General features: G+C 42.7%; 53 protein-coding genes and 3 tRNA genes (1 of these 56 running past the window's edge). 30 read left to right on the top strand and 26 right to left on the bottom strand.

Annotated elements, in window-relative coordinates:
* Together FTU35_RS09380 and FTU35_RS09375 are read right to left on the bottom strand one after the other, a co-directional pair.
* Positions 1-604, bottom strand: partial view of a hypothetical protein gene (locus tag FTU35_RS09380; protein ID WP_154321097.1) — the 5' portion only. 530 nt of this gene lie to the left of the window's left edge; 604 of the gene's 1134 nt are visible here — the first part of the coding sequence; it begins with the start codon at positions 602-604; its stop codon lies beyond the left edge, outside the window.
* Positions 605-1013: 409 nt separating this feature from the next.
* On the bottom strand, positions 1014-2726 hold the full coding sequence (locus FTU35_RS09375) for an electron transfer flavoprotein-ubiquinone oxidoreductase (protein ID WP_004975965.1): 1713 nt from the start codon (positions 2724-2726) through the stop codon (positions 1014-1016).
* Between the two features lie 195 nt (positions 2727-2921).
* On the opposite strand from FTU35_RS09375, the gene FTU35_RS09370 reads away from it, so the two are divergent.
* The 5 genes from FTU35_RS09370 (at position 2922) to FTU35_RS09350 (ending at position 7312) form a co-directional block, all read left to right on the top strand.
* Positions 2922-3533 (top strand): DUF1285 domain-containing protein, encoded by a 612-nt coding sequence (locus tag FTU35_RS09370; protein WP_180064698.1) that lies wholly within the window; start codon positions 2922-2924, stop codon positions 3531-3533.
* Positions 3534-3579: 46 nt separating this feature from the next.
* Positions 3580-4455, top strand: coding sequence for a glutamate racemase (murI, locus tag FTU35_RS09365; protein ID WP_180064697.1), 876 nt, complete (start codon positions 3580-3582; stop codon positions 4453-4455).
* Positions 4456-4541: 86 nt separating this feature from the next.
* Complete coding sequence (locus FTU35_RS09360) at positions 4542-5570, top strand: DUF4062 domain-containing protein (RefSeq protein ID WP_096901324.1); 1029 nt, start codon at positions 4542-4544, stop codon at positions 5568-5570.
* A gap of 65 nt (positions 5571-5635) precedes the next feature.
* Positions 5636-6649 (top strand): ferrochelatase, encoded by a 1014-nt coding sequence (gene hemH / locus FTU35_RS09355; protein ID WP_104852985.1) that lies wholly within the window; start codon positions 5636-5638, stop codon positions 6647-6649.
* Between the two features lie 18 nt (positions 6650-6667).
* Positions 6668-7312, top strand: coding sequence for an MBL fold metallo-hydrolase (locus FTU35_RS09350; RefSeq protein ID WP_167845739.1), 645 nt, complete (start codon positions 6668-6670; stop codon positions 7310-7312).
* A 434-nt stretch (positions 7313-7746) separates the two neighbouring features.
* Here FTU35_RS09350 and FTU35_RS09345 read toward each other — a convergent pair whose 3' ends face one another.
* Positions 7747-7920 carry a DNA gyrase inhibitor YacG gene (locus tag FTU35_RS09345; RefSeq protein ID WP_004975985.1) on the bottom strand — a complete coding sequence of 58 codons (174 nt, stop codon included), beginning with the start codon at positions 7918-7920 and terminating at the stop codon, positions 7747-7749.
* Positions 7921-8006: 86 nt separating this feature from the next.
* Here FTU35_RS09345 and FTU35_RS09340 point away from each other — a divergent pair, with 86 nt between their 5' ends.
* Positions 8007-8699 (top strand): tRNA (guanine-N(7)-)-methyltransferase, encoded by a 693-nt coding sequence (locus tag FTU35_RS09340; protein ID WP_225530224.1) that lies wholly within the window; start codon positions 8007-8009, stop codon positions 8697-8699.
* A 6-nt stretch (positions 8700-8705) separates the two neighbouring features.
* Positions 8706-9908 (top strand): TIGR03862 family flavoprotein, encoded by a 1203-nt coding sequence (locus FTU35_RS09335; protein WP_131261082.1) that lies wholly within the window; start codon positions 8706-8708, stop codon positions 9906-9908.
* Between the two features lie 7 nt (positions 9909-9915).
* On the opposite strand, the gene FTU35_RS09330 is transcribed toward FTU35_RS09335, so the two are convergent.
* Both FTU35_RS09330 and FTU35_RS09325 read right to left on the bottom strand, forming a co-directional pair.
* Positions 9916-10470, bottom strand: a complete 555-nt coding sequence (locus tag FTU35_RS09330; protein ID WP_180064696.1) for a hypothetical protein — start codon at positions 10468-10470, stop codon at positions 9916-9918.
* A gap of 14 nt (positions 10471-10484) precedes the next feature.
* Positions 10485-11261: a class I SAM-dependent methyltransferase gene (locus tag FTU35_RS09325; protein WP_180064695.1), complete on the bottom strand. Its 777-nt coding sequence runs from the start codon at positions 11259-11261 to the stop codon at positions 10485-10487.
* Between the two features lie 120 nt (positions 11262-11381).
* On the opposite strand from FTU35_RS09325, the gene FTU35_RS09320 reads away from it, so the two are divergent.
* Together FTU35_RS09320 and FTU35_RS09315 are read left to right on the top strand one after the other, a co-directional pair.
* Complete coding sequence (locus FTU35_RS09320) at positions 11382-12650, top strand: hypothetical protein (protein ID WP_131261080.1); 1269 nt, start codon at positions 11382-11384, stop codon at positions 12648-12650.
* 118 nt (positions 12651-12768) lie between these two features.
* A complete protein-coding gene (locus tag FTU35_RS09315) occupies positions 12769-12969 on the top strand; it encodes a hypothetical protein (RefSeq protein WP_131261079.1) in 201 nt (66 codons plus the stop codon).
* Positions 12970-13035: 66 nt separating this feature from the next.
* Here FTU35_RS09315 and FTU35_RS09310 read toward each other — a convergent pair whose 3' ends face one another.
* The 5 genes from FTU35_RS09310 to glyQ all read right to left on the bottom strand — a co-directional run bounded on the left by FTU35_RS09310 (position 13036) and on the right by glyQ (position 18443).
* On the bottom strand, positions 13036-13551 hold the full coding sequence (locus FTU35_RS09310) for a hypothetical protein (RefSeq protein ID WP_154321091.1): 516 nt from the start codon (positions 13549-13551) through the stop codon (positions 13036-13038).
* A gap of 359 nt (positions 13552-13910) precedes the next feature.
* Positions 13911-14300 carry a hypothetical protein gene (locus FTU35_RS09305; RefSeq protein WP_004976007.1) on the bottom strand — a complete coding sequence of 130 codons (390 nt, stop codon included), beginning with the start codon at positions 14298-14300 and terminating at the stop codon, positions 13911-13913.
* 66 nt (positions 14301-14366) lie between these two features.
* The gene (locus tag FTU35_RS09300; RefSeq protein WP_179996343.1) at positions 14367-15317 is read right to left on the bottom strand and encodes a COG2958 family protein; all 951 of its coding nucleotides are present in this window, start codon (positions 15315-15317) and stop codon (positions 14367-14369) included.
* A gap of 70 nt (positions 15318-15387) precedes the next feature.
* Complete coding sequence (glyS, locus tag FTU35_RS09295; protein ID WP_180064694.1) at positions 15388-17457, bottom strand: glycine--tRNA ligase subunit beta; 2070 nt, start codon at positions 17455-17457, stop codon at positions 15388-15390.
* Positions 17457-18443: a glycine--tRNA ligase subunit alpha gene (gene glyQ / locus FTU35_RS09290; protein WP_004976017.1), complete on the bottom strand. Its 987-nt coding sequence runs from the start codon at positions 18441-18443 to the stop codon at positions 17457-17459. Before glyQ ends, glyS begins: the two co-directional genes overlap by 1 nt.
* Before the next feature lie 201 nt (positions 18444-18644).
* On the opposite strand from glyQ, the gene FTU35_RS09285 reads away from it, so the two are divergent.
* The gene (locus FTU35_RS09285) at positions 18645-19748 is read left to right on the top strand and encodes an HPP family protein (protein ID WP_131261074.1); all 1104 of its coding nucleotides are present in this window, start codon (positions 18645-18647) and stop codon (positions 19746-19748) included.
* A gap of 226 nt (positions 19749-19974) precedes the next feature.
* On the opposite strand, the gene FTU35_RS09280 is transcribed toward FTU35_RS09285, so the two are convergent.
* Positions 19975-20241: a PspC domain-containing protein gene (locus tag FTU35_RS09280; protein WP_096901311.1), complete on the bottom strand. Its 267-nt coding sequence runs from the start codon at positions 20239-20241 to the stop codon at positions 19975-19977.
* A gap of 318 nt (positions 20242-20559) precedes the next feature.
* On the opposite strand from FTU35_RS09280, the gene FTU35_RS09275 reads away from it, so the two are divergent.
* A complete protein-coding gene (locus tag FTU35_RS09275) occupies positions 20560-21132 on the top strand; it encodes a hypothetical protein (protein WP_179989726.1) in 573 nt (190 codons plus the stop codon).
* Between the two features lie 261 nt (positions 21133-21393).
* Here the strand turns inward: FTU35_RS09275 and FTU35_RS09270 are convergent.
* The 5 genes from FTU35_RS09270 to FTU35_RS09250 form a co-directional block, all read right to left on the bottom strand.
* Positions 21394-21469 (bottom strand) — tRNA-Lys (locus FTU35_RS09270).
* A 52-nt stretch (positions 21470-21521) separates the two neighbouring features.
* Positions 21522-21597, bottom strand: a tRNA-Lys gene (locus FTU35_RS09265).
* A gap of 21 nt (positions 21598-21618) precedes the next feature.
* Positions 21619-21694: transfer RNA gene (locus tag FTU35_RS09260), tRNA-Lys, on the bottom strand.
* 194 nt (positions 21695-21888) lie between these two features.
* A complete protein-coding gene (locus FTU35_RS09255) occupies positions 21889-23730 on the bottom strand; it encodes a long-chain-acyl-CoA synthetase (protein ID WP_096901309.1) in 1842 nt (613 codons plus the stop codon).
* A 259-nt stretch (positions 23731-23989) separates the two neighbouring features.
* The gene (locus FTU35_RS09250) at positions 23990-27421 is read right to left on the bottom strand and encodes an Rne/Rng family ribonuclease (protein ID WP_180064693.1); all 3432 of its coding nucleotides are present in this window, start codon (positions 27419-27421) and stop codon (positions 23990-23992) included.
* Between the two features lie 761 nt (positions 27422-28182).
* On the opposite strand from FTU35_RS09250, the gene FTU35_RS09245 reads away from it, so the two are divergent.
* The 7 genes from FTU35_RS09245 to FTU35_RS09215 all read left to right on the top strand — a co-directional run bounded on the left by FTU35_RS09245 (position 28183) and on the right by FTU35_RS09215 (position 36212).
* Positions 28183-29145 carry an RluA family pseudouridine synthase gene (locus tag FTU35_RS09245; protein WP_168417529.1) on the top strand — a complete coding sequence of 321 codons (963 nt, stop codon included), beginning with the start codon at positions 28183-28185 and terminating at the stop codon, positions 29143-29145.
* 353 nt (positions 29146-29498) lie between these two features.
* The gene (locus FTU35_RS09240; protein WP_004976034.1) at positions 29499-30167 is read left to right on the top strand and encodes an HAD-IA family hydrolase; all 669 of its coding nucleotides are present in this window, start codon (positions 29499-29501) and stop codon (positions 30165-30167) included.
* Positions 30168-30596: 429 nt separating this feature from the next.
* Positions 30597-31394 (top strand): 2-keto-4-pentenoate hydratase, encoded by a 798-nt coding sequence (locus FTU35_RS09235; RefSeq protein WP_004976036.1) that lies wholly within the window; start codon positions 30597-30599, stop codon positions 31392-31394.
* Positions 31395-31419: 25 nt separating this feature from the next.
* A complete protein-coding gene (locus tag FTU35_RS09230; protein WP_004976037.1) occupies positions 31420-32316 on the top strand; it encodes an acetaldehyde dehydrogenase (acetylating) in 897 nt (298 codons plus the stop codon).
* Positions 32317-32327: 11 nt separating this feature from the next.
* Positions 32328-33347, top strand: coding sequence for a 4-hydroxy-2-oxovalerate aldolase (gene dmpG / locus FTU35_RS09225; protein WP_131261066.1), 1020 nt, complete (start codon positions 32328-32330; stop codon positions 33345-33347).
* 426 nt (positions 33348-33773) lie between these two features.
* A complete protein-coding gene (locus FTU35_RS09220; protein ID WP_179991225.1) occupies positions 33774-35072 on the top strand; it encodes an OprD family outer membrane porin in 1299 nt (432 codons plus the stop codon).
* A 279-nt stretch (positions 35073-35351) separates the two neighbouring features.
* On the top strand, positions 35352-36212 hold the full coding sequence (locus tag FTU35_RS09215) for an alpha/beta fold hydrolase (RefSeq protein ID WP_179989463.1): 861 nt from the start codon (positions 35352-35354) through the stop codon (positions 36210-36212).
* A 65-nt stretch (positions 36213-36277) separates the two neighbouring features.
* Here the strand turns inward: FTU35_RS09215 and FTU35_RS09210 are convergent, their stop codons facing one another.
* Together FTU35_RS09210 and hcaR are read right to left on the bottom strand one after the other, a co-directional pair.
* The gene (locus FTU35_RS09210) at positions 36278-36955 is read right to left on the bottom strand and encodes a DUF1345 domain-containing protein (protein ID WP_096901303.1); all 678 of its coding nucleotides are present in this window, start codon (positions 36953-36955) and stop codon (positions 36278-36280) included.
* Between the two features lie 331 nt (positions 36956-37286).
* A complete protein-coding gene (gene hcaR, locus FTU35_RS09205; RefSeq protein WP_004976051.1) occupies positions 37287-38189 on the bottom strand; it encodes a DNA-binding transcriptional regulator HcaR in 903 nt (300 codons plus the stop codon).
* Positions 38190-38470: 281 nt separating this feature from the next.
* Between hcaR and hcaE the strand changes: the two genes are divergently transcribed.
* The 8 genes from hcaE to FTU35_RS09165 all read left to right on the top strand — a co-directional run bounded on the left by hcaE (position 38471) and on the right by FTU35_RS09165 (position 46061).
* On the top strand, positions 38471-39838 hold the full coding sequence (gene hcaE / locus FTU35_RS09200) for a 3-phenylpropionate/cinnamic acid dioxygenase subunit alpha (protein WP_004976053.1): 1368 nt from the start codon (positions 38471-38473) through the stop codon (positions 39836-39838).
* Positions 39835-40353 (top strand): 3-phenylpropionate/cinnamic acid dioxygenase subunit beta, encoded by a 519-nt coding sequence (gene hcaF, locus FTU35_RS09195; protein WP_104853007.1) that lies wholly within the window; start codon positions 39835-39837, stop codon positions 40351-40353. The genes hcaE and hcaF overlap by 4 nt, the downstream gene beginning before the upstream one ends.
* Entirely contained in the window at positions 40353-40679 is a 327-nt protein-coding gene (gene hcaC, locus FTU35_RS09190; protein WP_004976057.1) for a 3-phenylpropionate/cinnamic acid dioxygenase ferredoxin subunit, read from the top strand. The genes hcaF and hcaC overlap by 1 nt, the downstream gene beginning before the upstream one ends.
* Positions 40680-40681: 2 nt before the next feature.
* Complete coding sequence (gene hcaB / locus FTU35_RS09185) at positions 40682-41497, top strand: 3-phenylpropionate-dihydrodiol/cinnamic acid-dihydrodiol dehydrogenase (RefSeq protein ID WP_004976058.1); 816 nt, start codon at positions 40682-40684, stop codon at positions 41495-41497.
* A 71-nt stretch (positions 41498-41568) separates the two neighbouring features.
* Complete coding sequence (locus FTU35_RS09180; RefSeq protein WP_004976064.1) at positions 41569-42534, top strand: 3-carboxyethylcatechol 2,3-dioxygenase; 966 nt, start codon at positions 41569-41571, stop codon at positions 42532-42534.
* A 4-nt stretch (positions 42535-42538) separates the two neighbouring features.
* Entirely contained in the window at positions 42539-43765 is a 1227-nt protein-coding gene (gene hcaD / locus FTU35_RS09175) for a 3-phenylpropionate/cinnamic acid dioxygenase ferredoxin--NAD(+) reductase subunit (RefSeq protein ID WP_154321078.1), read from the top strand.
* An 88-nt stretch (positions 43766-43853) separates the two neighbouring features.
* Positions 43854-44762, top strand: coding sequence for a DMT family transporter (locus FTU35_RS09170; RefSeq protein WP_096902690.1), 909 nt, complete (start codon positions 43854-43856; stop codon positions 44760-44762).
* A gap of 246 nt (positions 44763-45008) precedes the next feature.
* Positions 45009-46061, top strand: coding sequence for an MBL fold metallo-hydrolase (locus FTU35_RS09165; RefSeq protein ID WP_180064692.1), 1053 nt, complete (start codon positions 45009-45011; stop codon positions 46059-46061).
* Between the two features lie 163 nt (positions 46062-46224).
* On the opposite strand, the gene FTU35_RS09160 is transcribed toward FTU35_RS09165, so the two are convergent.
* The gene (locus tag FTU35_RS09160) at positions 46225-47745 is read right to left on the bottom strand and encodes a catalase (RefSeq protein WP_154321077.1); all 1521 of its coding nucleotides are present in this window, start codon (positions 47743-47745) and stop codon (positions 46225-46227) included.
* A 267-nt stretch (positions 47746-48012) separates the two neighbouring features.
* Positions 48013-48645, bottom strand: coding sequence for a TetR/AcrR family transcriptional regulator (locus FTU35_RS09155; protein ID WP_131261060.1), 633 nt, complete (start codon positions 48643-48645; stop codon positions 48013-48015).
* Positions 48646-48726: 81 nt separating this feature from the next.
* On the opposite strand from FTU35_RS09155, the gene FTU35_RS09150 reads away from it, so the two are divergent.
* Entirely contained in the window at positions 48727-50379 is a 1653-nt protein-coding gene (locus tag FTU35_RS09150; protein ID WP_131261059.1) for an acyl-CoA dehydrogenase family protein, read from the top strand.
* A gap of 135 nt (positions 50380-50514) precedes the next feature.
* Here FTU35_RS09150 and FTU35_RS09145 read toward each other — a convergent pair whose 3' ends face one another.
* Positions 50515-51006, bottom strand: coding sequence for a macro domain-containing protein (locus tag FTU35_RS09145; RefSeq protein WP_004976080.1), 492 nt, complete (start codon positions 51004-51006; stop codon positions 50515-50517).
* A 442-nt stretch (positions 51007-51448) separates the two neighbouring features.
* Here FTU35_RS09145 and FTU35_RS09140 point away from each other — a divergent pair, with 442 nt between their 5' ends.
* Positions 51449-51640 carry a hypothetical protein gene (locus FTU35_RS09140; RefSeq protein WP_004976081.1) on the top strand — a complete coding sequence of 64 codons (192 nt, stop codon included), beginning with the start codon at positions 51449-51451 and terminating at the stop codon, positions 51638-51640.
* Positions 51641-51655: 15 nt separating this feature from the next.
* Here FTU35_RS09140 and ptsP read toward each other — a convergent pair whose 3' ends face one another.
* Both ptsP and FTU35_RS09130 read right to left on the bottom strand, forming a co-directional pair.
* Positions 51656-53953, bottom strand: coding sequence for a phosphoenolpyruvate--protein phosphotransferase (gene ptsP, locus FTU35_RS09135; RefSeq protein WP_004976082.1), 2298 nt, complete (start codon positions 53951-53953; stop codon positions 51656-51658).
* A 99-nt stretch (positions 53954-54052) separates the two neighbouring features.
* Positions 54053-54535: an RNA pyrophosphohydrolase gene (locus FTU35_RS09130; RefSeq protein ID WP_004976084.1), complete on the bottom strand. Its 483-nt coding sequence runs from the start codon at positions 54533-54535 to the stop codon at positions 54053-54055.
* Positions 54536-54718: 183 nt separating this feature from the next.
* Between FTU35_RS09130 and FTU35_RS09125 the strand changes: the two genes are divergently transcribed.
* Together FTU35_RS09125 and FTU35_RS09120 are read left to right on the top strand one after the other, a co-directional pair.
* Entirely contained in the window at positions 54719-55369 is a 651-nt protein-coding gene (locus tag FTU35_RS09125) for an HAD family phosphatase (RefSeq protein ID WP_070155338.1), read from the top strand.
* A gap of 153 nt (positions 55370-55522) precedes the next feature.
* Positions 55523-55768: a DUF2789 family protein gene (locus FTU35_RS09120; RefSeq protein WP_136144729.1), complete on the top strand. Its 246-nt coding sequence runs from the start codon at positions 55523-55525 to the stop codon at positions 55766-55768.
* 92 nt (positions 55769-55860) lie between these two features.
* Here the strand turns inward: FTU35_RS09120 and FTU35_RS09115 are convergent, their stop codons facing one another.
* From FTU35_RS09115 to FTU35_RS09105, 3 genes are all read right to left on the bottom strand, one after another.
* A complete protein-coding gene (locus FTU35_RS09115) occupies positions 55861-56721 on the bottom strand; it encodes a LysR family transcriptional regulator (protein WP_004976089.1) in 861 nt (286 codons plus the stop codon).
* Positions 56722-56928: 207 nt separating this feature from the next.
* Complete coding sequence (locus FTU35_RS09110) at positions 56929-57165, bottom strand: DUF2061 domain-containing protein (RefSeq protein WP_004976091.1); 237 nt, start codon at positions 57163-57165, stop codon at positions 56929-56931.
* Positions 57166-57371: 206 nt separating this feature from the next.
* Positions 57372-57671 (bottom strand): RNA-guided endonuclease TnpB family protein (locus FTU35_RS09105; protein WP_179990854.1); only part of this gene is annotated, 300 nt, incomplete at its 5' end.

Raw genomic sequence — 57671 nt, 5'->3', positions numbered from 1 at the left:
CATTTTTATCGACACGGTTTAAAAACTCTTTGAGTAAACGGTCTTCATTGGCGGCTGTGGCACGTTCTGCACCGCTGGTGCTATATAAGTTATCATTTTGAACAGGAAATGCACCATGTGGCAGTCGTTCATTCAAGTCGCTGTCATCTACAGAAAACTCATGGATTACACGATCATTGGAGGCCTTAATCAGACGTCCAATTTCACGACTGATCACTACCACATAGTATTGCACTGCATAAGATAGCTCACGAATAAAATCACGCACTGAAAATTGTTGATCAATCACAATACGTTCTTGGGTAGGGAATGGCAGACGCAGTACTTGTGCACTGTCGGCTGTGGCAAAAATAGCCAGACTGTCTAAATGGTAGTTGGGATTCAAATCTTTGGTTTGATGATGAATCTGTTCTAAAATTTGTGCCACCAGACGTTTGTCATAGTCTGCCAACAGGCGTTCTTCGAGTTGTTTAAGTTGGTTTTTAAGAGCAATCACATCTTGCTGATTGTCTGGAAAGGTACGATGTGTGGGTAGAAATAAGCTGACTGCAGGTTGTGCCTGCACATTTTTAAGTTGGTTGAGGGTGTCTGTTAAATTAAGCATGTTGGAATTCCTCTTCTAATGAAAATAAGAAGAACAACCAAATGCTTGAGCAAGATAAAACTCAAAGTACTGCTTTATACTCCACTCAAGTCAGTTTTAGTCAGCATCTACAACATTTTGCTACCGTGCTAAGTGCTGCATAAAATGCCGAATAGCATTGTATAAAAGCTGACAAAACAACATTTTCGGTTGTTCAAGTCTGAAAAAAACGAAATAAAAAACTAAAAATAGAAAAGATAAAAAATAAGCAAAAACAGCATAACAAGGAAAGTTATTCAATCGCCTGCTTTTGAATAGAGAAATACCTGGAAAATGTAAGGGATTATGAGACCTTGGTAATTTTGTAAACTGTGTATAAAAAAAGCAGTGCCGAGGCACTGCTTTTGGGTTTCTCAATTGCGATTCGCAATTACATATTCGGGTAATTCGGACCACCGCCACCTTCAGGTGTTACCCAAGTGATGTTCTGTGATGGGTCTTTAATGTCACAAGTCTTACAGTGAACACAGTTGGCTGCGTTAATCTGGAAGCGTTTTGAACCATCATCATTTTCCATGATTTCATAAACACCCGCAGGGCAGTAGCGCTGTGCAGGCTCATCCCATTTAGGTAAGTTTACGTTCACTGGAATAGAGGTATCTGTCAACTTTAAGTGTGCTGGCTGATTTTCTTCATGTACGGTATTCGATACGAACACTGAAGATAAACGGTCAAAAGTCAGCTTGCCATCTGGTTTTGGATAGTTCGGTTTAAAGCTGGTTGCATCTACAGTTTTGAGTGCGCTGAAATCAGGCACTAAATCATGCAAAGTAAATGGTACTTTAAACACGTTCTGGTCGATAAAGTTAAACGCACCACCCATCCATTGACCAAACTTATGCATTGCAGGGCCAAAGTTACGTGCGCTATAAAGTTCTTCTTTCAGCCAGCTGTTGTTGAATTTTTCAGTGTAAGCCGTTAGCTCTTTCACAAAGAAATCTTCGCCTTCAGTTACGCGAGCAATCGCCAAGTCACCGCCTTTTGCGACACCTGCAGCAATCGCTTCAAATACTGCTTCACCGCAAAGCATGCCAGACTTCATGGCGGTATGAGAGCCTTTGATTTTGGCAAAGTTTAAGAAGCCTGCATCATCACCAATTAAAGAACCACCTGGGAAGGTGAATTTTGGCAATGAGTTAAAGCCACCTTTGGTCACAGCACGTGCACCATAAGAAATACGCTTGCCGCCTTCTAGATACTGTTTAATTAGAGGGTGAGTTTTCCAGCGCTGCATTTCCATAAATGGATACATGTGTGGGTTGGTATACGACAAGTCCACAATCATACCCAAAGTCACTTGGTTGTTTTCTGCGTGGTATAACCACCAACCGCCTGAAGAACCTGTTTCACTTAATGGCCAGCCTGCACCGTGCATGACTAAACCTGGTTTGTGTTTTGCAGGGTCAATTTCCCAAAGTTCTTTAATACCAATCCCGTAGTGTTGCGGATCGGCATCTTTATCCAAATTGAATTGCTGGATTAAACGCTTACCTAAATGACCACGACAGCCTTCTGCGAAAATGGTGTATTTGGCATGTAGTTCATAACCCGGTGTGAAGTTATGCGTTGGCTCGCCATCTTTACCAATGCCCATGTCACCAGTTTGGATGCCTTTAACCGTACCATCGGCATGGTAAAGAATTTCAGATGCCGCAAAGCCAGGGAAAATAGAAACTTCTAATTCTTCGGCTTTTTGACCTAACCAACGCACCACGTTGCCTAACGAGATCACGTAGTTACCATCGTTATGCATGGTTTTAGGCACCATCCAATGCGGTGCTTGCTGAGCTTTTTCAGGTGACATCAAGAAGAAAGTTTTATCTTCAGTCACAGGCACATTTAAAGGCGCACCTTCTTCTTTCCAGTTAGGAAATAACTCGTTGATGGCGCGAGGCTCAAGAATTGCACCCGAAAGGATATGCGCACCAACTTCAGAGCCTTTTTCGACCACACAAACGGACAGATCATTTAAATTGTTTTCAATTGCAAGTTGACGAATTTTGATCGCAGCAGAAAGACCCGCAGGGCCTGCGCCTACGATGACTACGTCAAACTCCATCGATTCACGTTCGATGTGTTCCATGTAGGACTCCTCATATAATTGAAGGTGGCAACCGCATCAAGCAACGGTGCTGCCATGAGTATTTTTAGTTGCCAGACACAAATTTAATCGTGTCTTTTACAGTATGGGTAAGTATTGTGAGCTAGTATAGTTTTAAACCGAGTCTTAGCCAATTGGCTGAATCGTATTATTTTTCCGTCAGTAAGGTACTGCAGCATGAAGCATGACGATAATTCAATCAAACCGACAGAAAATATAGCTACGGCTGATAATAAAAATTTAATGCACATTGCACAATATATAAAAACTGGACAGTCAGGTCACAAAAGATCAATCCCTCCTTTGGAGCAATGGCATCCAAAGCATTGTGGAGCAATGGATTTGCTGGTCAAAGCCAATGGAGAATGGTGGCACGAAGGTCAATTGATCAAACGTCAGGCATTGGTTGATCTGTTTTCTAGTGTGTTATGGAAAGAGCAGGGCAAGTTTTATTTAAAAACCCCAGTGGAACAAATTGAAATCCAGGTAGAAGATGAGCCTTTGTTCATCAATCAGGTTGATGTGGTCGAAATCGGACAGCAAAATTATATTCAACTTATCACTACACATCAGGATATTGTGATTGTTGATGCCGAGCATCCTATTTTTATGCGTGAATATGCAGGTGAGCTGCGTCCTTATGTGCATGTGCGTTTTGGTATTAATGCCCTGATTCAGCGTGCGGCTTTTTTACATTTGGTGGAATTGGGCGAGCTGAGTGAAAATGCGCAGGGCGAAACGATTTTATCGTTGAAAAGTGGTGATTTGCACTTGCATTTAAGCAGCTGAGGTTTAAGCTTTATTCATCCCATTTTGTATTGCTGAATCTCTTGCTATGACAGCCATTCATCCTGTTTCTCCCTTAAATCAAGCCATGCCAAAAGCACAAGCCAGTGCGCCAATTGGTATTTTTGATTCGGGCATAGGAGGCTTGTCAGTTGCCATTGAAATTGCAGAATATTTGCCCAATGAGCGCATCCTTTATTATGCCGATACTGCACATGTGCCGTATGGCCCACGTGATGATCAAAATATTCGAGAACTCACTGCAGCTGCAATCGAATGGTTATATCGACAAGGTTGTAAAGTTGCGGTCGTGGCGTGTAATACTGCTTCTGCTTTTAGTCTAGATTATCTGCGCGATCATTACGGCGAAGATTTTCCCATTATTGGTTTAGTGCCTGCTTTAAAGCCTGCCGTATTAAATAGCCAAAGCAAAACTGTGGCTGTACTTGCGACGCCTGCGACTTTTCGCGGACAACTTATTAAAGATGTGATGCAGCGTTTTGCGATTCCTGCTCAAGTGCAAGTCTTGAATGTCACCAATCTAGATTTAGTGCCTTTTGTTGAGCAAGGGGCGCAAATGAGTGAGGCATGTTTAAGTTCCTTACAGCAGAGTTTGCAACCTGTGGTCGATCAGGGCGCGGACTATTTGGTGCTCGGTTGTACCCATTATCCTTTCCTAAAACCTGCGATTGAGTCCATTTTTGGTCAGAAACTGACATTAATTGACTCAGGAATTGCCGTTGCGAGTCAAACTTCCCGCATTTTAATTAAAAATGAGTTATTATTTGAACAAAGTTTGGCAGATACTTTACAAATTGCGTGTTATGTCAGCGGGAACAATGCAGAACAATTAAAGCCCGTGTTGCAGCATCTTATTCCAGGCAATATTTCTTGGAGTATCGCAAATGTGAGTACTGTGGACTGACTTTAAGATAATTTTTTTATGATTGGGGAAAGGCATTACAAGTAGACGGTGACCGACTTGTAATGGCAATAGGAGAGGGGAAACCAATGCTCGATAAGCGCTATCAGGTCTTTATCTCGACGTCTGGGGCAGATATGCAGCCAGAACGAGTGATCTTGGCACAAACATTGGTGGGAATGGGTTTTTTTTCGTGGGGTTTAGAACAACGTACCCCACTCAGCACTGCATTTGCACGCCGTCAAATTGATGATTGTGATTATGTGGTGATTCTATTGGGCAGCCAGTACGGTGAGCAATCGGTGTCGGGCGTGGGGTATATGCATTTAGAGTATATTTATGCAGTCACCAAGCAAAAGCCGATCATTGTATTTATGCACGAAGACCCAGATTCACGTGATTCATCTTTACATGATGAAAAACCTGAATTGCGTGAAAAATTCAAAGAGTTCCGTAAATTATTACAACAAGAAGTCGATCAGGTGTTTAGCTACCGCACTCTGCGTGATTTAGAGCTTGCTGTCCGCTTTAATATGTCGCAAATGCTAGAACGTTATCCGACTTCTGGTTGGGTGCGCCCGCAAAATACACAAGCTTTGCATGATGAAATTGAACGTTTAAAAAGTAAGTTACGTCAGCTGGAAACCGATGTGGGACAGCGCGAAGCAGACCCGTTTCTAAGCGTATCTAAAGTGTCGATGAATGAATCATATCGTTTTGAATATCGCATGCATGCCTATCAGGATGGTAACTTTAGAGAGCTGAAAGTTGAGCGAAGTTTAAGTTGGGCGCAGTTGTTGGCAATTTTAGGCAATACTTTTATTCATCCAACCCCTGAAGAATATTTTTCGAAACGCATGAATGAATATTTGAATGAAACTGGTTTGGAGGATGCACGTCGGATCATGCCACGTGCGCATGCAGTTGCACGTGCCCAAATCAATATTCGGGCCTTGCATCAGATTAAAATGCAAATGCGTCAAAATGACTGGATTGTGCAGGCGGGGCGTGATGATCGTCAGCGGATGTTGTGGCAAACCACGGCAAAAGCGCAAAAACTTTTAGAGAGCAATTTGCTAGATACCGATCGGGTTTATTCATTTAAAACACCGTATTAATCTCTCAATACAGAGTGAAAAAACTGTTAAAGTAGTCGGGCTCAATCATCAGACACGAGGGCTGAATGTTGTCTACAGCAAAACCCAAAGTAACCGTTCTTTTAGCCAATTTAGGTACGCCTGATGAACCGACTGCAGCAGCGGTTCGCCGTTTTTTAAAGCAGTTTTTATCCGATCAACGGGTGATTGAAATTCCAAAACCGATTTGGCAAATCATTTTGAACTTATTCATTTTGCCATTTCGTCCTAAGCGTGTTGCACATGCTTATGCCATGGTCTGGCAGCAAGATTCACCGATGCGGGAAATTTTGTTGCAACAGGTTGATGCTTTAAAACAGCAGTTATTGCCGCTATATCCTGAGTTTGAATTGAATATTCTACCGGTAATGACCTATGGCAATCCGGGTATTCAACAGGCTTTGGCAGCTTTGAGTCAAAATCCTCAAGATCACGTGATTTTGTTCCCTTTATTTCCACAATATTCGGCAACTTCGACTGCACCTTTATATGATGCCGTTGCCAAATGGGTGCCACAGCAGCGTAATTTGCCGGGCTTATCCATCATTCGTGATTATTATCAGCATCCTTTATACATTCAGGCGTTGGCGCAAAGTGTGCGTGAATTTCAAGCCGAGCATGGTGTGGCAGAAAAATTATTGATGTCGTTTCATGGCATTCCACAGCCGTATGCCGATAAGGGTGATCCGTATGCAGAGCGTTGTCGGATCACGGCCAAATTGCTTGCCGATGCTTTAAATTTAAATGATGATCAGTGGGCAATTAGCTTCCAGTCACGTTTTGGCAAACAAGAATGGGTCAAACCCTATACCGATGTCTTACTTGAAGAATGGGGACAGCAGGGCGTGAAGTCGGTGCAAATTATGAGTCCTGCTTTTTCTGCAGATTGTTTGGAAACGCTAGAAGAATTGGCAATTCAAAACGCAGAATTGTTTTTACAAGCAGGTGGCAAAGAATATGCCTATATTCCTGCACTGAATACCCGTGCCGATCATTTGGATTTGCTCAAACATTTACTTCAAGCTAATCTTGATGCTGTAAAGCTTAACCTAAGCCATTAATTTTTGAGGTTCGCCACCATGTTGCAAGTCAAAATTGTTCCCGTCACCGCTTTTCAGCAAAACTGCTCGATTGTGTGGGATGCAGAAAGCAAAGAAGCAATTTTGATTGATGCAGGCGGTGAGCCTGAAAAGCTGAAAGCCGAAGTTGAAGCGTTGGGTTTAACGGTGAAAGCTTTGTGGCTCACTCATGGACATTTAGACCATGCGGGGGCTGTTGGTGCGTTGCAACATTACTGGAATGTTCCTGTGATTGGTCCACAGAAAGAAGATGCTTTTTGGTTAGATCAACTGCAAGAAGTGTCTGCACGTTATGGTTTTCCTATCCCTGAACAAGTCACGGTTACACAGTGGTTAGAGGGTGGTGAAGTGCTGCAATTGGGTCAAGAAAGCTTTGAAGTGCGTTATGCACCAGGGCATACCCCAGGCCATGTGATGTTTTATAATGCAAAATATGGCGTCTTGTGGACAGGCGATGTGCTATTTAAAGGCTCGATTGGACGCACCGATTTTCCACGTGGGAATCATCAACAATTGCTAGATTCAATTCAGCGCGAATGTTTTAGTTTGCCCGATGACACTCAGTTTATTTCGGGGCATGGTTCCATCAGTACCATTGGATTTGAAAAACAGCATAACCCGTTTGTAGCAGGGCAAGCAGGTTAAAAGCAGTGTGTATTTATGCTTTAAGAAAAAGTCAGCAGTCGCTGACTTTTTTATTTGCGAAAGGGATTATTCAGCATTTGTTTGCTTTCACTTGCAAACAGCATTGTGAAAATTGTCAGTAAGATGCCTATGCACAGCATGAGTAAATCATGCGCGTACAGTCCAAAGCCTAAACTGCTGGTAGAGAGTAAAATACACAGCATTACAATTCCTTTTAACATGATTTCCATGGTGAAATGTTCCTAGGTTATTTTTTGCTTTCTTTATTGTTATGTGCAGTGACGGAGTCACGAATAGTGCAAAGTATAACCTGTGCTAATTCTGCTGAAAGCAATTATAGAACAACTAAATTTTGAATAATTTTTCTAAAAATGTGAAAAATTCCATGAAACTGTGTGTAGTTTTAGGCAATATTTGGCGTGGAAATTTATTGCTTATTCCTCAGAGTTTTCTGCTTGCGGAGCATCTTGGGTGGGTAAGCGATACTCGTCATTTGCCCATGCGCCTAAATCAATGAGCTTGCAACGCTCAGAACAAAAAGGACGAAATGGATTGTTTTCCCATTGCGAAGGTTCACCACAACGAGGGCAAGGAAAAGTGCGTGGCATGATCAACTCCAAATGAAAAATGCAGGATTGGATTAGGCAAATAGCACCTGACTTGATAGACTTGTGCCGAATTTTGTAAGTTTGATCTGATTATGCCAATTCGTCAATTTCAAGCACAGCGTATGCATGCCCCTCGTGATTTTCAAGCCATTGCCAATGAATCGGTTTGTGTGGAAATTGGGGCCGGAAAAGGTAAACACGCCCTATTGTTTAGCGGGCAGCATCCTGAGCACAAGTTGATTGCAATTGAGCGCACCCGTGAAAAATTTTTGGCGATGCAAAAACAGCATCAGCTTGAAGGTCAGCAGAACTTACAGATTGTGCATGCCGATGCCATTCCATGGATTGTGCATGCTTTATTTCCTGCTCAAGTTGAGCAATTCTTTATTTTATATCCGAATCCAGAACCACATAATGCCACCCAGCGTTGGTTGAATATGCCGTTTTTTGAGTTTTTATTGTCACGCTTAAAAGCAGGCGGCAGTATTACTTTAGTAAGTAATATTCCTGAATATATTGCAGAAGCACAGCAACAGCTGATTGAAGTGTGGAAATTGCCATTTATTCAGCAGGATGTTCCAGTAGATTCAGCACGCACTCACTTTGAAATCAAATATTTAGCACGTGGTGAGCGTTGTCAGGAACTGCTGATCACCAAACCTGCGGCTTATACAACCCGTTTTGATGATTTTCAGCCTTTGCAAGGACAGCAGCCAACTTTAACACCTGCTGCAGTTGAGGCGAAAGTTTCTGCAGACTCAAGTGCAACAACTGAGTAAACAGGCATGAAACAGCGCATTGCAATTATAGGAGCAGGACCAGCAGGGCTAATGGCTGCCGAAGTGCTGAGTCAGTATGCCTATGATGTGCATGTCTATGAGCAAAAACCTTCCGCGGCACGTAAGTTTTTGATGGCGGGTAAAACAGGTCTGAATATTTCACATGCCGAACCGATTGCACAATTTGTTCAGCGTTATGATCAGACGGAATGGTTGGCGCCGTGGATTCAACAATGGGATGCGGCTTGGATTCAAAACTGGATGCAGAGTTTAGGGATTCAGTCTTATGTAGGTTCATCGGGGCGGATTTTCCCACAAGAAATGAAAGCCGCACCTTTGCTGCGCGCATGGTTAAAACGCTTGGTTGATGCAGGCGTGCAGTTTCATTATCGGCATCAGGTATGTGATTTAAATAATAATCAACTCAGTATTCAAAATCTAAGTACAGGTCACATTGAACAACAGCAATTTGCCGCCATTGTGATGGCATGTGGGGCAGTGTCGTGGTCGAAATTGGGTAGTGATGGTGCATGGCAGCGTTGGTTATCTGCCAATGAAATTCAGCCTTTTCAAGCCAGTAATGCAGGGGTGGAATGTCACTGGTCTAACTATATGCAGCCAGTTTTTGGACAACCTTTAAAACGTGTGCAAGCATGGGTGAAAGGCGCTGAAGCGAGCATGGGCGATATTGTGATTAGCCATTATGGTTTGGAAAGTGGCTTAATTTATAAGCAAGGGCGAGCATTGCGACAGTTGCAGCACGCTCAACAACCGCTGCAGTTACAACTCGACTTGCTACCCGATTTAACCGTTGAGCAACTCTACCAAAAGTTGCAACCTTCCAAAAAACAGTCTGTAAGCAATATTTGGCGTAAGGCAGGTTTGGATGCCGTGAAGTCTGCAGTCGTGCGTGAGTTGGTGGATAAAGCCCTTTGGCAGCAACCTATGCAATTGGCGCAGCAGATTAAAAATTTAACGGTGCCTTTAAAGGGTTTTCGTCCTATTGAAGAAGCAATTAGCTGCGCGGGCGGGGTTAAACGCGAGGTTTTATCTGCACAATTGCAGTTAAACTCTAATCCTCACGTTTTTCTTTGTGGTGAAATGCTGGATTGGGATGCACCAACGGGCGGCTATTTGCTGACAGCCTGTTTTGCTACGGGACGCGCTGCTGCTGAAGGAGTGCATCAGTATTTACAGCAGCGTCCGTAAAAATACGCTATTCATCTAGTTGTGGATATTGCCCACGCCAATGTTCTAGTTGTTGCTGCGCCTGTAATAAGTCTGCTAAGCCTTGCTGTCGTTGTTGTTTGCTGACAGGATAAGGTGCAGAAGCCGTATTTTGAGTTGCCAGATATTGCGCTTGCTGTTCCCAATAATGACTCATTAGGCCTTGAATATAACGCCCTTGCGGTGTCTTTAAATCCAGTTCTTTGAGCATACTCAAGGCAGATTGAATGTTGTCCTGCAGGCGATTTTGTGCAAATGCAGCATCGAGTTGTTGGCTTTCATGCAAGCGTTCTAACTCATCTTCCAAATCATTGCTCATTTGGTCATGGCGTTGTTCATAATCCATCAGCAATTGAATATCATGCGGGTCATCCGCAGTCATTTCAAAGGGCTGAATCGCGGCTTGCTCGACCTGAGTTTGCATGATTTGATCTTCAGGGCTGAGTTTGTCTGCATGTTCTACTTTGCTGCGCTCGCAAGCGCTGAGGGAGAACGCCAAAAAAATTGTTAAGGGAGCAATCGCGTGTTTAAAGGTTATTTGCATTTATTTGCTCCCTCTCATTCAACTTTTTGATAGACATACAAATGTGTACAATAGGGAAATTCAATTTCATCTTGCACATGCTTATTCGTATATTCTAATACTAATTGTTCAAATTGTTGCTTCAGTTCTTGTTGTTGTGAAATTGGCATCGCAGCGATAAAGCTAGTCGAGAGCAGACGCTTTGAAACCACTTGTTCGACTGTACCAACATGCGTGTGATGAAATTTCTGCTCGTGAGTAAGTTGGAATAAATCTGTATCGGCAAATACCTGACGCCAGTCCTGATTGTGAAAACGCGGTGTATCGCCCTCAAAAGGCAAAATCATCTTTGCCAGTGCATTGACCCAATTGACTGAAATATCACGTTGATTCCAAATTAACAGCAAATGACCTTGCGGTTTTAAGATTCGGTGAATTTCCTTTAAACTTTGCAGATTGGCAAACCAATGAAAAGATTGCGCACAGCTCACCAAATCTGCACATTGATCGTGCAGTGGTAATTGCTCACTTCGTGCTTGAATTGTCTTAACTTGTGGGTAAAGTTGTTCTAATTCGGCTAACATGCTGGCAATCGGATCTACCGCTATAAGCTGAGTTGTCAGTTTGAGCAAATGTGGCAGGAACTTTCCTGTGCCAGAACCCAAGTCTACAATATTGCTATTCAGTGGAACTTGGAGTTGATCTTGCAGGAAAACATCGACTTCTTGCGGGTAACTGGGACGAACTTGTTGATATAGGTTTGCCCCTAAAGCAAAACCTTGTTGTGCGGCAGGATGTAGAGATTGTGTCATATTTTGCGATTTTTAATCTGCTGTGCATCTATAAAATAACATATTCACTTTTGGACTTGCGTACAGGGTATTCAAGTTTAAAGTAACGGTTTAATTCAGCGCCTTGGCGCCGGTGTGGGAATGGATAAACACATAATTTTTGAAGACGGACATATCCGCGCTATTTTCATGAAAGGCTCATCTCAGGAGCTGATTTTTTCTTTTGGCGATTTAATTACACGGGCCAAAGGAACGTCTATTAATGCCGAAAAATCACTGGAAAAGTTTCATTTTAATGTGATTGGGGTCATGCCTAAGGAAAAATCATGGTTTCCTGAAGCTTCTATGCGTGCCATGTTGGCAGCCATTCAAGACCTGATTGCTCCGTTTAAAATTCGCGTGGGCTATGGCGGCTCAATGGGTGGCTATGCGGCAATTAAATATTCCAATTTGCTGGATTTAAACCGCATTGTGGCTTTGGTGCCGCAATATTCAATTGACCCTGAAGATATTCATGACCCACGCTATAACATGTTTTATCATGCAGACTTAAATGCCAATATGCGCATTCAAGCGCAAGATGTATCGGCACAGCGTGAATATATTGTGGTCTATGACCAATATTATGCTGAAGATCGTGGGCATTATTTAAAAATTCAGCCTTTAATTCCGCATTTACATACCTTACATTTGCCATTTACAGGGCATGATGCAATTGCGATTTTAGCCAACTCTGAATTACTGAATGACTTTTTAACCCATCCTTTTGATGCGCCGTTCTTTTACCAAAAAATTCGCAAGGTGAAAAAGAACAGCAAGTTTTACTATCGTAAAGTGATTGAAAATGTCTTGCCGAACCATCGCTGGTCTTTAGGTCGTATTTTAAAATACAATAACTTACAGCTAGACAGTAACTTTTTTGATGCCAAGTTGAAACAAAACCTGATTCGCTCCTTGCTTAGCAATAAACAGGTCGATCAGCACGATTTAAACAAACTTGGCTTACAAATTCAGTTACCGTATGAAAATCGTAATGTCTTGCTCGACCATTTTGGTCATGGTTTGGTGTTTAACATCATCAGCCAAAAAATTGAGAGCTATGCCGCACATGCAATTGCCTTAAACCATAAATTCCTGATTCCGATTTATGCAAAGGGCAGTGGTTTGGTGCAAATTTATCTGAATGATGAACGCTACTTAATCAGTATGAATGATCGTCATGTCATGAAACTATGCAAGGAACAAGATGCACTTGCTGCAGGCATGCACCCATTAATATTGAAAAAATATAGCGACTATTTTGTGTTGAGCTATAAAGATTTGAACCTGAGCAGTGATGAGTTTGGCGGCAACGACTTTGTGGAAGATTTGCCAGATACTGCCAAATTTACCCTAGAACTGGAACAGTAAGCTGCAAAGTTTGATCCATTATTTAGAAGGTTTAAATTTTAGACACTTGTATTGTTTTGCCATTGGGCTAAGATGATCTTAAAACATGGTTTTGTTGATCATTCCAAGGGTAGTATGTATGACCAAGTTGTTGATGCCTGCTGTGCTTGTTTTGCTGTCCAGTTTCATTTTATCTGCGACTTTGTTTGCAGATGCGCCTGAGCCGAAGGCTTATCTATTTTTTGCTTTAGGTTTGTTGGTATTGTTGGGATTAGGCGCTTATGTATTCCGACAAATTCAAAAATCGATACGCTATCACATGAATAAGCCTGCAGATTAAATGCAGGCTTTTTTATTTGCACTGAGTTGTTTTTATAATTTTGAGCAAACCAATAAATCAAAAAAATTATAGCTTAATCACTTTAATTTCTTCTTCAGTATCTGTACTTGGTGGAGTCTGAGTCTGTGCTTCTTGAGTAGGTGCGGCAATGGTGGCTGCAGGGGCGATATTCTGCGAAGGCGCGCTTAATGGTGCTTGATAGATAGGCACGGCATGATCACTTTGTCCTGTAATCACTTCTTTGGTTTCCTGAATTTTAGTATTTACATTGTTGGCAAGTTGCTGCCCAGTATGTTTGGCTTGAGCCGCACCCTGACTGCCCAATTGTTTGGCGTTGTCTAAAGCTTGATGTGCCGATGGGCGAATTTTTTCAATACCTTTTTCGGTTACTTCACCGACTTTTTGTGCTGCCTGAATCACACCTTCCTGAGTTTTATATGCCCAAACATGTAAGAGGTTTGGATTGTCTGCATAAGGCTGAATTGGTTTATTACTTTGAGTTTGTGCAGCACTACTTTGTGCCCACACCGAAGCACTACTGAACAATAGTCCAATACAAATGCTGATATTGATCTTTTTCATTGTGCTGTGCCTCTTAGGATGCCGAATACTGGTCGTTGAAAGGTTTTGAATGGAATGTACTGCATTGTATAAAGCCTAGATGATCTGCAGTGTTTATTTTTCGCAAGTATGATGTATTTTTAGGTGAAATTTACAGTGTTTGAGACTTTAAAATGCTTGAAACTATGGCAGAGTTTCAGACTTAAAGAAGAAGACCCACATAAAATTGTGGGTCTTGTTACTCTGGAGAGTTGTTAAAGCAGGGCAGCAATGGCTACACTGCTTTTATCATCTTAGTTTGAAATATCAAGCGATGCTGTATTTATATTGAAAGTCCAACAATCTTGCTACATCAAGATACATTCAAAGCTGTTTTTAGCTTAGTTGCATTGTGCAAGCGCATCTTTATGAAAATGGTTGCGTAGGGTAATAAAGTTTTTTTGCACAGTTGCATCATGCAAGTCAAAGTGAGTTGCTATGCTAGTCCCATCTTGTGCAAATGTTGCAGAACCAGCTGAAATTAATGCATTGCCTTTAAATGCCCATTGTTCAATAGAACGACCTGCTTGCAGTGTGCCTGTAAATTCGATCACGCATTTATCAATAAATTTTGTGAGTTTGGCGCTGTTATTGACAGTGTCTGGGTAAACTTCAATATTTTTCACTTCTTGTAAAACACCTGCTGTGAGCTGTGGAATGACAGGTGCAGAAGTACACGCACTAAGAGAAAGGCAAGTTAAACCCGATAAAATGAGTGTTTTAAGTTTCATAAGCTTGTTTTCTTGTTGAGTGTTGTTAGGTTGAGTATAGGGAATCTGAAGTGAAATGCCTACAGATTAATGATTCCAATCTTGTGAACGAATACGTCCAGTTTGATAGTAGATAGAAACCAACTCTATAAAGTTTTTAAAATCCAAGTTTTCAGTCAAAATTCGATTTATTGATTGCCAATCCACCTCTGAACGTCGTCGAGCTGGCAAAAGGATTTCACTTTCTGTTGGATTTTCTGGGTTGAGTAAAATTACACCTATACCATGTAAAGCTGAAAGCATACGCAGTTCTTCTTCAACTTCATTTGTTGAAATAGAGGTTGCTACTAGGTAGCCCTCATTTGCCCAACTGGAATTACTGACTGCTTGGAAAAAGCTACTTCGGATATTTGAGCCTGTTAATTCTTTTTTTACTTCAAATGACCATAAACGCACATTTTGTCCAGAACCATGTTTAACACAAGTTCTTATTAATTCATGCCATTTTTTATCAATGGGTTGCATCGCAACAATATCGGGGTGTAACCATTGATTGCCGTTTTGACCACGATTATTTGAAGACTTTTTTTCATCAATTCTCAGGCTATAGAGGTTTAGCTCTTTAGACAAATATTCGATGAGAATAGGGTATAAGTCGTACTCTGAAAATATTTTTTCTTGAATTGGTGGTGGATTATTGTCTTCTGCATCAATAATTAATGAATTATGGAAGTCAATTCCTGTTGTTGGTGAAAGATTTGAAGGGGGGTCATACCAATATTGGCGTGGACGTGGTCTTTCTTGATATTTTACACAAGGATTATTTTGAATTAAGTCTGGGAAAATACTATATAACTCTCGAATAACTTGTTGTTTAAAAGCACCCTCATTGTTTTCAAATTTAATATTATTTCTTTTCTCGATATAATCTTGAGGATATGTAGCAATTAATTTATCAGCAATAAATCTAGCTGTAAATTTTTGATTAGGATTAGATTTTAAAAATTCTAATGCTTTTTGAGCTTGTGATAATTTCATTTTCATCAATATGTAAAAACCCCACTATCAAAATAGCGGGGTTTCTTTTAATTTACAAGTAATTAAGACTTTAGTGCTGCAACACACTTACATCTGCAACACGTGTAAATAAATCACGTAACTGCGCGAGTAAACGTAAGCGGTTGGCTTTCAACTCAGCATCATCTGCCATCACCATGACACTGTCAAAGAAGGCATCAATAGGCGCACGTAATGCAGCCAATTGAGAAAGTGCAGTGGTGTAGTCTTTTGCTGCCAATAATGGCTCAACCACAGGTGTGATTTTTGCAAGTTCAGCGAATAATGCTTTTTCTGCATCTTCTACCAAGTTTACTTCAACGACAGTACCTTCAGGCGCGGTTTCTTTGGCTAAAATGTTGGCAACACGCTTGTTTGCAGCAGCCAATGCAGCCGCTTCAGGCAAGGCACGGAAGTGATTTACTGCATTCACACGCTTATCAAAATCTAGTGGAGATTTTGGTGATAAAGCTTGAACGGCTTGAATCACATCTACCGCAACACCTTGATCTTCGTATTTCGCACGGTAACGACCTTCAAGGAATGCGACTGCATCTGCCAAAGTCTTGTCGTGGTCTTTCAAGACATCACCATAAGCAGCCAAGGCTAGCTTAATCAAGTCTTCAATTGAAACATCAAGATTATTTTCAGTCACTAAACGCAAAATACCAATCGCAGAACGACGCAATGCAAATGGGTCTTTAGAACCTGTAGGTGCTTGACCAATACCAAAAATACCTGTGAGTGTGTCTAAACGGTCTGCAAGGGCAATGGTCGTGCCTGTTTTGGTTTTAGGAAGCACATCACCTGCGAATTTAGGTAAATATTGCTCACCTAAAGATTCAGCCACTTCATCATTTTCACCTTCAAGACGTGCGTAGTAAGTACCCGCGATGCCTTGAAGTTCTGGGAATTCACCCACAAGTTCAGACGTTAAGTCACATTTTGCAAGCAAAGCAGCTTTTTCAGCATCCTGCGGATTTGCACCCGTAATTGGCGCCAAAGCAACAGCCAGTTTGGCAATACGTTCAGACTTGTTCCACAAAGTACCCAGTTGTGCCTGGAATACCATGTTGGCCAGTTTCTCTTTACGAGAAGCTAATGGCTGTTTCTGGTCTTGCAGGAAGAAGAACTCAGCATCTGACAGACGTGGACGAACCACTTTCTCATTACCTTCAATAATTTGAGTCGGATCTTTAGACTCAATGTTTGAAACGGTAATGAAGTAAGGCTGTAATTTGTTTTCAGCATTCACCAGACAGAAATACTTCTGGTTATCCTGCATGGTAGTGATCAGGGCTTCTTGAGGAACGGCAAGGAAGCGTTCTTCAAAGCTGGCACGTAAAGCTACCGGCCATTCAACCAGTGCAGTGACTTCGTCACGTAGATCCGCAGGAACAATTGCAATCGCATTCACTTCATCCGCTAATGCTTTTACTTGCTGATCAATGATCGCTTGACGCTCTTCAAAAGAAGCGACAACGTGCGCTGCTTTTAACTTCTCAAGGTATTCATCTGCATGTGCAAGGGTGATTGCTTCAGGTGCATGGAAACGATGTCCATAAGTGACATTACCTGCCTGATGGTCTTGAATCGTTGCTTCAATTACTTGATGATCTTTAAGTAAAACGACCCATTTTACTGGGCGCACAAATTCAGTACGGCTTGCAGCAGAACGCATACGTTTTGCAATTGGCAGGTTGTCCAATGCTGTTTGTAAAATGTGTGGCAATAACGCATCAAGGCTTTGACCTTTCACGTCTTTTAAGTAGCACACTTTTTCAACTTTACCTGCTTGGAATGTAGATACTTGATCTACAGTAATGCCTTGACCGCGCATAAAGCCTTCAAGGGCTTTGGTTGGTTTGCCTTCGGCATCGTAAGCAGCTTGAACAGCAGGGCCGTCAAAGCGTTTTTGTGTGTCTGCTTGTGCGGCATCAACATTAGCAATTTTAAGTGCCAAGCGACGTGGTGCTGCATAGGCTTCAATTGCATCAAAAGCCAAGCCTGCATCTTTTAAACCTTTTTCAGTTTCTGCAAGTAGTGCATCACGTAAGGTTTTTAAGCTTTTCGGTGGGAGTTCTTCGCAACCGAGTTCAAATAAAACTGTATGTTTAGACATTATTTGCTTTCCTCAGTATTTTGCGCTTTGGCTTCCGCTTCAACCTGTGCTTTTAATTGTGCCAAGACTTCATCACGTAAATGTGGTTCAGCCATTGGGAAGCCTAATTTTGCACGTGCAGCCACATAACTTTGTGCAATAGAACGTGCCAAAGTACGGACACGTAAAATATAACGCTGACGCTCAGTCACAGAAATTGCACCGCGCGCATCCAAGAGGTTAAAGCAGTGAGATGCTTTAATCACTTGCTCATAAGCAGGTAGCGGTAATTCTGCTGCAATTAAACGGCTCGCTTCTACTTCATAGAAGTCAAACAGTTCAAACATTTTTTCTACAGGTGCGTATTCAAAGTTATAGGTCGATTGTTCAACTTCGTTTTGATGGAACACATCGCCATACGTTACAGTACCAAACTGTCCTTTAGTCCAAACCAAGTCGTAAACTGAGTCTACACCTTGCAAGTACATTGCCAGACGTTCAAGACCGTAGGTGATTTCGCCTGTTACAGGGTAGCACTCAACACCACCGACTTGCTGGAAGTAAGTAAACTGAGTCACTTCCATGCCGTTTAGCCATACTTCCCAACCCAAGCCCCAAGCGCCAAGAGTTGGAGATTCCCAGTTATCTTCTACAAAGCGAATGTCATGCACCAATGGGTCAATTCCAATTGCTTTTAAAGAATCTAAATACAACTGTTGAATGTTGTCTGGGTTTGGTTTCAGCACCACCTGAAATTGATAGTAGTGTTGTAAGCGGTTCGGGTTTTCGCCATAACGACCATCTTTAGGACGACGAGATGGTTGTACATACGCCGCGTTCCATGTTTCTGGACCTAAAGCACGTAGGAAAGTGGCAGTGTGGAATGTCCCTGCACCCATTTCCATATCGTAAGGTTGTAAAACGACGCAGCCCTGCTCCGCCCAGTAGTTTTGTAAGGCAAGAATTAAGCCTTGAAAGGTATCAATATGCGATATGGCGCGACTCATGGTCATCCACTTAAAATTAGAGAAAAATTGTGCTCAATTATAAGGATTTTGCGGGGTGCTGGCAAAGGTTAAAGCACAACTAGCGGTTGGTTGTTTGGGGTTTTACAAATTCACTGATAAATTAAAGATATAAAACAAATACATCTTACTGAATGATTGCCTTATAATCTTGTCCAATTGTCACCACTGGATTGCCTGCCCGTGTTTCATTCACAACTTGATTGGCTGAATACGCTGAAACCCAATTTTAAAGTATTGCCGTTAAAAGAACGCCTACTTTGTGGTTTGGGCGCATTATTGGGTTTGGCATTATCTTCCCTGATCAGTTGGTGGGTGTTGGGCGATATTAACGCATGGTATATCGCGCCAATGGGTGCATCTTCGGTATTGTTGTTTGCTGTGCCTGCCAGTCCTTTGGCGCAGCCGTGGAATATTGTAGTTGGGAACAGTATTGCAGCAATTATGGGCGTGAGCTGTGCTTTATATATTCCAAATTTAACCGAAGCCTTTAGTGTGGCGGTGGCTTTATCTATTTTCTTGATGATGACGACCGATTCGCTGCATCCCCCGAGTGGGGCGGTGGCTATTACTGCAGTGCTTGGTGGAGATGCTGTGCGTGAGTTGGGTTATCACTTTATTTTTTATCCTGTACTGCTCAATTCAGTTTTGCTGATGGTGATTGCAATTGTATTTAACCGTATGATTGGTAAGCCTTATCCTCAAACGCCACAGTTGAATCAACGTACCCAAGACCCAACGCCTACTCAAAAAGCCACTATTCAGCCGCAAGATATTCAAGATGTTTTAGATGCCCAAACCCAGTTGCTAGATATTAGTGAATATGACTTACAAAAAATCATTTTAGAAGCGCAACACAAAGCCAGTGAACGACAAACTCAAGCACTGACTTGTGCCGATATTATGAGTAAAGATGTGGTTAGTTTGCAGCAAGATGAGGATATTCACAGTGCTTTAGAAAAATTCAAACACATGAATTTAATGAGTTTGCCAGTCATTGATACTGAACAACATTTGGTGGGAACTTTGGCATTGTATGAAGTGGTGGAATGGTTTAAACACGCAACAGATTTACCTTATAGCTGGAAACATCAAGTAAAACATATCATGTTGCGCCAAGTGGTCACGGTGCAACCGCAACAAAGTATTCAAGACCTTGTACCGTACTTTGTCGAGCGTTCTTTTAACTACATTCCTGTGGTAGAGCAGCAGCGTTTGGTGGGGATTATTAGCCGTGCCGATATGATTGCCGTCTTAAATCAACAGCTTGCTGTAAAGACCAATTGATTGACTTGTATTGTCGATGCGTATTCAACACGACTCAATCCTGAAATGCTGTGACTTTTAAAATATATTGCAGGTAGAAAGGCAAAAAAAAGCTACGATGCTTGGGGGAGCAATCGTAGCGAAAAAGAAAAAAACTGTGTAAATAAGGGATATCTAAGAGTGAATCAGCGAACGATTAAAACCTATAAATCTTACATGTGGTCAGTCTTTAAAATTTCAATACCGTTTATCGGTCTTGATCAGAATTGACCGTGCGTACAGGTCTTGTGTAGCCCTGAGTATAGTTTGCTGTATTCAACTGGTTTTGTTTAGGGATCACCAACCACAACACCAAATACACCAAAATGCCTGGAAAGGCAGCACTCATCACGGAAACAATCACAAAAATTAAGCGCAGTAAATTTGCGTTCCAACCAAAACGTTCAGCAATACCACCCATAACCCCAGCAATCATATTTGAGCGGTTTGAGCGATATAAACCAACATTGGCCATCTAATTCTCCTTGAGAGATCTAAAATTCAAAATAAATACAGGCTGAGGTTTAGGTTTACAGCACATCATCTGTCTATAGAATAAAAATGGTGATGCACTTGGGTTTTTTAAAGGGCGGTGGCAAAGCAATTAGTAAAGTTATGTAACTTTTGGTGTTGCTTAAACCAGCATCCACCTAAAATATCGTAAAGAAGCAATGGGCAGAGTAAGCGCTTGACCACAAAGGATTGAGGAAAAGCATGGCTTACATTGAGCTGCCTATTCGGTGGTTTGAATAGGACTGAATATTCAGTCTAGTCATTCTATATGAGGGATAGTGTGTCGGCTAAATCAAATATTTGCGCAGTTTCTATATGGAGTGCAGTGGCATTGCTTGGATGCGATGATTCACAACTTGAGCATGCTGCAGTGCAAAAATATACAGAACAGGCAGAAACCAAAAGACTGACTGAAGTGGCAGGGCAGGCGATCGCACCCATGCAAATGGCTGCAACGGAACATCATATTCCAGAGAATCTTCTGACTTATGTGGGGCGCTATACCGTTCAGATTAGCTGTGAAGATAAGTTTGTTATGTGCGAAAGTGGAAAAGTCGATTATATTCTGACCTTATTGCCTGATGGGACAGCGCATCGTATTTTTGTCAATGCGGGGCAAATCAGTTACGACAATAAAAAAAAATACCGCAAAGATTTATGGTTCTATGATGAAGACGCGCATCAAATTGTGGTGGCACGCGCCTCTGGGGTGAACTTTTACTATAATGTTGATCAAGACCATAATTTAATTATGGATAAAAACAAAATTGCGATTGCAACAGAAAATAATCGTGAATACTTTAAAAGCAATCCCTTACCTTCGCAAAACTATCATTTAATCAGAGCAAGTTAATTATTCGCTCATTCAATTCTTAGCCCATTCGTGAAAAACTTTTGGGCTTTTGTTTTTTTACATCAAGTTTTTATTTGGGATGTGTAAAGTATGATTTATCAATGATGGCACATCGTCTACAACTGAATTGAGCAAGGTGTAGTGGATAAAAGTGTTAGTCAAACAGGGCAGAATACGGGAATTCTATAGTAAATTACGAAACTGCACGATCCACAGAACAGTGCTGTGATGACTGGTAATTTAAAGATTTTTTAGAAGGAATGGTGGGTCGTCCGCGATTCGAACGCGGGACCAACGGATTAAAAGTCCGCTGCTCTACCGACTGAGCTAACGACCCAGAGGAGTAAAAATGACGATGATCATTTTTAAAGTATCAACCTTGAAGAAGATGGTGGGTCGTCCGCGATTCGAACGCGGGACCAACGGATTAAAAGTCCGCTGCTCTACCGACTGAGCTAACGACCCATCTAAGGTTGATCAAGGAAATGGTGGGTCGTCCGCGATTCGAACGCGGGACCAACGGATTAAAAGTCCGCTGCTCTACCGACTGAGCTAACGACCCTGAACCAGCAATCAAGCAGGCTTGATTGTGAAGTGCAAGAAAAACCAGAGGGTTTTAAGCACCACTTCGTTTGATGGAGCGTATTGTAGCAAGATATGAAGCGAGCGCAAGTAAAAAATAAAAAAGTTGCCTATGTTTGATTATAAATGCAACAAATTTGTCGTATCTAATCAAAAAATAGGCAACATAGTGGCTTAGAAGCGATATTGATACTGTTGAATATTGTCGTAAATTTCTTGGGTCAGCTCGCAATAAGCAGATTGGTTTGGCAATAACACCAGAATTTTTTCATCACACTGTTTTAAATCAAAACCTTGAGTTTTCAGGGTGTTCTTCTGATATTTAAATGTACCTGTGGTTTGCATTTGCTTTTGAATGCGTAAAAAAACGGGTACTGCATAAGCGGGCATTGCTTTTTTAAACTCCACCAGCATTTGACGCAAGTCTTGTTCATCTAACTGGCAGCCTTCGTTTAAGGTAATCGCAGCCATACCTGCACGACCATTGGTATGTGGGATTTCAACGCCATACACGACAGCTTCAGCAATTTTTTCATAGTCACTGACAATGTTTTCTACTTCTGTGGTGGATACGTTCTCACCTTTCCAGCGGAAGGTATCACCTAAACGATCAACAAACTGGGCGTGACGGAAGCCAATGTCGCGGACTAAATCGCCCGTGTTAAAATAGGCATCGCCTTGTTTAAACACGTTTTGCATCATCACCGCCTTGTTTTTTTCAGGGTCGGTGTAGCCATCAAACGGTGAGCGACGGGTGATTTTTCCAATCAATAAGCCGACTTCGCCTTTTTTGACTTTCATGCATTTGCCTTTGGCATCGCGTACGGGTTCATTTTTTTCTTTATCAAACTGAATGACCGCATAAGGTGTCGGTGAAAAACCAACCGTGTTGTCAAAGTTAAACACATTGCTAAAGCCGACGTTGCCTTCGCTAGACGCATACAGTTCCAGAATTTCCTGAACACCAAAGCGTGTTTTGAATTTGCTCCAAATATTAGGACGCATGCCATTGCCAATCATTTTGGTCACACGATGCCCACGCTCTAAATCAGAAGCAGGCGCATCCATTAAATAACGGCACAATTCGCCCACATAGCCAATCGCAGAGGCATTGAATTTGTGTACATCTTGCCAGAAGCATGAAGTGGAGTATTTTCTACGGATGGCAAAGGTGGCACTGCCTGCAATTACGCCACACCAGCACACCACAATGCCTGTGGCGTGGTACAGCGGCAGAGTGCAGTACATCACATCATCCTGATTTAAACCCAAGACATGACCATAGGTACCATAAGCCAACGTCCAACGGCTATTGGTGAAAATCACCGCTTTAGGTAAGCCTGTTGTACCTGAGGTATAGATATAAAACAGCCCATCTTTGCCCTGTACTGACTGTGTGGTGGCAGGGTTAAAGCTTGGGAATGATGCAATGCATTGCGCTAAATTTTGAAAACCTTCAGGGGCAGTGCCAGCATCGGTACGGGTATTTTGATCTGCAAACCAATACAGTCGATTTTCTGTAAGCTCAAGTTCTTGGCGAATATCGGCAACGGCTTGACGACATTCTTCCCCCACAATCACGGCAATTGGTTTGACTAAATTGATGCTGTGCGCCAAAACTTTGGCAACTTGTGCGGTATTGACCAAAGCCACGGTAACGCCAATTTTTGCTAAGCCAATGACACTGGCAATTAATTCAGGGCGATTTTCCAACATCACCGCAATGACATCACCTTTACGTGCACCTATGCTTAAATAGTAATGGGCAATTTGGTTGGCCCAAGCATTGAGCTGTAAATAGCTGTACTGCTGATCTTCAAACACTAGTGCACAGCCATGCGGGTTACGATGCACGGCTTTTTCAAATGCTAGACCTAAGCCTGCAGGCGTGTTGGGTGTGCGTAAATAGGCTTGCTTTAACCCTGTGATCAGGTGAGGCACTTTAGTCATAAACTGCGGAATTTTTGCCGCAACATCCGTTAAGCCAATTAAATCGCTTTTTGTCATCTGGTTCATAAGAATCCTGTTTTTGTCATCATCCGTTGCATCTGCACAGCATCACGTCTTGTTGTTTTGTAATCCCTAAGTCCTAGTGCAATCAACCTAATTTTTCAGCTTTGTTAGGTGTTTTTAGAAAAGCTGTTAAAAATCAAAAACACCTAAGTTCAAATTAGCTCGCTTAAATTTAAGTCAGCACCGCGTTGGCTCTAAAGTAGCAAAAAAAATCCAGCCATTAAAATGACTGGATTTTTTTATTCCGCTGCAAAAGTGCGAATTACGACTCAGTTGGCGGAGTTACTTTTTTAGGTGGACGGCCACGTGGACGACGCGGACGCGCAGTTTTCTCTTTCTCTGCTTTGTCCTGTTCAGATTCAGCAGTTTCGACTGGGTCGTCTACAGCCAATTCCGCTTGTACAGGTGCGACCACTTCAACGGCAGTTTCTTCTTGCGCTGCTGCAGTTTCAGTGACAGCTTGTGCAAGGTCGTCTTGCGCGTTCAACTCAGGCTGAGTAGCTTCAGTTGTAGCCACTGCTTCAGGGTTTACTTCTGTAGTTGCTTCGACTTCAGTGCTTACTGTTGCAGACGTTTCTACCGTAGAACTTGCTTCTACAGATCCTTCTGTAGCTGCCACAACTTCAGTCGTTGGCTCTGCTGCAGGTGTGCTTTCCGCTTCAGCTTTTTCTACTGCCTGTGCTTGCTTGGCTTGTTCCAATGCTTGCTCAGCAGCTTGTTTGGCTAAACGACGACGCTCACGCGGATCGTTGGCAACACGCTTATCTGACACTGGTTTTGGTGGTGTTAGGTCTAACACAGGTGCAGGCTCAGCTTCAGGAGCAGCTTTGGCAACTTCCACATCACGAGTGACAGGTTTTTTCTCTGCCACAGGCGCAGTGCTAACAAGGCTTGCAGCATACTCGTCAGTGAACTTCTGCAAAGCACGATTGAACGTTGGAATTAAACCAAACTGTTCAATCAGAACTGAACAATCTTCGCCATATACGTGGCGAATCAGGCTACCAATGCTGTATTGCGCTAAAGTTGGCACCTGTGAAGGTGTTAACTTTGGTGCAGTTACTTGCTGCGCTTGACCTTCACGTTGCTGACGACGACGCTGACGCGGGTCATTGCTGGCACGTTTTGCAGGCGCAGTCGGTTGTGCTTGAGCTTCCGCAGGTGCAGCTGTTTCTTCTGCAACAACGGCTGCAGCTTCTACCACTGCAACAGCTTGAGTTGGTTCAGTAACCGTTTCAAGCACAGTTGCTTCTACTGCTGTCACTGGTTCAGCCGCTACTGGCGCAGCATTCAATGCCACAATTTCAGTTTGAGCTTGATCGACATTCACTACCAAAGCCGTCGTGTTGAACTCTTGACGCGGTGCATCAATTAAGTCCACTTTTGGCTGATTAGAAGCCACTGCGGTAGGTGCTTGCTCATTCAATACGCTTGGGTCGCGGTGACGATTTGGGCGTTCTGGACGAGGTTGGTTACGACGGTCACGACGTGGTACGGCATTTTGCTGCTGCTCATTGTTGTTTTGAGCTTCTTGCTGCTGCGGTGCTTGGTCATTGTTGTGCTGACGACGAGAGTTGCGTTTGTTTTCACGCGCTTCTTGACGTTGCTCCTGACGCGACATTTGAACCACTTCTTCATGCACTTGATGTTGTTGATTATCGTGCTGAGTTTGCGGCTCACGTTGCTCTTTGTGCTTGTTATTGTTGTTGCTGTGACGCGGCTTTTTGTTGTTGTGACGCGGAGCAGGTTTGTCTTCACGTTCAGCAGATTTATCTGCAGAGTCACGTTCAGTTTTTTGTGCCACTGTTGATGGTGCAAGGTACACATTTTGACTGCTTGCAGCAGGGGCAGTAGACGCAGTTGCAATTTGACCAAACTGACCACGGCTCACAGCACCGCTATTTACCATTTGCTCAATGGCTGCTGCAGCATTGTTGGCACTACGTGCTTGATCAATAGTGCTGGCTTGCTTTTGAACAAACAGGTTTTCTAACCATGCACATGGGCTTGCAGCTGTTGTGGCTGCCGCAGGTGCAAGCTGCTGTTGTGCAGATGCTTTATTTTGCTGTGCTGCTTGTGGTTTTCTTGCAGAGGTTTTTTCTGCCGCAGGTGCAGCAGCGTGGCTGTGCGCTTGATCGGCTTCTTCTAAATGCCATTCAGAAGATTCATAACCCAACTCTTTTTCGCTTGAACGAGTTGCTTCAGTACGTTCATAGCTGGTTGGTGCAAAGCCTTCAGGATTATACGAAATTTCGTAATGCGGGGTTTCTAAGTGTGGGTGAGGTAATACAGTCACACGCACATTTGAGGTTTGCTCAAGGTAAACCAGACTGTGACGTTTTTCATTCAGTAAGAATGCTGCAATTTCAACAGGTACTTCGACTTGAACTTCACCATGACGTTCACGCAGGGCAATTTCTTCCACTTTACGCATAATTGAAAGTGAAAGAGAGCGTAGGTCACGTACCATGCCTGTACCGTGACAGCGTGGGCAAACGTACCCAGTCGCTTCTTCAAGTGATGGACGTAAGCGCTGACGGCTCATTTCCATTAAACCAAAACGTGATAATTGACCAAATTGAATACGTGCGCGGTCACTTTGTGTTGCTTCACGAAGTTTGGCTTCAACCATACGTTGGTTGCGGTCTTTGGTCATGTCGATAAAGTCGATGACCACCAAACCACCGATGTCGCGTAAACGCAATTGACGCGCAATTTCTTCGGCAGCTTCAAGGTTGGTATTAAGCGCAGTATCTTCAACATCTTGACCACGGGTAGACTTAGCCGAGTTGATGTCAATTGAAACTAATGCTTCAGTTTGGTCAATGACAATTGAGCCGCCTGAAGGCAATTTCACTTCACGCTCATAAGCTGTTTGAATTTGGCTTTCGATGCCAAAATGCGCGAATAGCGGCTCATTTAAAGTATAGGTTTTTAGCTTGTCTAATTGACGTGGCATCACGGCTTTTACGAAGTTATAGGCTTCGTTATAAGCTTGTTCTGAGTCAATTAAAATTTCGGCAACATCATCACGTAAGTAGTCACGAATCGCACGTGTCACCACACCTGCTTCTTGGTGTACCAACATTGGCGATGGGCCAGAGCTTGCGGTGTTTTGAATTTGCGCCCAAAGGTCAAGCAAGTGTTGTAAATCAAGCTGTAATTCTTCTTGTGAACGACCAATGCCCGCAGTACGTACAATCACGCTCATGCCGCGTGGCACGTTTAAAGATGCCAACATTTCTTTGAGTTCTTCACGCACAGAACCTGAAATTTGACGACTGATACCGCCACCTTTCGGGTTATTTGGCATAAGCACTAAATAACGACCAGCCAAAGAAATGAAGGTAGAGAGCGCAGCACCTTTGTTGCCACGTTCTTCTTTTTCTACCTGTACCAAAAGCTCAGTGCCTTCAGTGATCAGTTCACGAATATTAGAAGTTTGGCGAGGGTCGGCTTTGTAATAAGAGTTTGCGATTTCACGCATCGACAGGAAGCCTTGGCGACCTGCACCGTATTCAATAAATACGGCTTCTAAAGAAGGTTCTACACGGGTCACATGACCTTTGTAGATATTCGATTTTTTTTGTTCACGGGTACGATTTTCTAAATCGAAATCGTAAAGACGCTGACCAGTGACAAGTGCAACGCGAATTTCTTCGGCATGTGTTGCATTAATCAACATACGTTTCATGGGTGTAACACCTAATAGTGATACACAGCAAAAAATCGCTAGACACGTAGCGAACATCAAGCATCACGGATCAACTGCTCAGATCTCAAAAAAACCAATTGTGGTCTGAGCTTTTTTTACCGGCCTTATTTAGGTTGGCTGCGGTGTATGATTCACGTATTGATGATGGCAATACGGCTTTAACCTTTAAACGGATAAAGTCACCTGATCGCTTCACTGGCGGACGAGCGGTGTATTGGATGTGTGTAACTTTCACTGTCACATTGCTCGAAGATCAGCTCTTCTTTACATAGATAGAGTGTCTTGATACGGAATTATCGTCGTATCTTTACAAATTGTGCAGATCCAATACATCAAACGCTTTAGCCTGAATGCGACTTCAGGGTGCGACTAATCTGATGTGTATCAGTTTACGTTTAAAAACCAACAAAGTTGGCGACATATTTTTTCAGACAAACTGATTTATGTACCTGAGGTACAATTAAACGCAACAGTTTGCTTTTTTGCCGATATAATAAGCCTTCGGCGTCGGCATAATTCTTTTGGGACCTGCTCGTATATGGTGAGGTATTCAGTTGAGTGTTGTTTCAGAAAATTCTGAATAGATTCAACCTTAACCCACTAACGATGGTTTCCGTGCGCTGACTATATCAAACCTTGCATCATCTGCCTATGGGCTAAGCTTATGTTTCTTGTGTAAAGCATAGCCTAAATGATCAGTTTTTAATCAATTTTAGTATTTTATTAGGTCACTTAACTGTATGAATTCTACCCAACAATGGCAAAGTGTCACTTGGTTTGAAGTGGATGAGCATCAAGCGGGTCAACGCATCGATAATTTTTTGTTTAGTCGTTTAAAAGGGGTGCCTAAAAGTCGCATCTATCGTTTGATTCGCGAAGGGCAGGTACGGGTCAATAAAAAGCGTATTAAAGCAGAAACCAAACTCAATATTGGCGATCAAATTCGTGTAGCGCCTATTCGCTATGAACAAAAAGACGACAGTGCTGCACCTATTTCAGATAAGGTCGCACAAAGCTTATTAAGCCGTGTGATTTATGAAGATGAAGGCTTGATGGTGGTGAATAAGCCTTCGGGCATTGCAGTGCATGGCGGTAGTGGTGTCGCTTATGGTTTGATTGAGGGTTTACGTGCTGCCACAGGTAAAAAATATTTGGAGCTGATTCACCGTATTGACCGTGATACTTCAGGTTTGGTGATGGTATCTAAAAAGCGTAGCACCTTAAAAACGCTGCAGGACTTATTGCGCGAACATAAAATTCAAAAAACTTATGCGGCCATTGTCAAAGGGCAGGTGAGTTTAGATCAGCAATTGATTGATGCACCATTGCATCGTTATGAATTGGCCAATGGTGAACGTCGAGTACGTGTATCTAAAGAGGGTAAAGAATCCAAAACCCTGTGGAAGGTCGCAGAGCGTTTTATGCATGCCAGTTTGGTGTATGCATCGCCACTGTCTGGGCGTACCCATCAAATTCGTGTGCATGGTTTAAGTATTGGGCATCCTTTGGTGGGTGATGATAAATACGGACATCAAACTGAATACCGTGGTCCTGCACCACGTCGTTTGTGCTTACATGCTATGCGTTTGGAAATTCCGGGCTATCCTGTGATTGAAGCTCCTTTACCTGAAGATATGCAGAGTCTGGTGGCGCAGCTTAGAGCGCAAAAGGCGGATAAGCCGACAGCACCACCTGAGTTTTAATTTTTGTCATTCTCTATTGTGTGATAGCAGTTCCCTTCTTTTTAAAGATGAGGAACATTGTTTCTCAAGACGGAGATTGGGCTTTCAGGGGTAATTCACAGCCACATTTTATAGTTTTTAATTTAAATTCTTGTTGTATAGGCTATGCCTTACTTTTCAAAGATGAAAAGTAACAAAAATCTTTTGTTTCGCTGATGGAACATCCCTGTGCCACAGCGAAACGGCGACATTCATGTCGCCGTTTCGCTATCGAATATTTGTTGTGATATATGTGCTGATTCTTGATCATTTATCCTTTTCAGTTAAGGTAAAGCGAGGGAATTTTAAAGCAGAATCAAATCTAGGAACCTAATATGAACAAACCTGTAGAACTCATCATTTTTGATTGGGATGGCACGCTATTTAATTCCGTCGGTCAAATTGTGGCGAGTTTGCAGTTCGCAGCACAACAATTTCAGCAACCCCTGACCGATGCTGCGGCTAAAAGTATTATTGGTTTGGGTTTGCCTGAAGTGGCACAGCGTTTATTTCCTGAAGTGCCAGAGCTGCATCAAGCGATTTTGCAGTGCTATTCAGAACACTATGTCGAACACTCAAAAACCGATGCTTGGTTTGAGGGTGTGGCAGATATGCTCGATGAGTTGTCAGGTTTGGGACTGAAATTGGCAGTGGCAACAGGCAAAAGCCGTAAAGGTTTAGACCGAGTGTTGGCGCAAACCCAAAGTCAGGATTTGTTTGTGGCGACACGTGCTGCAAGTGAAACCAAATCTAAACCTGATCCTTTAATGTTGCAGGAAATTTTGAGCAGTACCGATGTGCAGGTCGAGCAAGCGATTATGGTGGGTGATACTTCTTACGATTTGGAAATGGCACAAAATATTGCTATGCCGCGTGTAGGCGTGAGTTATGGCGTGCATAGTGTAGAGGTGTTGCAGCGTTATCAGCCTTTAACCATTGCAGATGATGTGCCGAGTTTGCATGATTTTTTAGTGCAGCAATATCGTTTACGTCAGGCGAGTTAAACCCAGTAAAACAATTTAGATGAATTTGAAATTAGAGTAACTTGAAAAATTTCAGGTTGCTCTTTTTTTATGTACTTTTGGGAGCGTCATAAAAAGGCTTAGCTTTTAGTCTAAAGTTAGGATTAAGACATTTTAAGATTGCTGCGAATTGCCGAGTCAATGACTCGGAAAATAATGTCATAGCCTACAGACAACTGTTTTGCTTGCTTTTTATAAAAATAGATTAATAGCTAATAGCTATTGAAAAAAAGAAAATAAGTATTGGCATAAACCCGCCATTTTTCCGATTCTTAATCAGTTTACATACCTCTGAGCTGGATAGCTTGTCCTGAGAATGGACAAGATCGGGGTCATCATCCCTATTTTCTAATATTACCTTTCCAACATCTCGGGGTATATGCCCAATTTTTGCAGTTTAAGGAAACATTGATGTCGAATTCTGCTGTTGTTGAATCAGTTGCGCAAGCATTACGTACTGCCGAACTCTCTCAAACTGCGATTGCGCCAATCCGCCCAGAACTTGGTGGTGAAAGTGCTGACGTAGATATTGCCTATGCCGTTCAAGAAGTGAATACCGAACGTGCCTTAAAAGAAGGTCGTCGTTTGGTGGGGCGTAAAATTGGTTTGACCTCTAAAGTGGTTCAAGCACAACTGGGTGTAGATCAGCCTGACTTTGGCATGTTGTTTGCCGATATGGCTTATGGTGATGGTGAAGCGATTCCTGCAGGTTTGCTGATTCAGCCAAAAGTAGAAGCAGAAATTGCATTGGTGATTAACCAAGATCTAACCAAAGAAAAACACACGTATGCGGATATTATCAGCGCGACTGAATATGCCTTGCCTGCCATTGAAGTGGTCGATAGCCGTATTGAAAACTGGAAAATTAGTTTGATTGATACCGTGGCCGATAACGCATCTTCTGCTGCATTCGTTCTAGGTTCAAAACCAGTCAAGCTAGAAAATCTGGATTTGGTGAACTGCAAAATGGTGATGACCCGTGGTGAAGAAGTAGTTTCTCAAGGCGTGGGTAAAGCTTGTTTAGCAAATCCATTAAACGCTGCCGTGTGGTTAGCCGATGAAATGGTGCGCCGTGGTCGTCCATTGTTAAAAGGCGACATCATCTTAACTGGTGCTTTAGGTCCTATGGTTGTTGCACAGCCAGGTGAAGAATTTAAAGTCGAAATTGAAGGCTTTGGTTCAGTGACAGCTGCGTTTGCTGCGGAATAAATCGAGATTCTAAGAGAGTACATGCATGAAAAAGATTAAATGTGCAATGATCGGTCCAGGTAATATTGGTACAGATTTGCTTTATAAATTACAACGCAGTGAATGGTTAGAGCCTGTGTGGATGGTGGGAATTGACCCAACCTCTGAAGGTCTAGCTCGTGCGGCAAAAATGGGTTTAAAAACCACAAGTGACGGTGTAGATGGTCTTCTTCCTCACGTACTTGAAGATGACATTAAAATTGCTTTTGATGCAACTTCTGCTTATGTGCATGCAGAAAATAGCCGCAAACTGAATGAGCTTGGCGTGTTGATGATTGACTTAACGCCTGCGGCAATTGGCCCATTCTGCGTACCGCCAGTGAACCTTGAAGCATTGCTTGAAGCGGGCGAAGTGCCAAACGTCAACATGGTGACTTGTGGTGGTCAGGCAACAATTCCTATGGTGGCTGCAGTTTCTCGCGTTCAACCTGTGGAATACGGTGAAATTATTGCAACGGTATCAACTAAATCTGTGGGGCCGGGTACACGTAAAAACATTGATGAATTTACCCGTACCACTGCAGGCGCGATTGAAGAAGTTGGCGGTGCAAAACAAGGTAAAGCCATCATCATCATTAACCCAGCTGAGCCACCTTTAATGATGCGTGATACCGTTCACTGCTTGGTAGAAGGTGAGCCAGATCAGGCAGCGATTACAGCATCTGTGCATGCCATGATTAAAGAAGTGCAAAAATATGTACCAGGTTACAAACTTGTAAACGGCCCTGTTTTTGATGGCAACCGTGTTTCAATTTTCTTGGAAGTTGAAGGTTTGGGTGATTACTTGCCTAAATACGCAGGTAACCTAGACATTATGACTGCAGCGGCTGCACGTACTGCAGAAATGTTTGCAGAACACGTTTTCAAAACTGCTGAAGCTTAAGGAATACCAAAATGTCTAAGATTATTATTAATGATATGACTTTACGTGATGGTATGCACCCAATGCGCCATCAAACCACACCAGAGCAAATGGTTGCAATTGCCACTGCGTTGGATGATGCAGGTGTTCCTTTAATTGAAGTCACACACGGTGATGGCTTAGGTGGTAACTCTGTGAACTATGGTTTTGCAGCAGCTACTGATGAAGAATATCTGAAAGCAGTGATTCCAAACCTGAAACAGGCAAAAGTTTCTGCACTATTACTGCCAGGTATTGGAACAGTTGATCATTTGAGAATGGCGCATGATGTAGGCGTGGCAACCATTCGTGTGGCGACACATTCGACTGAAGCAGACGTTTCTGAACAGCACATTACTGCAGCACGTAAACTGGGTATGGACACTGTGGGCTTCTTGATGATGGCGCACATGGCTTCTCCAGAAAAATTGCTCGAAGAAGCACAAAAAATGGTGTCTTACGGTGCAAACTGTATCTATGTAACAGATTCTGCAGGCTATATGTTGCCTCAAGATGTGACTGATCGCGTAGGTATTTTACGTGCCAACCTCGCCTCAGACATCGAAATTGGTTTCCATGGTCACCATAACTTGGGCATGGGCGTTGCGAACTCTGTATCGGCTGTGACCGCAGGTGCAACCCGTGTTGACTTGGCTTCGGCTGGTTTAGGTGCAGGCGCAGGTAATACACCACTTGAATTGTTTGTAGCGGTCGCAAACCGTATGCAAATGGAAACAGGTGTGGACTTGTTTAAAGTGCAGGATATTGCTGAAGACTTGATCATTCCAATGATGACGCATCAAATTCGTGCAGACCGTGATGCAGCCACTTTAGGTTATGCAGGTGTTTACTCATCGTTCCTATTGTTCGCAAAACGTGCCGAAGCAAAATATGGAGTATCTGCGCGTGAAATTCTACTTGAGCTTGGTCGTCGCGGTACGGTGGGCGGTCAGGAAGATATGATTGAAGACTTGGCATTGACTATGTCTAAAGCACGTGAAATGCAAGCCTAAGTTTTTAATATAAAGCAGGCTTGAATTAAGCACTCCAAATGCGTTTGGGGTGCTTTTTTATGCTGTGAAAGATGTAAAACGTGCTGAATTTTGTGCTGATTAAAATGTTTTTCTTATAAGTTAGGTTTATAGAAAATAACGCTAACACATGGGTTTAAAGTTAAAAAAGATTAATCCTTCACATGATGCAAAAAATAACAGCGTTTTTCACCTAAATTAAGCAGTGAATTCAAATAAAAATTCATTTAGTGAGGATTTTGAGCTTAATTTTTTATCGTTAAAAAGAATTAAAAAACTTGGAAAAAAGCTGCTCGATACAGAAAGTGCTGAATTTGTAGAAAAGCTTAATACTGTGGTCGGATTTTTTTCATGACAAGAGTTTTGCATGATGCCCAGATTCGCTTATTGGATGAATAGGAAAAACGCATGCATCGTCACAATTTATGGATAGCACTTTTTGCTGCGACAGCAACTTTAGGGACAACTGCAACTCAGGCAGATTTTATTGACGACAGCAATGTTCAACTTAAATTTAAGAATTTTTATTTAGATCGTCAAATTAAAGACAACCCTGCGGGGAACTTTGGTTCATGGTCACAAGCAGTCACCTTGGATGCTAAATCGGGTTATCACGATTTAGGCGTAATTCAGGTGGGTGCTGATCTTCTGGTTCAACACGCAGTAAAACTCAATGGTCGTGATAAAAATGCAGACTGGGTTTTGCCGCATGATGGTAAAGAGTCAAAAGATCATTTTGGTAAGGTCGGTGCAACTCTAAAAGTTAAATTTTCTGAAACTGAATTAAAAGTAGGTGACTTATTACCAATGTCACCTGTGGTGTTTTTTGACCCATCGCGTCAATTGTTAACGACTTATAGCGGTGCATGGTTAGAATCAAAGGATTTAAAAGATACTAAATTAACTTTGGCTTATTTAGACGGTATTAATGCACGTTATGATAACCAATACCAAGATTTTACGTTGTTCCCTCAAAATAATTTTTCTGCTGCTGAAGCGAATAAATTAAGCACAGACGATGGCATGTATCTTGTGGGAGTAGATCATCAATTTACCCCTAAAGTAGGTGGAAGTTATTGGTATGCGGATGTAACCAACATCTATCAACAACATTATGTCGCTGCAAACTATAAAACGACTTTGGCTGAAAAAACTAAGCTGGATACCCATGTACGCTATTTTGACAACAGCGAATCGGGTGACAAGCTGTATGGCAATATTGACAGCCAGGCCGTGTCTGCGGGTGCAAAAATCAACAATGGGATGCACACTGTACAGTTAGGTTATCAACAAATGTTTGGTGAGCACGGTACAAAAGCCCCAATGTTCCCGACCTTGGGCGGGTGGGTGCCGCAGCCTTACTTAGACAACTGGTCTGTGGCGAGCTTCATTCGTAAAGATGAGCGTTCTTGGAGTTTGGGTTATACCTATAATTTTGCTGATGTGGGTGTCCCTGGTTTAACAGCGACAGTACGTCATTTCCGCGGTGATAATATAGATGGTACTTACCATAAGTTAACCAACAATGCTGGTCAGTCGCTTAAAGAGGGTAAAGAAAACGAAACGAATGTAATCGTAAATTATGTTGTGCCTGAAGGTAAACTTAAAGGACTTGGTTTTCAGTACATGTTCATCGATACCAACTTTAACTTTGCGAATGACTTAGAAGAACACCGTATCGCCACGACTTACACTTATAAATTCTAAAGCTAGATAAAAATCAGAGCGGCTTTTTATAGTCGCTCTTTTTTTAATATTTACTGAATAAATACCTTATATAAATTAAGACTTTTATTTTATTAAAGTTATAAAATTCAAAGAGTTGTTTAATCGTTTTTTTATGGGTTGTGATCGTAAATTTGTATCAGTTGATGCTGTGTGAACAGGTAATATAAGCCTGTAAAAAGTAATGTTGAATGAGTCCACTTGACGTCAAATTCTATACCTAGAGCCAAACGCAAGCTAAAGACTGTACGAGGAGTATATATGAGCACTGTTCAAATCCCTGACTATACAACAGATCCATTCTTTGGCTTAGAAGATAAATGGATTGAAACTGCCGAAGGCGAATTAACGCACTATCACGAAGTGGGTGAAGGTACACCTATTCTATTTTTACACGGTTCAGGCACAGGTGTATCTGCTGCGGCAAACTGGTGGTTAAACTTGCCACAAATTGGTGAGCAAGCACGTTGTATCGCAATTGATACCATTGGTTATGGTCAGACTGTGGTTGCTCCAAACACTGCTTATGGTATTCGTGCTTGGGTAGATCATGCAGTGCGTACATTAGATGCATTGGGCATTGAAAAAACATGGTTAGTGGGTAACTCGCTCGGTGGTTGGTTGGCATTCCAATTGGCATTGGACTACCCAGAGCGTGTACTTGGTATTGTGTCTATGGGTACAGGTGGTGCAAAACAGACTGCAGCGCTTAAAGCACATGCGAATCCTGTCTTGACCGAAGAAGGCATCAAAAAAACATTGTCGATGTTTGTAGTGAACAAAGACCTGATTACAGATGAGTTGGTTAAGGTTCGTTTTGCTTCTGCAAAAAATGACTATGCGTCAGACCGTTTAATGGATGTGGTTGGCGCACGTGACCGTGACCGTTTTGAGTTCCCACTCGATTTTGACAAAATGAAAGACATCACAGTACCTGTTTTACTGATTCACGGTACGCAGGATGTAGTGATTCCAGTATCGCGTACATGGGACATTTTAAATGTTGTGCCACATGCCGATGCACACATTTTCAGCCAATGTGGTCACTGGTCACAGGTTGAAAAAGCGGAAGAATTTAACACTGTGATTAAAAACTACTTAACTGCACGTGGCGTAAATTAAGCGCAGTGAGGTAAAAAAGGATGGCAATTTGCCATCCTTTTTTATGGATGTTTTATGTACCCAATTTAGTGCTGAATAAAGCTCGCGACCAAGTTAATGCAAATTGCCAAAATAGTGGTATTAAAGCTATAAGCCAAAATAATATGTAGCGTGTTCAGTACCCGCATGGGTTGTGAGCTAATCGAGACATCGGCGGTTTGTGCAGATGTACCAATCACATAGCTGAAATATAAAAAGTCAGGATAGGTTGGATGCGACGTCTTGGGAAAATCCAAACCACCTTCTTGCTGCTGTTGCAGTGCCAAATAATAGTCATGCGCATAGTGAATCGCAAAAATGGTGTGCATAAAAAACCAAGCACATAAAATAGTGGTAATGGATAAAATAAAATGTCCCATGCGCACAAACTCACTTTGTGCAAATAAATTCACCTCGACAATGATCGCAATAAAGCACATCACTAAGGTTAGAAATACCAAGAATAAAATCAGCCATTTGCTGGCATCTTGTTGTTGGGCACGTTGTAAAATATGTGCATGATCGCTGTGCCACAAACTGCGCATGGTTAAAACCAAATAGCAGGAAATCGCGATATTCCAGCTAATCAATAAACAGCTTGACCATGACCATGCAGTGAGGGTCTGAAAAATAGCATACAGCACAATGGTAATCACAAAACTGATAAAAAAATAAGGACGATATTGAATCCCTGTTTTCATTCTGCTGAAGGGTGTTTTTATCATTCTTGATCCTTTCTGGATGTGCAATCTAAAGGTGTTACTGCCTGTTATCATCGGCTTAATTTTAGAAAATAGCGATGGGGTGCCTATTTTAACTTATTAGACTTAAGTTGTAATTTGCAGGAAATGTGGTAGCGAAGCGAGGAAAAAGCAGACTGCAAAAATGCGAATGTTTGAGTGTAAGAATGAGCAGTAGTTCAGAAAAAGATTAAAAAAATAAGTTTAGACTTAAGTCTAAAGCTTTGTTTTAGCATTTAGGATGCACAAAAAAAGTGCTTACTACATCAAGCAGCAAGCACTTTTGAAAGGTTGAAAAACGCGAGTGGTTTTAGAATTATTGTTCGCGGTTGATGTCCAAATAGAACACACGTGTGAGCAGTTCCATAAATTTCTGTACCGCAGCGGAATGGCTGTTTTTGCCGTAGCTGACGTATAAATCTAAATGTGGAAGTTCTACATCAAGTGGACGGATGACGGTATTTTCCATGGTTAGCGGAGCAACATAGCCCGGTAAAATGGTGCAACCCAAGCCCATACCAATCGAGTTGATATTAAATAAAATGTTGTCAGCTTTTTGCACAATGTTTAGTTCAATGTTGTGCTGTTTGGCAAAATCGACAATCAGGTGATGCAGATTATACGAAGCTTCTGCCGAAGGAATAATAAAATCAATACCATTCAATGCTTTGACAGGAATGCGTTCGTATTTTGCTAACGGATGATCTTTGGGCAAAATAAAAATTAACGGTTCACGCAGTACAAACTGGCTCTCAATTTCATCACTGTTGATATTGTGGCGGGTAAAGGTGATATCGAGTTCACCTTTTTTAATCATTTTCATTTGCTCAGTGTTGTTCAAACTTAGCAATTCAATTTTTAATTCTGGGTTTTGTACTCGTAAATTAGGCAGTACAAAAGGGAAAATTTTCATTTCTGCCACAGGAACAAAGCCAATACGCAGCATTTTCTGTTTGGCTTGTGACACCTGACGTGCCATGGCAACCGCTTTGTCGGCTTGCGCCAAAGTCAGACGCGCCTGTTCTAAAAATACAGCACCTTCTTCGGTTAGCTCGACTTTACGTTTGGTACGGTTGAGTAGCTTAACGCCGACATCTTCTTCTAAATCTTTAATTTGCTGACTCAGCGAAGGTTGAGCCGTATAAAGTTTAAGTGCGGCTTTACTGAAGTTGAGTTCTTCAGCAACGGTAATGAAGTAGCGAAGGTGACGTAATTCCATACAACCATTCCAAAGATTAATTCAAAATATGTCTAATTATAGATTAATAAAAGAATGATCTATAAACAACTATTCGGTGAGAATTATTGTGTCATTCACGAAGTAAATAGGGTTTCATCATTATGCAACGATTTAAATGCAAAATATAATGTTGGATTAATCTATAAAAACTATTAATTGAAACAAAAAAAATATTTCACTAAACGTCCCTAAAAAACCATTATCCATCAAAAGTTGAGTCTATTTACTTTGTGCCGTTGTTGGTCACAGGAGAGCTTTTCATGAGTGGAAAAATTGATGTGCGCGAAATCGACGCTTTGGTCGATGCACAAAATGGACGTATCACTCCATCTATTTATACAGATCCAGATATCTACGAATTAGAACTTGAACGTGTGTTCGGCCGTACGTGGTTGTTCCTGTGTCATGAAAGCCAAATTCCTAAAGCTGGCGACTTCTTCAACACCTACATGGGTGAAGATCCAATTATTGTGGCACGTCAAAAAGACGGTTCAATCAAAGCATTTTTAAACCAGTGCCGTCACCGTTCTATGCGTGTGAGCTTTGCAGACTGTGGTAATACCCGTGCATTTACTTGCCCATATCACGGTTGGTCTTACGGTATTGATGGTTCACTCAAAGATATTCCTTTAGAAGAACGTGCGTATCCACAAGGTGCTTGTAAAGAGCAATGGGGCTTGGTGGAAGTCAACCGCGTGAAGTCTTACAAAGGCTTGATCTTTGGTTGCTGGGATGAAACCACTCCAGACCTAGAAGAATATATGGGCGACATCGCTTGGTACTTAGATGGCGTGATTGACCGTCGTCCGGGTGGTACTGAAATTATTGGTGGCGTACACAAGTGGGAAATTGACTGTAACTGGAAATTTGCTGCAGAACAGTTTGCTTCTGACCAATATCACGCTTTGTTCTCACACGCCTCTGCGATTCAGGTACTTGGTGCAAAACCAGATGATGACAGCAGCAAACAATTAGGTGCAGCGCAAACAGCTCGTCCTGTTTGGGAAACTGCCAAAGATGCGATTCAGTATGGTTCACGTGGTCACGGTTCAGGTTTCTTCTTTACAGAAAAACCAGATGCAAACGTATGGGTTGACGGTGAAGTTGCCAACTATTTCCGTGAAACTTACGAAGAAGTGAAAGAGCGTTTAGGCGAAGTACGTGCCTTACGTCTTGCAGGTCACAACACCATGTTCCCAACACTGTCTTGGCTGAACGGTACTGCAACACTGCGCGTATGGCATCCACGTGGGCCAAACAAAACTGAAGTATGGGCATTCTGTATTGCCGATGCTGAAGCACCTCAAGACGTGAAAGAAGCATTTGAGCGTTCTGCAACACGTGCTTTCGGTCCTGCAGGTTTCTTAGAGCAAGATGACTCTGAGAACTGGATTGAAATTCAAAAAGTATTGCGCGGCTATAAAGCACGTCAAAACAAGCTCATTGTAGAAATGGGTAAAGGCAACGAAAAAGTACGTGAAGATGGTATTCCAGGAATCACCAACTACATTTTCTCTGAAACTGCAGCACGTGGTATGTACCGCCGTTGGGCAGACTTGCTGATCCATGAAAAATGGGAAGACGTTGAAAAAGCAGCTGACGAATACGAGAAGGAGCTAATGAAATGAGTCAAATCAGTTTAGAACTTCAACATGAAGTGAGCCAATTCTTGTATCGCGAAGCAAAATTGCTAGACGACTGGAAATTCCGTGAGTGGTTAGACCTCATGGCAGAAGACATTTCTTATACCTTGCGTACTACACCAAATGCGCAAACCCGTGACCGTCGTCGTTCAGTTGAACCGCCAACAACGTGGGTGTTCAACGACAACAAACACTTGCTTGAGCGCCGTGTTGCACGTCTGGAAACTGGTATGGCGTGGGCTGAAGAACCTCCGTCACGTACCACGCACATGGTTAGCAACGTGATTGTTGAAGCGACAGAGGTCGAAGGTGAATACGACGTACACGTGACTTACTTATTGTACCGTACTCAAAAAGAGAAAGACGTGACTATTTACTGTGGTAAGCGCCATGACAAAATCCGTCGTGTTGAAGGTGGCTTAGGCTTCCAGATCTTCAACCGTAAGATTGTGCTTGACCAAGTAACCTATAACTCACACAACCTGAGTGTATTCTTCTAATGAATAAAATCTTTGTTTGCCAAGTTGACGAATTAGACGAAGGCGAAGCGTTAAAAGTGGACTGCGGTGTGAACGGTATCGAAGCACTGGCAGTATTCAACAACGGTGGTGAGTTCTTTGCTATGAATGACCGTTGTTCACACGGCAATGCCTCAATGTCTGAAGGTTATCTTGAAGATGATGGCACGGTTGAATGTCCACTACATTCTGCACGTTTCTGTTTAAAGACTGGTCAAGCATTATGCTTGCCAGCCACCGACCCGATTCAAACTTTCCCTGTGGTGGTTGAAGACGGCGCGTTATATGTAGAAATGGCAGGAGAGTAAGCATGGGTTGGCTAAAAGGCGAAGTGGCACTGATTACAGGTGGCGGTTCTGGTTTAGGTTGGGCTTTGGTCGAGCGCTTTCTTGAAGAAGGTGCGCATGTGGGCGTGTTACAGCGCTCACAATCTAAAGTCGATGCCTTAAAAGAACGTTTTGGTGATCAAATCGTGGCAGTCGCTGGTGATGTTGCCAACTATGCAGACAATGTCCGTGCTGTGCAGGCCACTGTGGAGCGTTTTGGAAAGCTGGATTGCTTTATTGGCAATGCAGGGATTTGGGATCACTACGCAGATATCGTCAATACTTCTGGTGAGCAGCTTGAAAAAGCCTTTGATGAAATCATGGGCATCAATACCAAGGCGTTAATCTTGGGGGCAAAAGCAGCACTGGATGAGTTGGTGAAATCTGAAGGTTCTATCATCTTAACCTTATCCAATTCTGCGCTGTATTCTTCAGGCGGTGGTCCTGTTTACACTGCATCTAAACATGCAGGTGTTGGCATCATGAAAGAGTTGGCTTATGAATTGGCACCTAAAGTACGTGTCAATGCTGTTGCGCCTTCAGCGATGAATGTCAATATTAAGGGCGCAGCATCTTTAGGTCAGGAAAACCTAGGCTTACTCGATGCACGTGATCCTGAAAAAATTGCACGCGGTATGCCGCTGAATTTCTTGCCTGAGCCAGAAGACATGACTGGTTCGTATGTGCTCTTGGCATCGCGTCAAAATAACCGTGCGCTGACTGGCGTTCTGATCAATGCAGAATGTGGTTTGGGTATTCGTGGTTTGCGTCAACCACGTGCAGGTTTTTTTGACGAATAAAATTGAGTCTAAATTCAATAGACGAATCGGCAGCCTTTCTCTGGGCTGCCTTCCTTATTTAGGAGTCTTTCATGGCCGTTAAACTCATTTGTGCATCGCACAGTCCTTTAATGGAATTTGCAACACCGCAAGATCAATCTAAAGAACAAAAAGTTCGTGCTGCCTTTGAGCAACTTTCTGCCGAAGTCAAAGCATACGATCCAACCCTGATCATTACCTTTGGTCCAGACCATTTCAACGGTTTCTTTTACGATTTGATGCCAAGTTTCTGTGTCGGTATTCGTGCTACGGCTGCGGGTGACTGGGACTACGGCAAAGACAACAACCGTATTGATGTGCCTGAAGACAAAGCCTTGGCGATGGTGCGCCGTGTGTTGGATGAAGGTGTAGATGTTGCATATTCGTATCGTATGCAGGCCGACCATGGGGTGACTCAGCCATTACACTTTTTGTGTGAAGGGCAGCTAGATCGTTATCCAACCATTCCCGTGTTTATTAATGGCGCTGCAGCGCCGATGCCAACCACCAAGCGTACCATTGCTTTGGGGCGTGCTGTGGGTCAATTTATCAAGTCGTTGAATCTTGAAAATGAGCGCGTTTTGGTCTTGGGTACAGGTGGTCTTTCACACGATCCACCAACGCCACAAATGGGTTCAGTACCGCCTGAAGTTGAAGAATTTTTAATTGCAGGTCGTAATCCAAGCCCTGAAGCACGTCATGCACGTCAGGCCAAAGTGATTGCAGTCGGTCAGAAACTTGCTGCAGGCGATACTTCTGTGGCTGTACCGTTAAGCCCTGAGTGGGATATTGCCTTGCTTGAAAAATTCAAACAGGCAGACTTTGCAGCTATGGAAGCCATGACCGAAGCTGAAATTCGTCGAGATGGTGGTCGTGGTGGTCAGGAAGTCCGTTCGTGGATGGCTGCTTTTGCTGCGTTAGATGAACTGGGTGCGTATGAAATGACCACGCATTGCTATGAAGATATTAGTGAGTGGATTGCGGGCTTTGGCATCGTATCTGCCGAGTTAAAAGGTTAAGCCCATGAGTGTAGAAACAATTGTGATTGTGGGGGCAGGTCAGGCAGGGGCAAGTGCCATTCTTGAGCTGCGCGGCAATCAATATGCAGGCAACATCATCTTAATTGGCGATGAAATACATTTGCCTTATGAGCGTCCACCGCTGTCTAAAGATGTGATTTTGCGTCCTGAAGAAACCAAAATCGAGATTCTGTCGGAAGAAAAATTGGCAGAACTAGGTGTGACCACTATTCGTGGCAATGGCGTGAGCAAAATCAATGCCGAAGCACATACGGTTAAATTGCAAAATGGTGAGGTTATTGCCTACGACAAGTTGTTACTTGCCACAGGCGGTGCTGCACGTCGCTTGCCAAATTTTGATGCCTTAGGTAAACACGTTTACACGTTGCGTAATCTTGAAGACTCGCAAGCCTTAGTCCCTGTATTACAAGCGGGTCGTCGCATCATCTTAATTGGTGGTGGTGTGATTGGTTTAGAGTTGGCATCTTCAGCACGCTTTAAAGACTGTCAGGTAACTGTCATTGAAATGGGACCAATGGTGATGGGACGTTCATCACCACTCATCTTGAGTGAGTTTTTACTGCAACAGCAGTTATTGGCAGGAGTTGATGTACGTCTGTCTACGCAAATTGCAGATTGCAAGCTAGATGGTGAAGAAATTGTCGTGACCCTAGAAGGTGGCGAAGAACTACGTGCCGATGCGGTGATTTACGGTATTGGGATTATTCCAAACGCACAACTGGCAGTTGAAGCAGGCTTAGATGCAGACTTTGCTGTGCATGTGAATGAAAACTGTCAAACCTCAAACCCAGACATTTATGCTGCGGGCGATGTCGCATCACAACTGCGTGAATGTGGCAATCATCGTCGTGTAGAAACTTGGGAAAATGCCAACCTGCAAGCAGGCATATTCGCGCGTCATGTGATGGGCGTGGAACATCCTGTAGCCAATCCCGCTTGGTTCTGGACTGATCAACTCGACATTAACTACCAATTTGTAGGAGATATGTCAGCAGCAGAATGGCATGTGCGTGGTGAGATGGATGCTTCCAAACGCAGTGAGTCTTCATTCGTATTGTTTGGTGTGACCGATGGCGTGATTGTCGGCGGAATTACCGTCAACTCAGCCAAAGATATGCGTCACTTGAAAAAGCTGATTGCTAAACAAGCTGCTTTTGAAGCAGACAAATATTTAGATGTGAGCCAAGACCTTCGCAAATTGGTGAAGTAAGCTTGAACTGATGAAAAACAGACCTGAGGCAACTTAGGTCTGTTTTTTATCTGCCGAAGAAAAGTGTCCATTTTATGTTGAGCAAGCGATGAATACGAATACATCTCCTGTTGTGGTAACCGCCAGTATTTATGCCTTATTGGTATTAATCTGGGCGACCACGCCATTGGCGATTGTCTGGAGTGTGCAGGAAATTCATCCAATGTGGGTTTTGATTATCCGCTACTTTGGGGCTTCCGTGATTGCGCTGTGCGTGCTTAAACTCATGCGCGATCCACTGCCTTTTGATCACACCTCAATGAAAAGCTATTTGGCGGGTAGTCTGAATTTAATTGGTGCACAGCTATTTATTTACTTGGCCGCCAATTATTTAACTTCAGGCTTAATGGCACTGATTTTTGGTTTTTCTCCTTTAATCGCAGGCTTGATTGGTCATGTGATTTTACGCACGCAAAAATTGATTGCCTTACAGTGGACAGGGATGGCAATTGCGATTGCAGGGCTCAGCTTTGTCTTTGCAGACTCTGCTGACAGCAAAGTGAATCCATGGGGCGTGGTGCTGATGTTTATTAGCATGCTGTCCTATATCAGCTCAATTTTTTGGGTCAAACAAATCAATGCTCCTTTAAAGCCGATGTCACAAGCCACAGGCTCTTTATTGGTATCATCGGCAGGATCATTGTTATTAATTCCCTTTATTTGGTCGCATTTCCCGACTCAAATGCCAAGCAGCCAAGCCATGATTGGTTTTGTATTTACCATGATCATGTCGTCTATTGTCGCCATGCTGTGTTATTTCTGGCTGATTCGTCGTTTAAATGCTTCAACTGTGTCTTTAAGTAATGTGATGACTCCCATCATCGCGTTAATTTTAGGTGCGACCTTAAATAATGAACACATCAGCATGAATGCGTTTATTGGTATTGCTGTGGTGATGTTTGGGATCGTGATGTATTTCTGGAAAGAATGGCGCGAACAATATTTTGCTAAACGCTAAGCCCGTATTGCTTTACCTGTGTCTAGGTTTTTCTAAAGCCTCGTTTATCTGAGGTGTAAATTTCTGATCTTTAACCCGCTGTCGATACGACTTTTTTCTCAAAACAACAAAAACATAAAGGAAATTGCCTGCTTGATTTCGCTACTATGCGTGATAGAGTCAACACATGAACCAAAGCTGTGTTTTTTCTGAACAGATCAGGATAAAAAGCATCATGGCAGATGCGCTATATATTATTGGGCTTACATGAACAACGTGGAACCAAAGCATTTTCAACTGCCAACGGAAGCCTGTTGGTCGCATACTTGGCGTAAACCCAAGCTGCAGTTTTTGCCTTCAAATCATTATGATGGAGCGCAGTTTTTTAATCCGATTGCGTGTCCTGAGGGGCGCAGCCAAACTGATTTATTGAAATGGTTGCTAAAACGCAAATCGAACAGTTGGAATGTCAATCCGCAACAAGAAGCACAGCAATTTTTTACAGCGCCAAGTGCTTTGCCACAATTACGTCCACACGCCAGTTTGGATGATTGGCAAGTTTGGTTTGTGGGGCATGCAACGGTGCTGATTCAAATTGGACCGTATAACTTTTTAACCGATCCAGTCTGGGCAGAGCATGCCAGTCCGAAACAGGGGCGAGGGCCTAAACGTGCTTGTCCTGCAGGGATTGCACTGGAAGATTTACCGACCATTCATGCCGTCTTCTTGAGCCATAACCATTATGACCACATGGATTTAGCCACCTTAAAATGGCTGAATCATCAATTTGCCATGCCTATTTATACAGGTTTGGGCAATGCTTGGTATTTGCCGCCTGATTTGCATGTGATTGAAATGGACTGGTGGCAATCGGCTTTATTTAAAGAAGTGAAAATTGTCTACACCCCTGCACAACATGGTTCAGGGCGTGGCGCACGTGATCAGAACATGGCGTTATGGGGCGGTTTTTCTATTTTGCATGGGCAAGATCATTGCTTCTTTGCGGGCGATACAGGTTACTCGCCACACTTTAAAGAAATCCAAACCCGCATTGGCGCACCGCGCGTGGCACTTTTACCTATAGGTTCTTACGAGCCACGGAATCTGATGCGTTATATGCATATGAACCCTGAAGATGCCTTTCAGGCCCATAAAGATTTACATTCCAAATGTTCTTTGGCCATTCATTACCGCACTTTTGAGCTGACCGATGAAGGGCGTGAGCAACCAGAGGCAGACTTGCATCATGCCATGAAGCGTTCATCTAAATTAATGAATCCGTTTTATTGTATTCGTGAAGGTAAGAAATTAATTGTTTAATCTTTTAAAAACTTGACCTTAAATAAAAGTGACACGCTACTTTTCACGCTACTGAAAAGTGGCAATGATAGATATAGAACACAAAGCCCCTATCGAAATAGGGGCTTTGTTTTGGTGTTTAAAGTCTTGCTGTTTAGACTGACTTGATCTTTAACTACAAAGATTACAGTACGCCAGGCTGACCAAGTGCAGGGTCACTGGCACGTGCTGCTTGCGCATCGGCAACGGTCATGCCTAAAGCTGCTGCAACGCCTTCGCCATAAGCAGGGTCACATGCATAACAGTTACGAATATGACGATACTTAATAAAGTCTAAAGCATCACCCATCGCACGTGCCGTGTTATCAAACAGTGCTTGTTTTTGCTCAGGGTTCATTAAATTGAACAAGGCACGCGGCTGGCTAAAATAGTTGCTATCATCTTCACGATAATCCCAGAAATCTGCATCGCCACGAATTTTTAGCGGTGGTTCGCGGTATTGTGGTTGCTCTTGCCATTGATGGAAGCTGTTTGGCTCATAGTGTGGCAAGCTGCCATAGTTGCCATCCATACGACCCTGACCATCACGACGGTTTGAGTGCACAGGGCAGCGTGCAGCATTCACTGGAATTTGTGAATGGTTCACACCAACACGGTAACGTGCAGCATCGGCATAGTTGACCAAACGCGCTTGTAACATGCGATCTGGCGAGTAGCTAATTCCTGGTACAAGGTTGCTTGGTGCAAAGGCAGCCTGTTCAACATCTTGGAAGTAGTTTTCAGGGTTACGGTTCAGTTCAAATTCACCCACTTCAATCAGTGGATAATCACCTTTCGGCCAAACTTTGGTGAGGTCAAATGGGTGATAAGGGACTTTTTCTGCATCCAGTTCAGGCATGATTTGCACGAACAGCGTCCATTTCGGGAAATCACCGCGTTCAATGGCATTGTAAAGGTCGGTCTGGCTGCTTTCACGGTCACGACCAATCAATTCTGCTGCTTCTGCGTCGGTTAGGTTTTGAATGCCTTGTTGAGTGCGGAAGTGGAATTTCACCCAAAAACGCTCATTATTGGCATTAATAAAGCTGTAAGTATGGCTACCAAAACCATGCATGTGACGATAACCGACAGGAATACCACGATCCGACATCACAATGGTGACTTGGTGCAGTGCTTCTGGCAGCAAAGTCCAGAAATCCCAGTTATTGGTTGCATCACGCAGGTTGGTGCGTGGGTCACGTTTTACAGCTTTATTCAGGTCTGGGAATTGACGCGGGTCACGGAAAAAGAACACTGGTGTGTTGTTGCCGACTAAATCCCAGTTGCCTTCTTCAGTATAGAATTTTAAGGCAAAACCACGAATGTCACGTTCTGCATCGGCAGCGCCACGCTCACCTGCAACGGTAGAGAAACGAGCAAACATTTCAGTTTTTTTGCCAACTTCAGAGAAAATTTTGGCACGGGTATATTGGCTGATGTCGTGCGTGACCGTAAACGTACCAAACGCACCTGAACCTTTGGCATGCATACGACGCTCAGGAATTACTTCACGTACAAAGTTTGCCAACTTTTCATTGAGCCATAAATCTTGAGTAAGGAGTGGGCCACGTGCGCCCGCAGTCATACTATTTTGGTTATCTACAACAGGTGCGCCTGCATCGGTGGTTAAATGCGTTACAGGGCATTTTTTTATCTCTTGGCTCATCGTTGTTCTCCATATTGTGATCATCATGTGGTGGGCTGTATTAGAAATTTAGCTTCTAAAACAAGCGGCCATGAACCGTTTTGTTTGTTTAAAAAATCAACTACAACACCACAATACCATGCAGATCGGGCTTTGTAGATGAAAGCTTTTCAAATCTCACCATTTTAATGTAAAACGATTTTTATAATTTTACAAATAGATAAATTTATTGTTTATGATTGGTGTATTCGATAGATCTTTGTAAACTAAATAATCAGTTTTGCTGCACTAAATGTCTGAAACTGCTGCTAAAAACGGTTGAATCGCCAATGAAATATCGGTGTGCAAGGCATCCCAATCTTGATAATGTGGATTGATTAATAAACTTTGCGAAATAAAACCATAACTGATGCGATGCAGATTCAAAGCAAGGCGCAGTTGTTGTTCGGCATTGTGTATGACAGGTGCGAAAATCTGTTGCCACATCTGTAGCATCATGCTGTAACTTTTTTGGTAAGTTTCAATGTGTGATACCTGCCGTTCCAGTAAAAAAGTCTGCGCCCAAAGCCATTGTTGTGCCTGAATTTGCTGAAGCTGAAACTGAATGATGGTTGCAATATAGCGGTTTATTTCAACAACTGTGGATAACTCAAGTTGCTGTTGGGCATAACTTTTTAAGTGTTCTGCATGCTGTTTGACTTGCAGGTGAATCGTCAATGCCAGTAAATCTTCTTTCTTGGCAAAGTATTCATAAAAAGTGCCTAAACCGACACCTGCCAAATTAGTAATTTCACGAATGGTAATTTCAGCTGCCGAGCGTTCATGCAAAAGCCGAACAAAACTTTCCTGTAAAGCCTCTTGAGTCAGTTTAGCCCGCGATTGGCGCGGCTTACGGCGCACTTGAACCTCAGAATTTTTCATAAATAAAGCCGAACACCTGAGCACATATTTTTCTCTATACTAAATGCAATGATAGCATCGCGTTTGTCTAGGAGTGACACAATGCAGACATGGATGACCCATCAAATTCAAAATCAGTTTGATGAATTACAAGACTATAACTTATTTGAAACCGATACGGTTTTACAAGAAATTTTAACCCGTTATGGCAGTCAAGATCAGACTCGACTGAGCGAATTGGGACATATTGCAGCATCGGCAGAATATTATCACTATGCCGATTTAGCCAATCGGCATACGCCTATTTTACATGCCTTCGATGCACGTGGACGCCGTAAAGATGTAGTGGAGTTTCATCCCGCATGGCATCACTGGATGGCGCTGAATCGCAAGTTTGACACGCATGCACATCCATTTAAACAACCGCAATCTACGGCAAAATGGGTCGATTGGGCCAGTCGCTTTTATTTGGCGGGACAGGTTGAGTGTGGCAATTTATGTCCAAATTCCATGACTTTAGGCAGTATTCCGCTCATTCAGCGTGAACCTGAATTATGGGCAAGCATGGGCGAAAAACTGTTATCGCATGAATATGACCCGCGTGATGTGCCGATTTCACAAAAGAAATCTATTTGGTTGGGCATGGGCATGACCGAAAAGCAGGGTGGTTCAGATGTACGTGCCAACCAAACGCTTGCCATTCCAGTCGCAGCAACAGGGCGTGGGCAAGCCTATTTGCTCACAGGTCATAAATGGTTTTTCTCTGCACCAATGTGTGATGCACATTTGGTGGTTGCCAATACCGAACAAGATGGTTTGGCTTGTTTCTTTGTACCGCGTTGGTTAGAAGATGGCAGAAAAAATAATATTCAGGTACAGCGTTTAAAAGACAAAGTGGGAAATCGGAGTAACTCCAGTTCTGAAGTCGAATTTCAGCAGGCGTGGGGCATCATGATTGGCGAAGCAGGGCGCGGTATTCCCACCATTATTGAAATGGCGAACTACACTCGTTTAACCTGTGCTGTGGGCAGTAGTGCCATGCTGCGTCAAGCCTTGGTGCAATGCCTTGCCTATACTCGACAACGTCAAGCATTTGGACAGACTTTGGCGAATCAGCCATTAATGCAGGCAGTCTTGGCAGATTTGGCTTTGGAAACTGAAGCTGCGGTACAGCTCAGTTTTCATTTGGCACATTGTTATGAAAGCGATGATGCTGTGTCTTTGGCATGGAAGCGTTTAATGACCCCTGCTGCAAAGTTCTGGATTTGCAAACGCGCGGTGGAACTTACAGGTGAGATGATGGAAGTTTTTGGTGGCAATGGTTATGTCGATAACAGCATCATGGCACGTATTTTCAAAGAAGCACCTGTAAATACCATTTGGGAAGGTTCAGGCAATGTCATGTGTCTGGATGTACTACGCGCTATGCAGCGAGAACCTGAGCTGATTCAGGTGTTATTGCAGGATTTTGCTCGCACTGCCGTTACTCATCCTATTTTGGGCAGTGAATTAGATGGTTTGCAGCAGTTATTGCAGACCACGAACAGCAACGATTTACAATTTATGGCACGTGCTTTGGTGAGCCGTTTGGTGATTTTGGCACAAGCGGTTTTGTTGTTGCGTTATGCGCCAAGTTTTGTGGCAGAAGGTTTTATTCAGTCGCGTTATAGTGCATTGCATGGGCAAGTGGTGGGTATGCTTAAACCTAAACAGGTCGATGTTGCATCCATCTTGCAGCGTGCATTTTCAGCATAGCATCCCTTGCTACTTGATTCTGCACAAAAAATTCACCCGCTTGGTAAAACCAAACGGGTGAATTGAACCGTATATTGCAGTCGAGTCGTGATCAATCACGCTCGCTTGTAGCAAAGCTGATTGCTTCAGCGAAACTTATTTCGCAGGCTCTTCAGCTTTTACACCTTTTTGATATAGAGTGTAGATGTAAATTGGAATATCCAAATCTTCCAAGTGTTTGTAGATCAGTGGACGTACATCTTCCCAATCTAAACCGCCTACACCTGTTGCAAGACGCGGTAATGCCAAGCTTTCAATTTTCTCTTCTTCAATCAACTGTTTTAAGTTTTTCAAAGTGCGGTTGACGTATTCTGTCGATGCTTTACCTGGTTTTGAACCGTTGTCATAAGCCGCTTCCTGAGTCATCAGGTTGACGATGCGTTGACCTTCGGCATTGACCCAAGTCCATTGCTCACCCGCTTTAGGATGGTAAATATGACAATAGTTGCGGAAGTCTTTATATAGCGCAGGCCAGTGCTCACGCAGACTTAAAGCCAAACCTGTTGCAAAGTTATCGTTAGGGGCAACACCGTGAGCAATCGCACGTGCTTCGCTCAGTAAAATATCTCCAGAAACTTCATAAATCATGAATTTGACTCCTGTTTTTAATGGTCTTGTTAAACTGATCTTCTATATTCATATTAGCCAATCATTGCAGTTTTTCTAGTGGATTTTATAACTAATAAGTTTTTGAAAAGTAATAAAATTTTTTATAATTTTATGCTATAATTGTATGGGTAAAGCCGCTGAGTGTTCTTTAAAATAGCCTTCAAAAATAACCGTCAGAAAAATCTGATAAAGTGGCGGCAATAATTTATTTACCCTTCTTTTTATCTTAGCACTATTGAGTGAAAATCGCTTGTAAAATGTACAAAAAAGCGTATGATCAGCTTCCCAATTTAATATGGAACATTGGTGAGAGAATAGTCACGTTATGCAGAAGCAATTGGCTTGAATTCTCCCTCAACATCTCCATCTAAAAGAGTAGCGACACTGCTCATTTCCATGATCAACCGAAAGGAACAGCGTAATGGCAAAGAAAAAACAGCCTGAGCTTATTCAGCATAACTTTGTGGCCAAGCACATGCACGAGGTCAACAAAAGTCAGGTTTTTGTAGACCGTAAGAAAAATGCCAAACGAGGCTATAGCAAACACAAACAAGGGCGATATTCCGATGATTATCGCCCTTGTTGTTTTTGGAGTGAATGGTGTGTTGCTTGAGGCTTAAACTAAGTTTTATGGAGATACGATACGTGTCGCTAGTTTCACCATATCGCCCAAGCCATGGGTTTTAAAATAATATTCCATCAGACTTTTCACCATCAGCGGATTATTCATTTTTAACGCCTGATCTAATAAATGTTGCGCATCGGTCATTGGTACATGACAAATTGCTTTACGCACCCGCAAGATATTACTTGAACTCATCGACAGGGTATTAAAGCCCATTGCCATCAGAATTACCGCAGACAGCGGATCTCCTGCCATTTCGCCACAAACGCTCACAGGCTTGTCATATTTATGACATTCTTTCACCAAGCGGGTTAAGGCGCGCAGTACTGCAGGATGAAAGTGTGAATAGACGTTGGCCACACGCGGATTGTTACGATCCACTGCCAATAAATACTGGGTTAAATCGTTTGATCCTACCGAGAAAAAATCCACCAACGGGGCAAATTCATCAATTTGCAGCAGCACACTCGGTACTTCTACCATAATGCCAATTTTCGGTTTGGTGATTTTAACCTGTTCTTCTTCCTGCACTGCTTGCAAGTCACGATCTAGCAAATACAAGGCTTCTTCAACCTCGCTGACACTGGTGATCATTGGCAGCAAAATATGCAGATTATTCAAACCAATACTGGCTTTGAGCATGGCACGAATTTGCGAAGAAAAAATTTCAGGATGATCTAGCGTGAAGCGAATCCCGCGCCAACCCAAGGCTGAGTTTTCTTCTTCAATCGAAAAGTACGGCAAGTCCTTGTCTGCGCCAATATCTAGCGTACGCATCACCACAGGTTTGTTGGCAAAGTGACTGAGCTGTTGGCGGTAAATAGCACGCTGTTCTTCTTCGCCCGGGAAACGGTCACGTAGCATAAATGGAATTTCAGAACGATATAAACCAACACCTTTAGCACCGCGTTGTACGCCACGCACTACGTCAATCATCAAGCCTGTATTGACATACAATTTTACCGCTACGCCGTCAGGGGTAATGGCATCTTTGGTTTCATATTGCTTGAGGTCTTTGGCAATCTGTTCTTCTTCTTTTTGAATTTCTTTATAGCGCGTCCGCATGCGACGTGGCGGGTTGATAAACACCCGACCTTGGTGCGCATCTACAATCATTTCCACATCGTCTAGGCTGTTGATGGGCAATTCAGTTACGCCAACTACGGTTGGAATACCCAAAGCACGTGCCACAATGACCATGTGAGAATTCATTGCGCCTTCGGTGGTGACAATTGCTGCAATTTTATCGACAGGCAGTTCTACCAAAGCTGCTGTGGAAATTTCTTCGCCAATTAAAATACTTTCATCGGTCAGTTCACGGTGACTGGCATCGGCTTCTTGTAAAGAGGCGAGAATACGACGCCCTAAATCTTTCAGGTCAGAAACACGTTCGCGTAAATAGTCATCTTCCATTTGTGAAAATAGGGCAATGTGATTGTCAATCACAATACGCACCGCACCTTGCGCCCAGTTACCTTCACGAATCAGTTCTTTAATTTCTGCAGGCAGGGCATTTTCATCTAGCATGCGTAGGAACACACTGAATAAAGCGCGTTCTTCTGCCATTAAGGCATCCTGCATTTTGTCATCTAGTGCCTGAATTTCTTGACGCACTGCATCTAGTGCGTTGTCTAGTAATTCTAACTCTTCACTAATGTCTTCAGCTTCACGATCAGGCACAGCCGCCAAATCTGCAGGGGGATACAGAATTACCGCACGACCCAGTGCAATCCCACCTGAACCCGATACGCCCTGAAAGGTTTTGTAGGCAGGCAGGTTGTTGGGTTTGCGGAATACATCAATATTGCCCACGGCATGCGCATGCGCAATGACACCAGAAAGCTGGGCGCAGAGCGTCACTAAAAAGGATTCTGCCGCTTCAGAAAAGTCTTGTTTATCCTTGTTTTGCACCACAAGAACGCCCATCACTTTACGACGATACATGACAGGCACGCCAAGGAAGGAATTATAAATTTCTTCGCCTGTTTCGGGTAAATACATGAAGCGTTCGTGTTTGGGCGCATCGTTTAGGTTGACAATTTCTTCACGTTGTCCGACTAAACCGACCAAACCTTCACTGGTATGTAATGACACATGCCCCACGGACTCAGGATTTAAACCCTTTGATGCCATGAGCAAGTAGCGTTGATTGCGTTCATCGAGCAGGTAAATAGAGCAGACATCCACATGCATGGCTTCTGCGACCTGATTGACCATAATATCGAGTGATTCATGCAAACTGGTGGACGCATTGATTTCTTGTACAATGCGTCTAAGGGTATCCAGTTGCATGTTCGACATACGCGCTACTCCATATTCCAATCAATGATTTGAGGTCAGTTTTACACCACAGATGACCCTATAACAATAAGCTAAAAAATCTACATCTTCATGCAAATTTTAAGGTTTTTTCAGGGGCAATTGATTGCACAACTCCACCATCGCTTTACGGTAGACGTCACGTTTAAAATTGACGACCTGACCAAGCGGATACCAGTAACTGACCCATTGCCATTGATCAAATTCGGGTGGATCTGACAAATTCAGCCGAATATGATGCGCTGACGCTGTCAGTTGCAATAAAAACCACTTCTGTTTTTGACCAATACATACGGGATCCGAATCCGTGCGTATATACCGATGTGGCAAACGATAACGCAGCCAACCTTTAGTTTGCGCGATAACTTGGACGTGTTCGGGCAGTAAGCCAACTTCTTCTCTCAGCTCACGATAAAGTGCCTGTTCAGGGGTTTCTCCATATTGGATACCTCCTTGCGGAAATTGCCATGCATTGTGACCAATGCGTTTTGCCCATAAAACTTGTCCAAACTCGTTTGCCAAAATGATCCCGACATTGGGTCGGAAACCTTCTGAGTCGATCATTTGGCTACCTAAATATTGTTTAATTTATGACTTTGCACTCGGGGATGATGATTTCTTTTCTCCAACTCGAAAACGCAAAGTGTAAATAATGTTAAAATTGCTATGATCTTAACGAATTTCTATCGACTAGCGGAGATAGATTTACAATTTTTTTCTTAAATTTCAGTTTTTACGAGTATTTTCATGAAATTGGCGCTATTTGATCTCGATCACACCTTGTTAAATACTGATTCAGATCATTCTTGGGGTGAGTTTTTGGTAAGTGAAGGCTTGGTCGATCCTGTTCGCCATCGCGCCATGAACGACAAGTTTTATGAAGACTACAAAGCAGGGCAACTCGACCCAATTGCATATAACGAATTTGTATTTGAGTTTTTAACCCAGCACGACAATCAGTACCTCACAGATTTGCATGAATTATTTATGCAAAAGGTGATTCGTCCACAAATGCGCCCTGAAGGGTTTAAAGCTATTCAGCGTCATCAAGAATTAGGGCATGAATTGGTGGGGATTACAGCAACATCTGACTTTATTACTGCACCTATTTTCCGTGAGTTTGGTATTAGTGAAATTATTGCCACCAATGCCGAAGTGGTCGATGGTAAATATACAGGCAAAGTCATTAATACTGCGTGTTATCAACAAGGCAAGTTGGTGCGTTTGGAGCAATGGCTTGCAGGGCGTGAAGTGACAGAATCTTGGGCATATTCAGACTCGATTAATGATCGTTTCTTGTTGGAATATGCAGATCACGCCATTGCTGTAAATCCTGATGCACGTTTACAGGCTTTGGCTGAAGAGCAAGGTTGGGATGTGCAGGACTGGTCAATTTAAGTCTGAATTTTTTTGAGGTGTTGCTACTCTGGCTTTTACTAGCTTATTGATTTATTTTTGTTTTTATTTATTGCAATGTTGGATTATGTCATTCATTTTTAGAATAGGCATGCTAAGGTAAGACAAGAATTAAAAATGATCAGGAGTGAAAAAATGAGTGGTGTACGCCCAAGAATGACACATTTATTTGAACAACTGGGTTTGGATGCCAGTGAAGCCGCGATTCAGCAATTTATTGAAACGCATCAATTGAATGCGGAAACAACAATTGCCGAGGCAGAATTTTGGACGGAAGCACAGCGTCAGTTTATCGTCGAAAAAATGAAATCGGATGGTTCATGGGCAATTGTGGTAGATCAATTGAATGAATCTTTACATGAAGATTCGGTGAATCGTTAAGACCTCACTTGCACCTAAATTAAGCCAATAAAAAATACCCTCAATACAATCGTGTTTGAGGGTGTTTTCATTCAAAAGAAACCATTAATCTTTTAGTGTTTCATCATCTCAATCAATTCTAAAACAGCGCGTGATTGCGTCCGTCCCGGATGCCATACCATGCCCAATTGACGGTTCATTTCTAAGTCAATATCTAACTGTTGTAAGTCCTGATTGACCAACGTTTTAGGTAAAACAGACCATCCCAAACCAATTGACACCAACATCCGAATTGATTCTAACGGATTGTTGCTCATGGTGACTTTAGGTTTAACACCTTGCTTTTCAAACTCTGCCAAAGTGATTTGACTGGTATAGGTTTGCGCGGCAGGCAACAAACTAGGGTAGGCGAGTAAATCGGTCAATTGCAGGTTTTTCTGATGTGCAAGCGGATGAAAAGATGCGACCACAAACACCAATGGATCATTCCAAATGGTGACATAAGACAGACGTTCATCTAATTTGGGCGGTAAGGTCAGAAAAGCCAGTTCTAAATCGCCTGCCAAAACTTGTTCATGTGCCTGTTCTGAGTCGACAAAATGCACATCTAACGTGACGTTGGGAAATTCCTGTACATATTCACGTAAATGATTGGGTAAATGGTGCAAACCAATATGGTGACTGGTGCCGATTTTCAGTTTGCCTTGAACCTGTCCTTGCTCATGACTGAGGGTGTGGTGAATATCGCCCAGTTCATTCAGCCAGTTTTTGACTTTGGGCAATAGTGAGTGTGCTGCATGCGTGGCTTGCACCCCACGACCTGCTGATTCAAACAGTTTCACGCCAAAATAGTCTTCTAGGCTGTGAATACGTTTGGTCACCGCAGGTTGGGTAATAAATAACTGATCTGCTGCCAAAGAAATAGAACCTGTTTCCATGACTTTAACAAAGGCTTCAAAGGCTGCAAGATTCATTTGCACCATCCATAAAGATTTTTTATTACTGTGCTTATTATTTAGAAAAAATTAGAATTAATCAAAACAAATTCTACTTATTTTTAAACTATGCATTCGGGATGATCTTGTAGAGATACAGCAGAGATAAAAAAAGATCATCGTGGGCTGCAACCAAGATGATCTCAAACTGAAATGGAATATTCACAAGCAGAATCTATAAAACCATTAAGCGATAATTTTAGAATCTTGCGTTTGTGCTTTCTTTTCCCAAATCCGCTCGTGAATGAAATACGCAACAGCTTGTACTGTCGGTTCGACCAAACTTAAGGTAATGGCCATCCAAATATTGCCTGTGACTATATAACCGACCACCATCGCCACGGTGATGTGCATGATGTAGTAGCTTAAAGTTTTTTTGAACATGCGTTGATTGTTGGCGACAAATTTTTGAATATGGCTCATGTGAATACTCCTTCTGCTGCTTTGACCGTTTTCTGTGTGGATAGCTAAAGGATAATTATTCTTATTTAATTTGTAAAAACAAATAATTTTGTAATTTTGATTGGAAAATTAGATTTTAATAAAAATATCAAAGATAAAAAATTTTAAGTATCTATCATGTTTTGCTTATAGGTAGGTCGTGATGAATCATTGACATCCTCCCCGACCTAAAGGACGGAGATTCCTACTGCTAGACGCTCATGCCCGAGCGCAAGAATATTCAGTGCGGAATTTACATCCCGATCATGGAGCGTACCGCACTCCACACACTGCCATTCTCTTATTCCAAGTCCTGCTCTACCTTCCGGACTACTGGAGCGTGAGCCACAGCACGAACAAATTTGGGTGGTATAGGCTTCATTGACTTCTTCATAACATACCCCTGCGTTCTCGCATTTATACTTGAGCATGGTTCTTAGTGTTGTCCAACTGGCATCTAGCACTGATTTAGCCAATCTGGTTTGTGC

The organism is Acinetobacter sp. YH12095 (assembly GCF_013419245.1).
In the GTDB taxonomy this organism is placed as follows: Bacteria; Pseudomonadota; Gammaproteobacteria; order Pseudomonadales; family Moraxellaceae; genus Acinetobacter; species Acinetobacter towneri.
This window is presented reverse-complemented; position numbering and strand designations above follow the sequence as displayed.

Bases quoted from the DNA above. Each gene is read 5' to 3' on its own strand.
- FTU35_RS09220 (WP_179991225.1), top strand. From the start codon at position 33,774: ATGCATCGTCACAATTTATGGATAGCACTTTTTGCTGCGACAGCAACT.
- FTU35_RS09250 (WP_180064693.1), bottom strand. From the start codon at position 27,421: ATGAAACGTATGTTGATTAATGCAACACATGCCGAAGAAATTCGCGTT.
- glyS (WP_180064694.1), bottom strand. From the start codon at position 17,457: ATGTCTAAACATACAGTTTTATTTGAACTCGGTTGCGAAGAACTCCCA.
- FTU35_RS09165 (WP_180064692.1), top strand. From the start codon at position 45,009: ATGAACAACGTGGAACCAAAGCATTTTCAACTGCCAACGGAAGCCTGT.
- FTU35_RS09240 (WP_004976034.1), top strand. From the start codon at position 29,499: ATGAACAAACCTGTAGAACTCATCATTTTTGATTGGGATGGCACGCTA.
- FTU35_RS09125 (WP_070155338.1), top strand. From the start codon at position 54,719: ATGAAATTGGCGCTATTTGATCTCGATCACACCTTGTTAAATACTGAT.
- FTU35_RS09140 (WP_004976081.1), top strand. From the start codon at position 51,449: ATGGCAAAGAAAAAACAGCCTGAGCTTATTCAGCATAACTTTGTGGCC.
- hcaE (WP_004976053.1), top strand. From the start codon at position 38,471: ATGAGTGGAAAAATTGATGTGCGCGAAATCGACGCTTTGGTCGATGCA.
- FTU35_RS09180 (WP_004976064.1), top strand. From the start codon at position 41,569: ATGGCCGTTAAACTCATTTGTGCATCGCACAGTCCTTTAATGGAATTT.
- murI (WP_180064697.1), top strand. From the start codon at position 3,580: ATGACAGCCATTCATCCTGTTTCTCCCTTAAATCAAGCCATGCCAAAA.
- FTU35_RS09280 (WP_096901311.1), bottom strand. From the start codon at position 20,241: ATGGCCAATGTTGGTTTATATCGCTCAAACCGCTCAAATATGATTGCT.
- FTU35_RS09375 (WP_004975965.1), bottom strand. From the start codon at position 2,726: ATGGAACACATCGAACGTGAATCGATGGAGTTTGACGTAGTCATCGTA.
- FTU35_RS09150 (WP_131261059.1), top strand. From the start codon at position 48,727: ATGCAGACATGGATGACCCATCAAATTCAAAATCAGTTTGATGAATTA.
- FTU35_RS09360 (WP_096901324.1), top strand. From the start codon at position 4,542: ATGCTCGATAAGCGCTATCAGGTCTTTATCTCGACGTCTGGGGCAGAT.
- FTU35_RS09350 (WP_167845739.1), top strand. From the start codon at position 6,668: ATGTTGCAAGTCAAAATTGTTCCCGTCACCGCTTTTCAGCAAAACTGC.
- hcaF (WP_104853007.1), top strand. From the start codon at position 39,835: ATGAGTCAAATCAGTTTAGAACTTCAACATGAAGTGAGCCAATTCTTG.
- FTU35_RS09215 (WP_179989463.1), top strand. From the start codon at position 35,352: ATGAGCACTGTTCAAATCCCTGACTATACAACAGATCCATTCTTTGGC.
- ptsP (WP_004976082.1), bottom strand. From the start codon at position 53,953: ATGTCGAACATGCAACTGGATACCCTTAGACGCATTGTACAAGAAATC.
- FTU35_RS09235 (WP_004976036.1), top strand. From the start codon at position 30,597: ATGTCGAATTCTGCTGTTGTTGAATCAGTTGCGCAAGCATTACGTACT.
- hemH (WP_104852985.1), top strand. From the start codon at position 5,636: ATGTTGTCTACAGCAAAACCCAAAGTAACCGTTCTTTTAGCCAATTTA.
- FTU35_RS09115 (WP_004976089.1), bottom strand. From the start codon at position 56,721: ATGAATCTTGCAGCCTTTGAAGCCTTTGTTAAAGTCATGGAAACAGGT.
- FTU35_RS09160 (WP_154321077.1), bottom strand. From the start codon at position 47,745: ATGAGCCAAGAGATAAAAAAATGCCCTGTAACGCATTTAACCACCGAT.
- FTU35_RS09230 (WP_004976037.1), top strand. From the start codon at position 31,420: ATGAAAAAGATTAAATGTGCAATGATCGGTCCAGGTAATATTGGTACA.
- FTU35_RS09255 (WP_096901309.1), bottom strand. From the start codon at position 23,730: ATGAACCAGATGACAAAAAGCGATTTAATTGGCTTAACGGATGTTGCG.
- hcaD (WP_154321078.1), top strand. From the start codon at position 42,539: ATGAGTGTAGAAACAATTGTGATTGTGGGGGCAGGTCAGGCAGGGGCA.
- FTU35_RS09310 (WP_154321091.1), bottom strand. From the start codon at position 13,551: ATGAAAAAGATCAATATCAGCATTTGTATTGGACTATTGTTCAGTAGT.
- FTU35_RS09130 (WP_004976084.1), bottom strand. From the start codon at position 54,535: ATGATCGACTCAGAAGGTTTCCGACCCAATGTCGGGATCATTTTGGCA.
- FTU35_RS09315 (WP_131261079.1), top strand. From the start codon at position 12,769: ATGACCAAGTTGTTGATGCCTGCTGTGCTTGTTTTGCTGTCCAGTTTC.
- FTU35_RS09335 (WP_131261082.1), top strand. From the start codon at position 8,706: ATGAAACAGCGCATTGCAATTATAGGAGCAGGACCAGCAGGGCTAATG.
- FTU35_RS09370 (WP_180064698.1), top strand. From the start codon at position 2,922: ATGAAGCATGACGATAATTCAATCAAACCGACAGAAAATATAGCTACG.
- glyQ (WP_004976017.1), bottom strand. From the start codon at position 18,443: ATGAGTCGCGCCATATCGCATATTGATACCTTTCAAGGCTTAATTCTT.
- FTU35_RS09110 (WP_004976091.1), bottom strand. From the start codon at position 57,165: ATGAGCCATATTCAAAAATTTGTCGCCAACAATCAACGCATGTTCAAA.
- hcaC (WP_004976057.1), top strand. From the start codon at position 40,353: ATGAATAAAATCTTTGTTTGCCAAGTTGACGAATTAGACGAAGGCGAA.
- FTU35_RS09300 (WP_179996343.1), bottom strand. From the start codon at position 15,317: ATGAAATTATCACAAGCTCAAAAAGCATTAGAATTTTTAAAATCTAAT.
- FTU35_RS09320 (WP_131261080.1), top strand. From the start codon at position 11,382: ATGGATAAACACATAATTTTTGAAGACGGACATATCCGCGCTATTTTC.
- FTU35_RS09305 (WP_004976007.1), bottom strand. From the start codon at position 14,300: ATGAAACTTAAAACACTCATTTTATCGGGTTTAACTTGCCTTTCTCTT.
- FTU35_RS09120 (WP_136144729.1), top strand. From the start codon at position 55,523: ATGAGTGGTGTACGCCCAAGAATGACACATTTATTTGAACAACTGGGT.
- FTU35_RS09145 (WP_004976080.1), bottom strand. From the start codon at position 51,006: ATGATTTATGAAGTTTCTGGAGATATTTTACTGAGCGAAGCACGTGCG.
- FTU35_RS09325 (WP_180064695.1), bottom strand. From the start codon at position 11,261: ATGACACAATCTCTACATCCTGCCGCACAACAAGGTTTTGCTTTAGGG.
- hcaR (WP_004976051.1), bottom strand. From the start codon at position 38,189: ATGGAATTACGTCACCTTCGCTACTTCATTACCGTTGCTGAAGAACTC.
- FTU35_RS09170 (WP_096902690.1), top strand. From the start codon at position 43,854: ATGAATACGAATACATCTCCTGTTGTGGTAACCGCCAGTATTTATGCC.
- FTU35_RS09245 (WP_168417529.1), top strand. From the start codon at position 28,183: ATGAATTCTACCCAACAATGGCAAAGTGTCACTTGGTTTGAAGTGGAT.
- dmpG (WP_131261066.1), top strand. From the start codon at position 32,328: ATGTCTAAGATTATTATTAATGATATGACTTTACGTGATGGTATGCAC.
- FTU35_RS09210 (WP_096901303.1), bottom strand. From the start codon at position 36,955: ATGATAAAAACACCCTTCAGCAGAATGAAAACAGGGATTCAATATCGT.
- FTU35_RS09155 (WP_131261060.1), bottom strand. From the start codon at position 48,645: ATGAAAAATTCTGAGGTTCAAGTGCGCCGTAAGCCGCGCCAATCGCGG.
- FTU35_RS09345 (WP_004975985.1), bottom strand. From the start codon at position 7,920: ATGCCACGCACTTTTCCTTGCCCTCGTTGTGGTGAACCTTCGCAATGG.
- FTU35_RS09330 (WP_180064696.1), bottom strand. From the start codon at position 10,470: ATGCAAATAACCTTTAAACACGCGATTGCTCCCTTAACAATTTTTTTG.
- hcaB (WP_004976058.1), top strand. From the start codon at position 40,682: ATGGGTTGGCTAAAAGGCGAAGTGGCACTGATTACAGGTGGCGGTTCT.